Consider the following 55,328-nt stretch of genomic DNA (forward strand, 5'->3'; position numbering starts at 1 on the left):
ATCCGGGAAAGATCGCCAGCCACCATTCGCCGGACACAATGAAGTTCGCACCTTCCGCGACCATGATGCCCCATTCCGCCGTGGGCGGCCGGACGCCGAGACCGATGAAGCTCAGCCCGGCGGCATTAAGGATCGCCCAGCCGAGATTGAGCGAGACCTGCACCATCATCGGTGGCAGCGCGTTCGGGAAAATGTGCAGCGCCAGCACCCGAACATCGGAATTGCCGGCCAGCTTGGCCGCCTGCGCGAAGCCGGAATCCCGGCGGATGTTGACTTCCGCCCTTACCAGCCTTGCATAGAAGGGAATATTGATGACCGCGGTCGCGTAGACGATGTTTTCCACCGTGTTGCCCAGTGCCGCGACGATCCCCATGGCAAGCACAAACAGCGGAAAGGCCATGATCGTGTCGAACAGGCGGTTCAGCACCGCGTCCAACCAGCCGCCCCAGTATCCGGCGATGCTTCCGAGGACCGACCCGATCAGAAACGACAAGGCGACCGCCGCCACGGAAATCGCCAGATCCAGCCGTGCGGCGACGATGACCCGGCTGAAGACGTCCCGACCCAGGTTGTCGGTGCCGAACCAGTGGTCAAACGAAGGCGGCTGAAGCGCCAAGGCTGCGTTCGAGGCCAGTGGGTCGTAAGGCACGAGCACAGGTCCGAGGATCGCAGCCACCAGCAGAACCGCAAACATCGAAAAGGCCAACAGGGTTACCGGATTGGACCGCAGTACATAGACCACATGCGCAAGGGCGCCGTCGGTTTTTGGAGTGGAGGCAGCCAGGTCGCTCATTTGGTTTCAAATCCGATACGAGGGTCGATGAGCGTGTAGGTGAGGTCGATCACCAGGTTCAGGGCAACAAAGAGAAGTGCCATCGCCAGCACGAAGCCCTGGACGGCCGCATAGTCGGACACCACAAGCGCCTCGACCGCGTAGGACCCGATGCCTGGCCAGGCAAAGACCTTTTCCACCAGGACATTGGCGCCAAGCGTGAAGGAGAACACCATGCCAAGGGTGGTGATGACCGGCAGGAGCGCATTGCGGAACGCATAGGTGAACAACACCTTGTCCTCCGTCAGACCGGCCGCGCGCGCGGTCCGGATATAGTCTGAGGAGAGCGCGCTGAGCATCGCCGCGCGGGTCATCCGCGCCAGCGGCGCCAGGGTGAACAGCGCCAGGGTTGTTGCAGGCAGCACCAGTTGCTTGAGAGCCCCGGTCCAGGTTTCCCAGTCTCCGGCGATGGCTGCGTCGATCAGGTAAAAACCGGTGACACGGTCCGGTTCGATATAGATGAAATCGAGCCGGCCGAGCGGCGACGGTGCGATTCCAAGCAGGTAGTAGAAGACGTAAATCAGAACGACACCGGTAAAAAAGGTCGGCAGCGATACCCCCGCCGTAACGAGCACCCGGCACAGGTGATCGACTGCCGACCCCGGGCGCGTTGCTGCCAGCACGCCAAGCGGAATGGCAATGCCGCAGGAAAGCAGCAGTGCCGTAAGTGTGAGTTCGAGCGACGCGGGTAGCCGGTTTGCGAGGTCCTGGAGTACCGGCTGGCCCGTAGAGAGCGAGTTGCCGAGATTGCCGGTGATCACGTCCCCGGCATAAATCAGGAACTGCTCCATCAAAGGCTTGTCGAGACCGAGCGCTGTCCGGATTTCGGCGATCGACTGTTCATCGGCGGCGGCGCCGGCAAAATAGACGGCCGGGTCGCCGGGAAGGGCGCGGGTCAGCAGGAAGCTGACCACGACCACTCCCAGGATCACGGGAATGGCATGTGTGATCCTTAACCCGACCGTCGACAGGCGCCCGGCCATCGGCATCAGGCCTTTTTCAGTCCGCGGACATCAAGCTGGCGGTGGAACCAGTACTCGTAGCCCTCGAGGTTGCGCGTACCAACGTTCAGCGCCGGCTGCCACAGGGCAATGCGAGGCACCTCGTCCCAGGCGATCTCGATCATGCGCTTGATCTTGGGGGCATAGTCCGGATCCTCGACCGACATGTGCAACGCTTCCGACGTCAGCGTTTCGATCTCCTCGTTCCGGTAGTTGGACGAGTTGAAGAGATGGCCTTCCTGGTAAGCCCAGAAAAAGTAATAGCAGGGGTAGTTCAGCCAGCCACCGAAGGTTTCCAGATGAAGCGGCAAGCGTTTTTCGACCAATGAGGCAGTGCGCCAGTTGGCACCCGGGATTTTCTCGATGGTTGCCGTGATCCCTATCTTGGCGAGGTTTTCCTGGATCAACAGCGCCGTAGGCTCCATCCAGTCGCTCTGCGACAGGTCGATCGACAGCGGCACTTCGAAACCGTCGGCATAACCGGCTTCCGCCAGAAGTGCCTTGGCCTTGTCGAGATCCGTCGAATAGGGAAATTTCTGCGGCCAGGCGATATCTGCCGGCGCCGTCGACGGCCCACCCCACATAGGTGCGCCCCGCCCATAGGCGGCGGTCTGGAACACTTCCTCGTAAGGCACCGCCCATGCGATGGCCTGACGGACCTTCTTGTCCTTGAAGGGCTCGAATGCCAGGTTCGGGCACAGGCAGTAGATGGCATTCTCGATCGGCGTCGTGGCGACCGTGATGTCCTCGGTGCCCGACAGCTCCTTGGCGTCCTTGTTGGGCATGTTGAACGACATATTGACGTCACCGCGTTCCAGCAGCGCGCGTCGTGTGGCCGAGCTCGGCACCTCGCGCAGGACGACGCGCTGAACCGCCGGCACCGGACCGGAAGTCCAGCCGTCATTGCGCTCATAGACAAGCTGTTCGCCAGGCTTCCACGAAGCGACCTTGAAGGCGCCCGAGCCAGCTGGGGTCTTGTGCAGATATTCCATCGCCCATGGATCGTCTTCGGTCGCGTGTTCACGCGCCACCTTGGCGTTGATGATCATCGGCACCGGCACCGCCAGATCCGGCAGGGTCAGCTTGGACTTGCGCAGCAGATTGATCTTGAACGTGAACTCGTCGACGACCTCGAACTGCTCCGGCTTTTCAAGGGAACCTGCCTTCATCTGAACCGTCGGGAACCCGCCGACGCTGACCGCTCTATCGAAGGACCATTTCACATCCTCGGCGGTGATCGGCGAACCGTCCTGGAATTTGCCGTCGGGACGCAACTTGAAGACGATCGCCATGTCGTCATCGGTGAATTCCCAGCTTTCGGCAACTTCCGGCTCGATCACCGAGTAGTCGTAGGACAGGCTGCCGTCCTCGAGCGTCTTGGTGCCGAAACTGACCAGCCGGTCATAGACGTTGACCGCAACCTGGTAGCTCGGGCGGTTCGTGCCCGTGCGTTGAATGTCAAGGCTGTTGATGGTCTGGCCAGTAACAGCCACCACCACATCACCTGCCGCCGCGGAGGCCGGAAGCACTTTCAGAAAAGGTAAAACGGACGCTCCGAGGACCGTTGCACCGGCACCTGTCAGGAACCCGCGGCGTGAAGTTTTATAGGTCATAGCAATCCCCTCTTGGCAGGAAAGGGGAGAAGGCCCTTCCCACTGGCCTTCACGATGCGCGTCTTTGGTGAGTACTTCTATTGCTATTTTTGCACCTTTGTGCTTCGTAATTTGCAGCACCATACGCAAAGCATTGAAAATGAAACACCTTCAAACACTCAAGCTGATCGACGCGGTGAACAAGGCAGGCTCCATTCGCAAGGCCGCCGAAGACATGAACATCACCTCGTCCGCCCTGAATAGGCGCATCCTGGGGTTCGAGGAGGAATTCGGCGCACCCATTTTCGAGCGTCTGCATGGCGGCGTACGCCTCAACCCGGCCGGCGAGCTGCTGATCCAGCACATCCGCGGCCAGATCGCCGATCTCGAGCGGGTCCGCAGCCAGGTGGCCGACCTGTCGGGCCTGCGCCGCGGCCATGTCAGCATCGCTTGTTCCCAGGCGATTCAGCCCTATTTCATGCCAGCCCAGATTGCCGCCTACCGGGCGGAACATCCCAGCGTCTCCTTCTCCGTCCACGTGCGCGACCGGGATGCGGCGGAAGAAGACCTACGCGCCTTCGAAAGCGACCTCGCCCTCGTATTCGAACCGGTTCACCTGGGAGATTTCGATGTGCTCCTCTCGGTGGAACAGCCGGTTTACGCGGTCATGGCCAGGGACCATCCCCTTGCGGCGAAGGAAAAGCTCCGCCTGCGGGACTGCCTAGGCTTTCCGCACATTGTTCCGCCGAAGCGGATCGGCATCCGCTACCTTCTCGACCTTGCCGTTGCCAGCATGAGCCAGAAGATGGAGCCGACCGCAGAAGCCGATTCCTTTGAATTCATGCGTCACTATGTGCAGCAGGAAGCGGCCGTCGGCTTCCAGTTCCCCATCGGGCTCAACCTGTCCGGCGATGACCGCCTGACCTTCCGCCCGCTCGCCAAGGAAGACGTGCCCTATGGCAACCTGACCCTGATGCAGATGCGTGGCCGGACCCTGTCCGTCGCCTCGGCTCGATTCGCCAACCAGCTTGCGGCGGCCCTCAACAGCTTGCCGAACGAACTGATCAGGCTTGCCCGGCAATCGCGTTGAACCGGTAAGACGGCGGGCTCGTCTCCGGATAGCGGGCTTCGAACCAGTCCGCCATGTATCGGACAAGGCGCGCCGTTCGGTTCCGTGCTTCCATTTCGGACACAGTGAAGGGCGCGGACAGCAAGGCGCCTATTTCCTCAAGAACCATGTCTCGGTCTATCGAGATCACCCTGCCATCGGCGACGACCTTGCAGCCGCCGACAAAGACCGTCCGCGCGGCCATCTGCCTGCTGCGCTGCAGGACCGCATCTACCAGAGGCACACTGTCATCTATGAAAGGACGGGCAATGTCGGCCCAGTCGACCAGGACAACGTCCGCCGCCTTGCCAGCGTCCAGTCGCCCGATACGCCCCTCGAAGCCCGTGCTCGCCGCGCCGTGTTCCGTCGCCATCCTGAAAACATGCCCGGCAGACGGGCGGAAGGTGTCCAACCCCGGCTCCCGGTGCAGCGCCCAGGCCAGCCGCATCTCCTGAAGCATGTCGCGGTCATCGTTGATCCCGGCCTGGTCGATGCCGAGGCAGACGGGCACACCCCTCTTCAGCATCTCGTTGACAGGCGCGATGCCGCTGGCTAGACGCAGGCCCGAACTGGCATTGTGACAGATGGTACAGCCGCAGTTGCGAACGAGGTCAAGGTCTTCCGGGTCGGTCCAGATGCCGTGGCCGAGCGTAAGGTTGCCTGTCAGACAGCCGAGATCCGCAAGATGGCGAATGGCTGACTTGCCATAGGTCCGCCGGGCAAATTCCGCCTGCAGCCGGGTTTCCACCAAATGCATGTGGATCTTCGAACCCGTGCGTGCCGCCGTGTCGAAAATGGCACTCAGGCAGTCATCTGAGCACCAGTGCAGGTTGGCCGGTGCGAGCTGCCAGGACACCCCGTCCGGATCCGATTTTGCCCAGACAGTCTTTTGCTCCTCGAACCAGCTCATGTGGGATAAGATCGGCGCCTTGCTCGCGGCAAGCTTCGGCCGCCAGTAGGCAGCCTCATCTTCCGGTAATCCGGACAGGAACGGTTCGTCGTCTTCGTGAACGAGCTGGTTGCGGTCCCGGATCATGAAGGAGAAGGACACTCGCATACCGATGTCGCGATAGGCCCCGATCACCTTGTTTGACAGATTGGTCCAGGTGTCCGGTTCACCTGTAAGGCCGGGGTGAATATGCTGGACCGTCGTCGTACCTGATTCCAGCATCTCGATCGCCGAATAGAGCGTGTCGAGCCTGTGCCCTACATAACGCATGCCCCGGAACTGCGGCAGCCAAAGCTCCAGCGGCCCGTAGGGAACCCCGAGCTGGAGCGGCGTCAGCCCCGAATGGTGATGGCTGTTGACGAGGCCTGGAAAGGCAATTGCGTCAGGCCCACCCTCGACCGGCAGGTCCGGATGGTCGGTGCGCAGATCCTCAAAGGGTTTCACGGCGACGACAAGCCCGTCCCGGACATGGATAGCCGCGCCTTCGATCACCTCACCAGTTGAGGCATCGTCGACGCCGGTGATCGTGGCACAGGTACGGATCAGGAATTCCCGGTCGGCCGGACAGTCACTCATGCCCCTTGTCCCCATGCTGTGCGGCACATTCCTTCAGCGCGCCGCAGCAGTGCTTCCCGGCTGTCCGCCTGCCTGCCCGCGACCGTTCTATCGACCAGCTCCATCTGCTGCTGGTTGATAGAACGACAATCGCGTGTCGTCTCGCATCTCCGGAAGCCATGCCTACCTCATTTTGTGTACTCGAAACTTTTCTTCAGTATCGGCGATTGCAAGCTATTCGCATCAGGAATGGTTCTTTGCCGAGGAAGGCACGCTCCGGGAGCGTGGATCGGTTTTTCTTGTCCGGAATTGTCAAACGGTCTCCGTTTCGACCTCGTGTCCCTGGACCGTCTCCGGCGCCAGCAGCCGCGCTACCGGCTGTTCGAAGCTGATGCGTCCCAGCTTCATGCCCCAGCTAGGCCGCGCAATCTCGGCGATCGCCTGTGCGCCCGTCTCGGCGGGCAAGGCGACGAAAGTCGCCTCTTCGCCGACCACCAATGAACGGGGCCGGCTGATCAGCTGCATGGGCGCCGCCGTGACCATATCGAAACAGGCTTCCAGCTCGGTCGCTGTGCTCAGCTGATGCACATTGGCATAAAGATTGGCCACGCGCGTCAGCGAACAGTCGCCATAAGGCGTGAACGGGTTGAGCACATTGTTGGTCGCGACTGTGCAACAGACACCGGCAGCATGGAATACATGCGCCGGCGCGACACCCCGCGGAACAAGATGATCGCGGTTCCGACCCATCAGGAAGAGATCCGTTACCGGCAGCACCGTCAGAGCGATGCCGGCGTCCTTCATCAGCAGGACAGACTCCCGAAGCTGGCGCGGCGGCAAGGCCGACAGCTTGGTGACATGGCCAATGGCGACCCTGCCCTGCCAGGCGAAGGCGATGGCCTGGCGCGCGATCTCGTCCAAATGCCGCCAGCCTGGATCCAGATCAAAATCCAGATGAAAATCCAGATCAACGTCATGGCGCGTTGCCATCTCGAACAGGAGCCGGATCTGGGCATTCGGATCGGTGTCGGTATAGGGACAGCCACCGAGCACATCCGCCCCTTTCGAAAGCGCCGCCTCGAGCAGTTCCTCAGTTCCCGGATTGTTGGTCATGCCTTCCTGAGGAAAGACGCATATCTGCAGGTCGAGCGCCCAGGCAAAGTCCCGTTTCAGCCGCAGAACGGCATTAAAACCGGTCAGGCCGATCACCGGATCGATCTCGACATGGGTGCGCATGGCGTTGGTGCCCTGGACGATCGCCTTCTTAAGAACCCTGGCACCGCGCGCGTGGACATCCTCCTCCGTGAAGCCCATCTTCGCCACTCCGACAGAGGCGATCGCCCCCTCAAGCGTACCTGTCTCGTTGTGACAGCGGTCCAGGATACAGGCCTTGTCGAGATGAATATGGCTTTCGACGAACCCGGGCGTCAGCAGCGCCCCGTTGCCTGAAACCTGCCGGACGTCGGTCACGATACGCGGCCCGATTGCCGCGATCAGGCCATTGCGGACGAGAAGATCCACGCGGGACGCATGATCCGGAAGCCTGACGTCACGAATGACGCATTCACTCATGCAATGGCCTCCTTTACAGCTTCGTCCGGTTCGCCGCCCCCCAGATAGGCTGCCGTCAGACGCGGGTCGGCGGAGAGCTCGCCGGCCGGCCCTTCGACGACCACCCTGCCCTGTTCAAGCACATAGGCGTAGTCGGCGACCGACAGCGCCATGGTCGCCATCTGGTCGACCAGAAGGATGGTCTTGCCTTCGTCCCGCAGCTCCCCAAGAATGGCATATAGCTCGTTGACCATAGCCGGCGCCAACCCCAGCGATGGCTCGTCCAGCAGCAGGATTTCAGGCTTGGCCATGAGCCCCCGTGCAATTGCCATCATTTGCTGCTCGCCCCCGGACAGCAGTCCGGCGCGGCTGAAAAGCCGATCCTTGAGGCGCGGAAACCGGTCCAGGTGGGCCGCGATTTCGTCCTGCGATATGTCCTTGCGGCGTTTGTAGGCACCAAGTTCGATATTCTCCAGAACGGTGAGTTCGGGAAACACCTGGCGCCCTTCGGGCACCAGCACCAGACCGCGTTTCACCAGATCATGCGGCGCCAGGTCATGGACCGCGGCATCGTTCAGAATGATCCGGCCGCCGACGGGCCGGTGCAGTCCGGCAAGTGCCGACAGGAAAGTGGATTTGCCTGCACCGTTCGCACCCAGAAGCGCAACCATCTCGCCGGGACGCACCTTCACGGAGACCTCTGTCAGGACAGGCGCCGCGCCGTAGCCCGCGGTCAACCTGAGGGTCGACAGGACAGGTGTCTCCACCGTCTCGAGCAGTACGGAACGCGGATGGGCCGAAGACGATCCATCACCCAGATAGGCGGCGATAACGGTCTCGTCCACCTGGATTTCGGCGGGCGTGCCAAAAGCGATCGGCGTTCCCGCATCCACCGCCAGGATCCGGTCGGAAATACCCATGACAAGATCCATGTCATGCTCGACAAGAACCACCGAAAGGCCGAGACCCGCGATCCGGCTAAGAAGGTTGCCGAGCGCCTCCTTGTCGGCACGCATCAGGCCAGCGGCAGGTTCATCCAGAAGCAGAATCTCCGGCCGCATCGCCATGGCCCGGGCAATCTCGACGAGACGCCGGTCGACATGAGGCAGGTCTCCGGCCCGCTTTTCCAGGTCGCCCTGGTAGCCGCAAAAACGCAACAGGCCGGCCGCCAGTTCAAGGTTCCCGGCGGATTGCACGTCAATCCAGGGATTGCCAAGTGCGCCCCGGGAAAGCCCGGAGACGACATTGGCGACGACGGACAGGTTTTCGAACAGCTTGGTCGTCTGGTAGGTGCGCGCAATCCCCGCGCGTGCCACCGCATGGGCTGGGGCTCCCGCCAGGTTCTTTCCACCCAGCAGGATCCGCCCGTCGGAGGGCGCATAAAACCCGCTGACCATGTTGAGAATGGTCGTCTTGCCAGCCCCGTTCGGCCCGATGATCGAGGTCACCTCACCCGGTCTGATGGACAGCGAAACCTCGTCGACCGCTCGCACTCCGCCGAAGGAGATGCCGAGTGTGTCGAGTTCCAGCAGGACCCCGGAGCCTTCTTTGCAAAGGACCGTTTCGACGTCCGCCACTGATGCTGGTGCGATCTCCTGCCTCCGCGTGGGCATAAAAGAGGACACCGTCCCGACAATCCCGCGCGGCGCCAGCAGCAGAACGCCGATCAGCAGTCCGCCGAAGAACAGGAGCCGGTATTCAGCCAGTCCGGACAGGAATTCCGGCAGCAGCACGGTAACCAGCGCGCCCGCGAGCGGTCCGAGCACGGTACCGGAGCCCCCTATCAGGATCGCAAACAGGAACAGAATCGATTGCGAGAACGGAAAATTGCTCGGCGCGATGAACATCATCAGCGGCGTGAACAGGCCACCTGCCAGACCAGCCAGGGCCGCCGCAATTACAAAGGCCGCGGACTTGATAACGAACGGCCGATAGCCGAGCGAGGATGCGGCGATCTCCGCATCGCGCATACCGGTCATGGCCATGCCCCAGCCGCTGTCTGCAAGGCGCCGGAACAGATAGAGCGAAAGCCCGGCCAGAACAACGGACAGCAACACAAGATCACGCTCGGAAAAGAGGTAACCCCCGATCGCGGGCATGGGAAAGCCCATCAAGCCGTTCTGGCCGCCCGTAAGAGACCTCCACTCGACCGCTCCGTGTTCGACGATAAAGGCGAAGGCAATCGTGACCATGGCCAGAAACGGCCCGGCCATGCGTACAGCGGGCACGGCCAGCAAACCGCCTGCGACACCGGCAATGCCGGCGGACAGAGGCAGCGCGACCCAGAAGGACAGTCCGGACAGCGTGGCGATGCCGCTGGCATAGGCCCCGATGGCGAAAAAGCCGACCTGGCCGAGCGAGACCAGGCCAGTGAGTCCGTAAAGCACGTTGAGGCCGGCTCCCAGAATGGTGGTCAGCGCGACAAGGCCGATCACAAACTGGGTGTAGCCGCCGGTTGCGAGCGCCGCGGCGATCCCCGCAAGCGTCGCCGCCAGGATCGTGAGATCCAGCCCGAGGCGTTTGCCCGAAAACAACATCAGCATCACCTCAGACTTTCTTGACTGCCGGTCGGCCGAACAGACCATCAGGCTTCAAAGTCAGCGCCAGGATCACGAGGGCAAAGACGACGATATAGGTCGACGAAGAGCCGAGATATGCGGTGACCAGCGCCTCGGTCAGGCCGTAGAGAAAGCCGGCCAGCATGACGCCAGATGCCGACGTCATGCCGCCAAGGATTGCGACAGCAAAGGCCTTCAGCCCGAACAGGGTACCCATGTCGGAATGGACCGAGAACAGCGGAGCGATCAGCAGGCCCGCGCATCCGGCCAGCATCGCGGAAATGGCAAAGGAGCCGGAGATCATCAGAGTTGTGTTGATGCCCATCAGCCGGGCTGCCAGTGTGTTCTGGACGACTGCCAAAAGGGCCCTTCCCTGCAGGGTCCTGCGGAATAGGACGTGCAGGGTCAGTGCGACGCCGATGGCGGCCACGGGAATGAGCAGCTGCTGGGGATAGAGGCCCGTTCCGGCAAATTGCCAGGTGGTCTCGACAAGCGGCGAGGACAGAGACCGCGGCTCGTTGCCGAAGGAAAACAGGACGGCATTGTCAAGGAAGATACCCCCGGCGACGGTTGCCATCAGCCAGGCTTCCGATCCACGCGAGGCGAAAGGACGCACCAGCAGGGCTTCCACCAGCATGCCGAAGAGACCACAGCACAGGATCGCCAGCGGATAGGCAAGCCACCAGGCAAGACCGAGCCTTTCGGCAAAGACGTAGCCCAGTACGGCGCCCAGCATCACCACGCTGCCTTGCGCGAAATTCACGGTGGAGGAAACGGAATAGGTAATCTGGAAGCCGAGCGCTATCAGGCCATACATGCTGCCGAGGCCAATGCCGGTCACCAGCGCTGCGATCATCAGGGTCATGTGACAAATCCAAGTCTTGGTGGACCATTGCGGCCCGGAAACGGAGACCTCCCGCATGCGGAATGCGGGAGGCGGCGGGCGTGTTCCGTCAGTCCTTGATCGGAATGATTTCACCCTCGACGAAATGCGCGAAGACATAATCCTCCGGCGCAATCGCGTCCTGATCTTCCGGCGAGAACGGGTCTGTATAGGTCTTGATCAACCCCTCGATGTTCTCGATCTCGTACATCGCCTGACGGATCGCGGGGCCGTCCGTGGAACCGGCCTTCTCGATGGCGGCGGCCAGCAGCAGCATGGCGTCATAAGCATTGGCAATCCCGGTCGCGGGTGTCACATCGGCCATGGTTTTGATCTCCGGGAAGGTTTCCTGAAGCTTGGCGAACATCGCCTCTCCCTTGGCATCTCCCTCGGTGAAGAGGAAAGTCTGGATGAAGTGCAGCTTTTCACCGCTCTTGCCGGCCAGCTCTGTAAAGCGGCCGCCGGCCGGTCCCCAGTGCGAGGCCATCGGCACGTCCCAGCCCATCCGGTCGAGGGATTTCACCACCTGCGCCGTCGGGGCAACGTTTGCCACCACGAACAGACCGTCGGCACCGTTCTCCTTGAGGCGCGTGAGCTGCGGCACCACATCGACGTCGTTGCTCTCGAACTTCTCGATGCCCGCATGCTCCATGCCGCGCTTCTCGAGCGCCTTGGTCAGGCCCTTCTCGTTGGATTCGCCCCAGGGATTGTTGATCAGGATCATGCCCGGTTTCTTGGAGCCGTAGTTGGAAATCAGGTATTCTGTGATCGCCTCATCGACATACTCATCCACGGCCGAGACCCGGAAGATGTAGTTTTCCTCTGCGCCATTCTTGGTGATGCCCGTTCCGGCCGCCCAGGGACCGACAAACGGAACCTTGGCCTGGTTGGCGAAGGGCACGATGGCGAAGGACACCGGCGTATCCAGCCCGCCGATCAGGGCGGCGACACCTTCTCGCTGCACCAGTTCCCGCGCTGCCACAAGGCCTTTGCCCGGATTGCTTTCATCGTCGCGGCTGACCAGTTCGAGCGGTTTGCCGAGAATGCCGCCCTTTTCATTGATTTCATCTATTGCGATGGTGAGCCCGCGCGTGATTGCCTGACCGGATTTCGCGGACTGCCCGCTGAGGGCGGCGACAAGGCCAATCTTGATCGTATCGGCGGCAAAGGCGGGCAGACTGGTCGCGACGGCGAGACCGACAACACCGGACATCAGGACGCGGCGGGTCACCTTCGGAAGAAACTGTGCTGACTTCATAACTGACTCCTCTGGTCGTTCGAACCTCACGTCCGAACGACCTCTCTCAGCAAATGCGATGCCAGACTCCTTGAAGCTATATTTTTCAATAACTTATGTAAAAACACCTTGTGAACCCGTCAGCGGGTCAGCGCCCATCGCCTAAATTGCATGCAATTTTTGCATACAAAATTTGCATGCAAAGCCATCGCCATCTTCGTATGCTCGGACTAGATCAACCAGTCAGAGAGACAAAACATGCGCTTGGAAGAACAACTCTCGCTGGAGATGCCGGAAGAAGCCAGGATCGTGCGTGACTACCTGGACGCCTCGATGAAGCCGGATCCGGACCTGGCGGCGACCTTCGTTGCCGACAACGTCGTCATCACCTTCACCGGCGGCCGGGTCTTTAAACACCCGTCCGGCCCAACGGCCTTCAATGCGGGCCGCTACAGCTGGGTGAAAAAGAAGATGGATACGTTCGACGTTGCCACAAACGGCAAGCGCACCGTGGTCTATTCCGTCGGCACACTCTACGGCGAATGGCCTGATGGCACCCCCTTCGAAGGCAATCGGTATGTCGACCGCTTCGAGGTGGAAGACGGCAAGATCGTCAGGATGGATGTCTGGAATGACAGCGCGGAACGGATCCTGACACGGATGGGCATCAAGGCTTGACTTATGGCTGGCCGCTCTCAGCCGTCCTCGCGCACGGCACGGACATAGGGTTCCAGCGCGTCCAGGTAGAGCGGCGCACCTTCGATCTCCGGCTTGATTAGGGCGCGGTCGGCGACAGCACCGAGATGACGTCTCATCAGCTCGCGGGCGCGCGTCTCGTCGCCCCTCGACAAGGCGTCGATAATCTCCCGGTGTTCCTGAATACCGCAATCGGTGGAATGGGGCCGCGAATAGAGGGCCAGCGTCAGGCCGCAGCGATAACCGATTTCCTCGACATAGCGGATCAACACGGGGCTCTCCGTCAGCTGGGCCAGCAGGATGTGAAATTCCGTCGCCAGCCGGATCGACACCGGTTCGGGCCCGGTCTCCGCATCAATTTCCTTCTGCAGATGGGCGTTGAGGCACTGGAGATGGTCCTTCGAGAATTCCTTGATCAAACGGCTGACCACCAGGTCCTCGATCTGGCTTCTAAGGTCGAAAAGGTCCCGTGCCTCTTCAAGGCTCGGCGTCGCGACGACCGCTCCCCGGTTTCGCCGAAGCTCCACGAGCCCTTCAGCGGCAAGGCGTTCAAGTGCCTGCCTCACGATGGTCCGGCTAGAGCCGAAGCGTTCGCCCAACGTGTCCTCGGGCAGTTTCATACCCGGCAGCAGTGCGCGCTCGAGAATGGCGGTACGCAGGGCTGCGCAGATTTGTTCGGATCTGTTCATGGATGGTGCGGGTCTCGGGAAACGTCCTGACAAGAAAAGCAAATCCTGCCGGTTTTCTCAAGCCTCCGTATGCCGAGAGCAAAGCGTTTCAACTACGCCAGCCTGTTGATTAGTGACGGCCCGGGCACTCACTGTTACTGCTTGAAAGCACTGAGCCAGTCGCCAAGGAGGCTGGATCAATCAGCACTCCGCGTCAACCGGATCGGAATGGCCAATCTGGCCGCATGAACGACCGCGTCGCCATTGTCGGTTAGCGCTTCGATCCGGCGTCCGAGAAAATCGGCAAGGCCAAAATCTCCGGTTTCCTCCCCGCAGCGTGCTTAGAGGCTGACCTTTTCGATATCTGCCTCTATCATGGCCAGACGCGGCAGCCCCGGCGCGACCTCAAAAAGCCAATTAAGATTCCAAGCCGCGAATCGGTTTTCTTCAGACTTGGACAGTCAGTCCCGCCGGGTCTGAAGTTTGATCGATACTCTTCAGTTGTTACTTTGATGTCCATAACGTCAAAGAGCCCGCTTGAGTGAAGCACCCCTGTTGGATTTTTGGTTTTGTTTCGTTGTTTGCGGGAGCAAGATTTGGTTTCTGCGTTTGGCTTTGGCGCTCCTTGAAGGGGCCCGGGGAGGTTAAAATCGGCGACCCCTTCCAACAAAAAAGCCGCCCTGGAGGGGCGACTTGTTTTTGTTGGTTGCGGGAGCAGGATTTGGGGGTTTTCTGCCCTTCTGCGTCGGGCTTTGCCCTCCTTGATGGGGCCCGGGGAGGTTCTCGCCTGTATCCGTTACCCGAATACGACAACAGCCCCACCCCTTACGGGATGAGGCTGTTGTCGAATTTGGTTGCGGGAGCAGGATTTGAACCTGCGACCTTCAGGTTATGAGTCGGCTAGGCTAAGCCATAAAACTCTATTTTTAATATATGTTTTTGTCTAATTTGTGCCAATGTGCCATATTATGTGCCATAATTTGCCATATCAGATGGTTGATTTGGCCCAACTTCTCAATTTCGATTTCTGCTAGATTTTTAATCCACAACGCTCTCCAAAAGCTCGACCAAGCCCTCCGTAGGACCAAGACAGCTTATCAAAGTACGCGGCGCGCGCGCCGCTACTTATCCATTTGCCCTTCCCGAGCCAATCACAGGCACCGGCAGGCAGGGTCAAGGCTTTGCCGAGTGAGCGGGGCCGAACGGCCGCCTTGACGCTGACAACGGGCCTGTCACTTAAAAATCAGGCAAATGAACACTCTTGCTGATGAGTACTGGCGAACCGCAAAGTGCGGTTCGGTTTAATTACCTTAGCCGACACAGCAAACCGGAAGCGGTGTGCCCTATACGAACAGGAAGTCATCCTGGTGCAGATTGCCGACTACAACGTTCTGCAACAAGATGGATGTGTCGTTGTCTATTGCAATCGTCGTCGACACCCCATCGTCCGTGGCAACTGCAAGAACTGCAGCAAAAGACGCGAACAGTCCGGACTCAAACTCAATTGCATCCTCGGAACCAGCGCCAGCTTCAAAATCAGCAACTGTGTCGTGGCCTGTGTCGCCAAGTTTAAAGACGAATGTGTCACTTCCGACGCCTCCAACCAGGTGATCTGCACCGCCCCCCCCGATCAAGCGATCTGCTCCACCATCGCCATAAAGGGTGTCAGATCCCGCTTGTCCATCGACCGTGTTGTCGGTGCTTGTTCCCCATACGACGTTGTTGCCGCCACCCATTTCCACGTGTTCAAATGCACCCTGGATGAGCGAATATTGGCGGTCGTCGGTGCCGGTGTAGATCAAAGTGTCTATGCCGCCATCTCCGGAGAACCAGGCGTCACTTGCATCCGCGTAGACGATGTCATTCCCATCACCGCCTTGAAGCGTGTCGGACCCTGCTCCGCCGATTAGGGTATCATTGCCACCCCATCCTTGGATGTGATCATCTCCGGCCTGGCCATCCAGCAGGTTGTCCGTAGCACCTCCATGGATAGAGTTGTTGCCCGCCCCCGCCATCATATGTTCGAAGCCGCCGTTGTCGAGCGCATAGCTGAAGTCATTTACGCCCGTGTAGATAAGGGTGTCGATACCGGCATCACCAGAGAACCAAATGTCAGCTGCATCACCGTAAACAGTATCGTTTCCATCGCCGCCCATGAGCGAATCCGCGCCAGCACCACCGGTCAAAGTATCGTCACCGCCGTAACCGTGGATGACATCATCGCCACCCTCACCATCGATGATATTGACGCTTCCATTACCCCAGATTGTGTTGTTGCCGGACCCTGCATTCATGTTCTCAAAGCTGCCATGGTCCATGGAATATTGCCGGTTGTCAGAACCTTGATAAATGAGGGTATCAATGCCGGCAGCACCGCCGAACCACGTATCGGCCGCATCGGCATAAATCGTATCATTGCCATTGCCGCCATCAAGGGAGTCCGCACCGGCGCCGCCAATGAGCGTGTCGTCGCCGTCGAAACCATTGATCGTATCGTTGCCGGCAAGGCCATCGATCGTTTCATCGGCGCTAGTTCCACTCAGAACATCGTCACCCGAGGTGGCAACAGGCCCAGTAACATTCACTTCCACTGTTGCGGTTGCCGTTAGTTCGCCGTCGCTGACTGTATAGTCAAATGTAACAAACCCTGTGAACGCACCAGACGGTGTAAAGACAACATCACCATCTTGATTCAGACTCACGCTTCCATCACTTGCATTCGAGACTGAAACGATGCTCAGCGCGTTGCCATCAGCATCCAAATCGTTTGCAAGAAGTGTCGCAGAAGCAATTGTCACTGCAGAGAATAGGTTGGTCGAATATCCCGTATCACCATTTGCTTCGGGAGCAGCGTTCGCCTGTGTGACCGTTAAGTCGAATTCAGCTTCAGCGGCCGCTGTGCCATCTGATGCAGCGACTTTCAGAGAAAGCGTGCTATCGAAACCTTGTGGTGGAGTACCTGAGAAAGTTCGCGTTGTTGCATCAAACACAAGCCAAGACGGCAGAGGTGAGCCATCTGCGAGCGATGCGCTGTAGGTTAAACTGTCTCCGTCTGCATCCGTAAAGACGTTGTCAGGAACAGTGAAGCTCCAGGCCGCACTCGAACTGTGGACCGCATTCTCGATCGCGTTGATGGCGACCGGAAGATACCCTTCTCCAGTAATCTTACGATCATACCAAATCGTGCCATCGTCAAAGACGACTTGACTGATCCCGATCGTACCATCGACAATCTGGTGTCGCAAAATCAGCGAGCCACCATCGACAAACTCATATTTGATACCTTCCGCCGACGACGAAATAAGAACATCATTTGCATTAATACCATTTAAAATCAGCGTGTTATGCCCGATATCTCCTTCAACGATGACATCATTACCGTCACCAAGTGCGTATATGAAGATGTCGTTACCATCACCGCCATAAAGGACATCGTCACCAGCACCACCCTTTAGAAAATCATTGCCAAAACCTCCTGAAAGCTGATCATTGCCCGAGCCTCCTTCCAACAGATCTGCACCACTTCCGCCGGCAAGCGTGTCGTCGCCCCCTTCACCGAAGAGCTGGTCATTGCCAGCTTCACCTGAAAGTTCGTCTGCGCCTTCACCGCCCTCAATTTTGTCTTTTCCTGAGCCGCCAAATAGCTTGTCAGCCCCTCCTCCGCCTTGAAGGGTATCATCCCCGTCTTCACCAAGCACAAGGTCGTCACCATCGCCGCCAGCAATAATATCGTGGCCGGACCCACCGTGGATTTCGTCGGCATTGGTGCCGCCGTCGATAAGGTCACTGCCACCCGCGCCGAGGATCAGGTCGCTACCGGAGCCGCCATAAATAGTGTCATTGTCAACGCCGCCGTAGACAACGTCCGAGCCAGATCCACCATGGAGCCAGTTATTGCCTGAAACGCCATAAATGACGTCGTTGCCCGCATCACCCTGGATGTAATCGTCTCCAGCATCGCCCTGGAGTGTGTCATTGTCGGCGCCACCTAGTAGGGTATCGTTTCCGTCGCCGCCAATCAGGATGTCGTCGCCGCTGTCTCCTTGAAGCTCATCGTTTCCGGCCTCGCCAAAAAGCTCGTCATTTTCGCTGCCACCGAAAAGCTCGTCTGTGCCTTCGCCGCCGATCAGCACGTCATTTTCAGCTCCGCCATAGAGCTTATCGTTACCAGTCCAGCCAATCAGGACGTCACTACCGGCTTCGCCGTAAATAGTGTCGTTGCCTTCACCACCATGAAGGTAATCATTGCCGGCATTTCCGTTCAGAGTATCGTTTCCAGCTTCTCCCTGCAGGTCGTCATCGTGGTCTCCACCTTTCAGATTGTCGTCAGCTGAGCCGCCAAGAAGTGTGTCCTTACCGGATCCACCTTCCAGGGTGTCGTTGTGGTCGCCGCCCAAAAGCACGTCATTGCCGCTACCGCCATAAAGTCGGTCCGCGCCTGTCCAGCCAATCAGAACATCTGTTCCGTCCTCGCCGTACAGAGTGTCATTGCCATCACCACCATGCAGCCAGTCATTGCCGGCATTGCCGTTCAGGGTGTCGGTACCGGCTTCACCAAGCAGTTCATCGTTCTCTGTGCCCCCAACAAGAGAGTCATTGCCAGAACCGCCCAGCAGAGTATCCTTGCCACTTCCACCATTCAGCGTATCGTTGTGGTTGCCTCCGATGAGAATATCGTTGCCATTTTCACCGAATAGCTGGTCCGCACCATCGCCACCGTGAAGCCAGTCATTGCCATTGTCGCCTTCTAAGCGATCGTTCCCGCCTTCCCCAAGGAGCTCATCGTTGTGGTTCCCACCATACAGCTGGTCATCGTGGTTACCGCCAGCAAGCGTATCGTTGTCATCGCCGCCGTAGAGCTTATCTTTTCCGTCGCCGCCGACCAGAAGGTCTTTGCCTGCCTCTCCGTGGAGAGTATCGTCACCCTTGTCGCCATAAACACGGTCATTGCCAGCATTGCCGTTCACCGTATCATTGCCGTCACCGCCTGAGAGGGTGTCGTTGTGGTTGCCGCCATAAAGCTGATCGTTTCCTGCTTTTCCTAGAAGTGTGTCTTTACCGTCATCGCCGTAGAGTTTGTCGTTTTCGGTTCCACCGTCCAGGTAATCGTTGTGTGTGCCACCCCTTAGAATGTCCGCGCCGGCATCGCCAAAAAGCAAGTCGTTCTCAGAACCGCCTTCAAGTGTATCGTTGCCAGCACCACCCAAAAGTTTGTCGTACCCGCCTTCGCCAAAACCAACGTCGTTGCCACCAGCGCCGTCCATCCAATCGTTATCAGCACCCAGGTGAGCATTCTCTACCCCTGAATATCCCTGGACGGCGTCGTATCCTGCGCCAGCATATATCGTGACCGGAACTCCGGCAGTTCCATGAACAAAGTCGTAATCTCCGGGATTCCGCTCGTTCATAACCGTTTGATTGCCTCTAAAGACGTGCTCCTGCATCTTGCCGCTATTTGCGACATTAAATCTGTTGGTTACGTTATCGAAATTTGTGACGGTCCAGGCATCCTCTGCTCCGGTCGTTGTCGACCCAACACCCGTGGTGAGGTTCCCAGCACCAACACTCAAGTCATCGGGATTTACAGATACATTGCCCGCCCCGGCACCATTGTGAGCACCTGGCGTGGCAGAAGGTGTCGGCTGGCCGTCGAGCACGGAGTTGAAATCATTCGAATCCGTCTCAACAAGCGTATCTTGGGAAAAGTCGTAGGGCACCGTTCCTGCAAAACGGCTTTCTCCTGAAGCTAAATCTTCAAAAGTGTCAAAGACAAATTGGGCATCTGTCAGTTGAGAAACGTCAATCCCTTCCAGGACAATCGTTTGGCCGTAGAGGAAGTCGATCTGTGCACCATTGGCAGTCTGGGATAGTTCGAGCTGTTCCAGGGAAATAAATGCGCCGATAGCCGATAAGTCAATTCGATCAATGCCGACTTCAAAATCGGTAATGGTGTCTGTTCCCAAAGAGTCTCGGCTTGGCGCAAAGACATCCTGACCCGTGCCACCTGTCAACAGGTCATTACCAGCTCCGCCTGTTAGAACATCGTTGTCTGCACCGCCCTCTAGGACGTCATCGCCTGCGCCGCCTTGAAGCATATCCGCGCCCGCGCCGCCGCTTAGAGTATCCGCACCATCTCCTCCCAAGACAAAATCGTCACCAGCCCCTGCAGCGATGTTATCGTCGCCAGCACCAGCATCGATAAGCTCGCTTGCCGTAGTCGCATTCAAAGTGTTGCTTTCTGCATTGAGTTTTTCGAAGGAACTGAACTTGGAGATATCCACGAAACTGCCGTCGGCGAACGTCAGAATTTCAACTTTCTGACCAGAGTCGACAGACCAGCTCTTTAGAAGAATCTGGCCATTGTCCTCGGCAAGCCAGCCTTCTCCGGAAATTGAGATCATAAGATCGCTGCCGTTGATTGAGAAGGTCAGATTAGTGAAGCTAATGCCTTGCCCAAAAACAACAACATCACCTACAGAGCCGCTTCCGCTGTCCTCGATCGTGTCATTTCCATCACCAATCGCGTAGGAATAGACATCGTCGCCACTACCGCCGGAAAGAACGTCATTCCCTGCTCCACCTTGGATGAGATCATTGCCATCTCCTCCAGTGATTATGTCATCGCCAGTGTCTCCGCGAAGAAGGTCATCGCCGGCCTCGCCGTGAATTATGTCATCTCCATTGGAGCCGACGAGACTATCACCTCCTTGACCTCCATGGAGAGTGTCGTTCCCGTCTCCTCCGTCCACTCGATCTTGCCCTTGACCAGCATTGATCGTGTCGTCACCAAGGTCACCGAAAACAACATCATCAGCATCGCCTGCGTTAATTACATCATTTCCATCTCTTGCCGAGATGAAATCGCGATTGCTCGAGCCAGATAGCGTTTGTGCCGCGTCATCTCCCTGCAAGAATGTAAGTTCTGAAAGCTGAAGGGATGTGCCATCAGCCATAAGAATGTGTTCAACTCGATTGTCCGCACTCAAGCCCCAATCTTTAATGGTAATTGAGCCTTCAAGCACCGGTAGGTTGAGTTGCGCTGCAATCGATGCTTCCTCAGAGGTTTCTTCAAAGAAGGCGATAACAAGATTGTTTCCGACAATTTGTATGTTTAGGTCGGATACAGAGATACCTTGTCCGAAAGCGATTACGTCGCCGGACGAATGACTGCCTAAGGTCTCTTCGATAACGTCGTGGCCATCGCCTCGAGCGTAGATATAGACATCATTTCCTGAGCCGCCGCGAAGGGTATCAGCGCCCTCATCGCCATAGAGTTCGTCATCGCCAGCCTCACCATTCAACACATCGTTGCCGCTTCCACCGCGCAACTGATCTGCGTTGGCAGCGCCTGTCAGAACATCGGCTCCGCCCTCACCACGAAGAGTGTAACCAATCGAGATTTCGCCAGAGATAAGGGCACCGTTTGCATCAATATCTGCAAATTCGCTCCATGTGGTCAGACTGTCGTCATCACCGTGAAGGTTGTCATTTCCTTCACTACCAACCGCAGCTTCGGCTTCGAAATCTGACAAGATCAATGAAACACCGGTATCGCCGTCAACCATAAGGGTGTCGAAACCATCACCACCGGATATTGTTGCCCGTCCAGCTAGGGCACCCGCGACATCTGCATGGTCGATCACGAGCGTGTCATTACCCGCTCCACCTAAGACACTGTCTTCTCCAGCTCCTCCTATGAGCACGTCACTGCCAGCTCCACCGGTCAAAGTGTCATTACCAGCACCACCTTCTAACAACACTTTCTCGAGTTTACCGGCCGCATTGATTTGATTGTCCTCATCGCTTCCAAGCACTGAGGACCAATCCGACGTAATCAGCGTGCCTGTCGCAATACTGTCGCTACCGAGGTTAAAATCGACAGGATCACCGTCGCTGATTTTACGGCGCTTGGTGATGTTGGCAGGAGCATTGTCAACGCTTTCATATTCGATGACATCGTTGCCGTCTGCATCGACGGACCTCTTCACGCCAAGATCTGAATATCCTAGTGTGACATCGCCAACCAGGATTATCTCTTGTTCACCATCAACTCCTGTGCGCACAGCATTTGTAAGCCCATGAATTGCGGTGTAGTCGGAAAGAGTAACCGTGGTTTCTGATGTTCGGGTAAGTCTGATTTCAGAAATACCATGATCTTGGAGGGTTTTTAGTTCGCCTGCGTCAACTTCTGCGTCCCCATCAACATCTTGCCATATTCGAAACTCTCCCCAACTTGCATCGTTTATATTGAACAAGCCATCGTGATTGCTATCGAATAGAGTTGCTAAAGCCTCCAGATCTGTGTCATCAGCCTCAGTTAAGTTACCAAGTGCAATTTCGGCTGCGCGATTGATCTGGCCGTCTTCGTGCTCGTCCCAAACAAGCAAGCCATCATCTTTTCCAACCCAAGCAGTCTTCTCCACAAAGCCATCATCATCAAAGTCGAACTCGGTGAAAGATCGATCGAACGGTAAAATTTCGAGGCCATCGCCATCGAGATCTAGAATGATCGGCTTCCCACCGGCGCTTTCACCGGATCCGTTTGAGTTCCCGTACCTTCCTTCTGCCTCAGCTCTGCGAAATTCGCGTGCACTGACCACGCCATCATTGTCGTAATCGCCGAGACCACCGCTGCCAACACCGGTGCGCCATGAGTCATTGTGGTTTGGTTGGGGGTCGTGTCTATCATCGCCAGAGCCACCCCTTTCGCTTTCAACGCGAGCCTGCGCGCGCTTGAATGCGAGCTCATATTGCAAAAAACCTTGGGCGCTAACGTTATCACCGCCTCGAGCTTCATACTCAGCAATCGAAGCGGCTCGAGCTGCTATTTCACCTCCACCAGCGGCATATGCACCATAAGCTACTGCCTCAGCACGACCAGCAGCACTTTCAGCATAGCTTTCATTCCTAGCGACTTGCTCAGTTACATAACTTTCGAAAGCCGATTTGTTGACTTCGTAATGTCTACCAGATCCTGCGCCAACCGAATATGCTTGGCCTTCACGGGTCGCCCAGCCAGGATACTCTACACCTCGTCCATCATTCCAAGAATCGTTGTGTACGCGCAAGCCGCCGGCGATGTAGGTATGAAAGTCCTCAACCTCGAAATTGTAAGTTTTCCAGCCTCTTTTAAAGACCGGCGCGACCGCAAGATTTCCATTTTCGGGATAGACATAGCCTTCCACCTGTTCGAACATCTCTGCGGTTTCTGCGGAATAAAGAATGCGCTCCGACGTTACAACAACTTCAGAGCCACTCTCGAGTACTAGAACACCTTGTCCGTGCTCTACCAATTTCTCAATCTCTTTAAAATTACCAGAAGATGTTAGAAAATGATGATATGGCGTTGTAATTAATTCCCTATATTCCTCGCCCTCGCGCCAAGTTAGTCGAATTAATTCTTCCGTTATATTTTCAAATACACTAAGCACTTTCTTTTCGACGAGCTTACCGTCTGTTGCCCCATCCATTTGACTAAACGAAAGCACGTAGTCTCCTGGCTTTATGTCCTTAATTTCAACAAGAGAATTATTGACTGACTTGATCAATGTGTTTCCGACAAAACACTTAGACAGGTCTGATGCTGGGCCTAATTCTTTACTTTCAATAAAGTATTCAAAACTTACGAGGTGAGCAGGGATTTTTAGCCCGACACCGCCGACTACTGAGATACTGGCTGGCCACGGGCTTTCTTGGCCGGGTATATACGAAAATGTAAGTCCGAGTAAGCCTGCGGCACCATAGCTATGAAAGGGGCCAGAGTAGTCCTTAGGCGCTCCATTGAACACGGGCACTTCCGCGAAAGCACCTAATCCAAAACTATTAGCACCTCCCTTAGAAAAAAATTTCTCTTCGTAGTCGTATACTGTGTAAGTTCCATTATTATTATTTCTAACGATAGTTCCGTCATCGAGTTGGTTAAGATCACCGACTGGGGCAAATTTTGATGACTTTATTTTTTCAAAATCACTCTCAGAGATTGTTCTTGTGCTGGCTCCAGCTAAAAACTGCTGACCAAAATTAATAGTCCCAAGAACAAAATCAAAGCCTACGCCGATTGAACTATCTGACATCGGATTTTTCCTTTAACAGATTTCTACAAGGTAAGTTGAAACAAAAGGGAGGGTAACGAACCAAAGAATAGACAATATGAAAAGAAACCTTATTGCTATTACCTTATTTCTGTTTTCCTTAACTTTTCTAAATAGATATATGTCGAGTATTACTTCAAGTAGATTTATTCTCCCTGAGAAATTGAAGAAAATAAAGATAATTAGAAACCCCATGATCATTGGCGCTAAGTAGAAATACTCAATATTTACTTGCGTATTAATAAAACACAGTTCATTTTGACTTCTCATAAGACGTCATCCAGCCCACTAACTAAATTAGGAGTGCGTACGACGCACTTAGTCGACGTAATTCCCGCCAACTGTTTTGAAGCCCAGTCTTCTAAAAAAACCATCAGATCGTGCAGCGTCCACACCATTTGTGACGTGAATTAGCAAATGTTCACAACCGCGCGCATTGGCCCAATGCCTTAGCGCCTTCACAAGACCTATTGAAACTTTTCCGCCGAGTAAGGTTCCAGAAATTTTATCAGAGACATTCAGTGTTTGAACTGTTGCAATTAAGCCGCCAGAGCCAAGGAAGTATTCTCCAGCGCGAACAGATGCAAAGCCATAAAGGCCGTTCTCTTGAAGGGGAGCATCAACATTTGGCGTGGCATATATGAGACCATTTCGATCAGGGCGATTAATAGCACTCTCAAATATCGTTCGTGCCTTTTCTTCTGAAAACACAATGTCACGAAAGACCGTGTTGGAGTGCGCCTCCTTCGCCAAAAAGATACCTGCGCGAAAGTCGGTATCAGTTCCGTTTACGAGACGGAATTTCATTTTCTGCGTTGCCGGATTTGATGACGGTGAAGAATTTGCCAGCCGATTTTTGTTGGCTCTCTCGGCTGGCTCTGACAAAGTCTCATATGAAGGCATTTCAACCCTAGTTGAAGAGCCCCGACCCTTTCTCATTGAATACCCCCATGATCTGTCGGTTCCTTACAACCGACAGGCAGTACAAAATTAAAAGATACCTTTGTACTTAATTGCAAACCAAGCCCTACCCTCTGGTTGCATCTTCGGCCATAACAGCATCTCAAAAATTAACCTTCAACCTAGCGATAATACGTATGGACTTCGCCAGCTTTAGGTTGCAACGGCTAAGAGTTTGATCATGTCTGTGAGCGAATACACGACGTCTTGTCAGCCTAGGATATTGCGGCCCAATACAACCTAGAGCGCATCTAATTTGAGAGGAACGAATGTGATGTTACGATTGTGCGTTTGTCTGACTCAAAGCCCTCACCGATGGAGGATTTTAAGTCCTAGTTATTTAGATACAAGATATTGATTTTAATCATATTTTTTTACTATTTTATGTGTATGTGTAAGATATTGTGTAAGAGTTTTTCGGTGTAATTCAGAATATTGCTGCAAAAAGCGGCACTCAAAAGCCGCATAAAAAGCGCACGCGGCGCGCGCGCCGCTACTTATCCATTTGCCCTTCCCAAGCCAATCACAGGCACCGGAAGGCAGGGTCAAGGCTTTACCGCGCCAGCGGGGCCGAACGGCCGCCTTGACGTTGACAACGGGCCTGTCACTTAAAAATCAGGCAAATGACCTCTGCTGCTGATGAAGGCGGACGAACCGCATAGTGCGGTTCGGATGGTATCCCTTAGCCAATGCAGCACACCGGAAGCGGTGTGCCGCGTATTCGATATCAAAGAATGAACAATTGCCCTAATCATCCAAAAACCATTGAACCTGGTCTTGCCGCGGGTTTCCGTCGACAAAACGAACTTAAACGATATTGCATCGCTAAACTGTGTTCTTGAATAAATAGATAACTAAGATCAACACGCAGCGTTGGCAGCACGTTCCACAGATTGCACGCAATGGGCACGAATGGATATGTGGTCTAGCTTGAACTTTTTCTTGTCTCGGAACCCACCGTGATAAGCAAAAACACTCAGTGCATGTTGGACAGAGTCTTTGCCGAGGGAATATGCTTCAGCAAATCTCGCAACAATAAGGGGAGCGTCCGGACTATTGAACGTTTGCTCCGTCAAGCAAATTTGCAAACATGCATATCGTTTATTGCAATATTCAATATTAAACCACACCTCAGCTTGCCCATCGATACAAGTCGCCGCGCGAACCGTATTTGGAACGATAGTAATCGCAACTACGAAAGTAAATAGAATTAGTTTCTTCATAGTAAGCCTCACAGTTTTGGTAATTCGAAATCTCTGCGTAAGACATAAACGTCTCTGCGCCGCTCTCTTGGTCTAACATATGCAGAGAGAACGCTGTCCAAGAGCGACCGAACCTGATCAGCTGTCGGAACCGTGGTATCTCGTTTCACGAGATTGCGTTTGCCAATGGTTTTGGCGATAACTGCCGGAGAACACTTGTCTTCTGCAAGATCGTAAAAGCAGGCCAGAACACCGCGCTCAAGGTCACTTCCGAGGTTCGCGAAGCGTTGATGCTGATCGCGGCGGATAAGATCCGCAACAACGACGCCATGGATACGGCCGAGCAGTTGTTTTTTCTTCCACCACCAAAATGCTTTAAGCGCTGTCGCATAGTACCATTTGTCGAATTCGGTGTCGGCGATGTGCTTCACCAAGGCGTCACCGCGAACACGGATAGCTCGCAGAAATTCGAGAATAACATCGTCACCGATTTGGGGCCACTTGGGCTGAGGAACCTCTTCAATCGCTGACCCAAATAGTGGGATCAGCACCCTCCAGGCCTTTTCGTTATCATCAACCAGAGTGTGCCTTTTATCTGTGTTGGCAGGCCACCCGATGACGGTTTTGTTGCCTTCGGCAACCCGGAAGTACTTGCGCAAAAACTGCTGGCAGTTTCGTCTTCCGAGCTGATAGTCATGCTCCGGAAACTTTTCGGTCAAGAAACCACCGAAAGCACTGAGTACACCGGTTGCGAGGGGATCGTCGGCGCGTCGTTCGCTCTCTCCCTCGCCAATGTTGCGTGAAGGGGCAATCAGAAACCGGCTCGAGACATGTAAATCATTTGCTGAGCGTGCAAGGTCCACAGCCTTGACGCGAGCTTGGTTCTTCAGAGCAGGAAAGAGCGCCAAGATCGCCGCACGCAAACAGACCTGAGCAGCTGTTTCCTCAGGGCTTTGATTGGGATCGAAATCGCTGACCTGTGGAAAGGGATCGACGAGTAAAACGGCCCGGTCTGTACCCTTGGAGGTGGGAACGTTTTGCGCACCCGGGGTTTCCATAATCGTCCAGCGGGCGATTTCAAAGGGCTCATTGTTGATGACACCGCCGTCAACACCAACATAGGTAACGTCGTACGCCACTTGGCTTTGTTCATTCTGAGGCCATCGGGGTTTAATATCGCCCAGTCCTTTTCGACTTTCATATGGCCAGGCTCTGTTGTCGTAGTCTGTTGTGTGCGACACCATGTGCTGCGCTGGGAGACCAACAGGAAAAGCACCGGTCGCAATTGCGGCTGTGACGAAGTTATTTGCTTCGATATGTTGTCCTGAGTCGTCCCTATCTAAAAACGCTGCCTGAATTTGCTTGGCAGACAAAGGGATGCCTTCATCTCCGTAACTCTTAAGCCATTGGCTTTCGAAAGAAGCCGATCCCAAACCAGAAATGCGATAGTGCATCCGGTCTGCATGCAATGTCATGAGATGCGCTTCACTCGAACCGGAGCCGGTAAAGCTTACTTCGTACGGAACGCCGCGAAGGTTTGTTATTGTCAAAAAGAGATGGAGATCTTCCGCGAAATAGGGACGTGGCTCAGCATTCAGTGTAGCGCTACGGATGACGTCTTCTGCAGTTCTGCGTAGAACCGAGCCGTCAAGCAGCGAAGCCACGTCGACGCCGGTCTTTAGGTCGGTATTGCCCAGTAGCGTATGGCGATGCCCTCCTTCGGCAAAGGTGATACTTTTCACCCAAGTGGTGTAGAGCGCCGGTATCAGGAATTTCGTTTTTGCTGCATCTTCTGGTGTCGGTAGAGATGTCGCCTCAGACAAACCAAATAGCCCGAGCGCAGCGGTCGCGCCCCCAGCCGAAGCGCCTGATATCACGGGAATAACGATGCGATGGTTCGGAACAATGCGCTCAGATTCTGGGCGACTTCTGTCAGCTTCTCGAGCATTTTCCCATTCTTCAAGTGCTTGAATGAGAAAATCAAAAACACCGGCGTTGTAAGCTCCAGCAGAGACAGCGCCTGCCATCGTGAGGCCGAGTGTAAAAACGGAATTATTACTATCTGAAGACATCGCCTCCCCCAAGACAATGGCCCACCATTAAAAATTGATTTCAATAAACTCTACAATCAATGCAATCAAAACACAAACGCTTGGTTGTGCTCTACTCAACCGTTGCGCGCTCCCAAAAAGTCGTCTTACAGTTCTGGCGCACGCTAATCCTGTTCCACTAGCGCCAGTATGCGGGTAATGAATGGGCAGGCGGTACTAAGAACTCCTCAGTCCTACCGCTGAAAGGACAGCCCTGCCCGCTGGGGCTGTTTGATTGGCCACAGTAACTCCGCGGTTGCTGTGGCCAATGTCTATTTGCTGGGGGAGCTGCCCGCAATAAGTGCGGCACCGCTCCAACTGGCGACCCGGTCAGCTTCGCATGCTTCTTGTTCAGTCGATTAGAATAACGTTCGCATGACGGGTTTGCCTTCACCTCTGTTGCAAAGCGGCTGAACTGCAATGGGTCGTTCGAATTGCGCACGTCAGCTGACGCAGAAGCGATGTGCCAAATTCATTTTCAGGGTGCTTACCTCGAACTTACTCTTGCTCTCAAAGCTTTTACACGCTTAGATTTTGTCGCATATTGCGCGCAATCGAATTGCGCAACGCATCAGCCTCATTCACAGGTCGGTTCAATTACTAAATCTATGGATTCCAGGAAAGAATGGCGAACAACTTTCCCGATACGCTGCTTGGCAAACTGATTGTTGGTGCTGTCCTTGCTATCTTTTCCGCCATTGTTGGGGGAGTTGCAACGTGGGTAAACGTCAAAGATGCAAGACCCGTGATCAATTTAGCGCCGGAGGTCATTGTAGTCGACGCCTTGGAACCCGCGATTTTCTCGGCTGAAGGTTCACACGATCCTGAGGGTGAAGAGCTCGCGTTTGCCTGGTCATTGAACGGGCAGTCATTTGGTAGCAGCCCTGTGGCAAGCTGTTCTGAAACGCCGAAGCCAGCCGTGGTGAGCTGCCGTTTTTCCATGCCAGGAACTCACGCTGTTACTGTCGCTGCAACTGATCCGAACGGTTTGGTTAGTTCCATGTCATCAACGGTTCAGGTTAAACTTGAAAATGGCTATTTGGGGTTGCTTCTGAGCCTAGGAAATACAGATGCGCAAACGGCCATCGAGACCGCGATACTCTATGGTATTGACTGGGTGGGTATTCAGTCTCTCGTAAGCAGGCCAATTATACTTAACGACCCATCTTTGAAGTCTTCTGTTTACGCTGCGTTATATCAACGTGATGTTGAACGCGCCAAGGCAGCGTTAGAAAACGCTTCTGTGTCGAGCATCAAAGTCACTAGTTTCGGCTTGCAGCAAGCTGCAAAAGATCAAATTCAAATACAAGCAGCAGAAGTCGGTCTGGATTTGGGCTTTTTGTTTCTACCAGCCGGTGAAGTTTACCCTGCTCTGATAGCCGGTGCTGGAGAAGGTGGCTTTCTTACAATCTCTTCACCCGGAGAGCTCCAGAACCTGATGCAATAGTAAGAGCCTAGCGCTCTCTTTCCCGCTCAGGTTCCCACCGACCTCGATTTACTTCACGGTCAGGTTTAACAGCATCTCGCTCCCGTACCCGCTCCAGTGCATACACAAGATCCCATTCCTCCGTCACAAGATTGTGGTGGGTTCGCATCGCGTCTGGGAGCTGCTGAAGGTGCTCTAGGGCCTTCTTGCGGTTTCCTTCGGCAAAAAGACCACCTCGCATCCAGCCGAAATGCCAATGTCGGTTGAAAAAGCCGTCATCCTGCTGAACCTTGCGCACCACATATTCAATACCGCGCTTGCCGACCTGTTGACCGTAAGCACGCACCGCCCGATCGCCATCCTCAAACGTCTCGTGAAAAAGCCGGACAAGCCGCTCCGTGGCGATTTCACGCTTGGCGCGCGTCTCTTCCAGAGATTGTTCAATGTAGGATTGTGACGTTTTGTTTGCCGACATGCCAAATCTCCTGCAAGTTAGTTGCATGATCCGCTGGATTGCCCAACTGAAAAACCTTCCGCTCCTTCGGAAGGTCTTCCAGCGTGACCAGGAGCCGGAACTTCCGATCTCCGAGTTTCTCAGGCAATGCGCCCTCAAATCAAGAGAACGCTTCCCCAATACCAAACTCCAGCAGGAAATTGACGCGGAGAGCTAACTGTTCATTCGTGACGTTTTCGGTAAGCGCAGACACGATGCCTATGTCGGTTGGCCATTTGTTCAACAGTGTCCACAAAGAGTAATGAATTGATATCAAACAAAGCGCATTATTGAGCCGCCAGAGCGAAACAACCAAAATTACCAAATAGGAACGACAGGACGCCAAATTGTTATTTCGACGGCACAAGTCCGCAATAGTAGTTCCATTTCGACCAAAGCGCCGAAGGAAGCTCTTGATGCCAACTTTGGTTGCCCTGGCGCTCGTTGCCTATTTCGTTTCCAAAGAAGAACTGTCGCTTGACGATTTGATCCATCGAGCCGCTCAGTTTCTTGAATCGTCATTTCCAAACGAAGTGGGCAATGCCATTTCCTGCAATTCACTTTCCGCCATTGACGGCGACACGGTCAAATGTGACGGCGTAAATATGCGAGCGATGGGTCCAGGTTCTCCTCATCTATCTGGCTTTGACACCCCCGAAATCACGCGCCCAAAATGCGAGCATGAGCTTGAACTCGGAAGAGCTGCAAAAGCCCGTATGCAAGAGCTTTTGGAAACTCCTGGCGTACAAATCAGGGTTTCAGGTGAGATTGACAGCCCCAGATACAAGCGTCCGCTCGTATGGATAAAGTTGCCGGACGGACGCACAGCAGGCGAAATTCTCATCGAAGAAGGTCATGCGCGGTTCTGGACACCAGAATATCGAGCCAACTGGTGTTAACAGTGGTGATGCGACCGTGCCATTTTTTCAAGCGTAAGAAATAAATCAATAATCACCCCGATAGGTGCATCAACGATCCTTAGGGCTTTCGCCTTCACGAACAATATTTTGTTGATTTTCATGAGATTATTGGGAAGAACGGTGACGTTTGATTGTTATAGTTGAGTAATCTCAAAGGAATTAGTGCATGGAAGATCAAAAATTCGATCAAACATTTGTTGAACTGACAGCAGACATTGTGTCTGCATATGCCGAGAGCAACACGATATCGTCTCAAGATATGGTCGAGCTGATCGGCTCGGTTCATTCGGCATTGAAAGGCGTGGTTGAGGCAAATCGACTACCTGAGCCAGAGCCATTGGTGCCTGCGGTGCCCATCAAAAAGTCAGTTACGCCAGAGTTCATTATTTGCCTGGAAGACGGCAAGAAATACAAGTCTTTGAAGCGGCACCTCAGAACCCACTATGGCTTAACGCCCGAAGACTATCGGGCGAAGTGGGGACTGGACGCCGACTACCCCATGGTTGCTCCGGGATACGCGGAAATGCGTGCGAAGCTCGCCAAGGATATGGGGCTTGGCACTAAACGCCGGGGAAAGAAAAAGAAGAAGTGATGCTGCAGACCTACGCTGGTTGAAGCTAAAGACTTCTATCTATGAGCGTCATCAACGTAGACACCGGTGCGATTGTTCGCACCGGTGTTTTCTTTGAAACTCACCTACACAAGCTGGAAGTCATCTTGGTGCAAGTCTGTGACAAGAACGTTTCGCAGGGTCAGGCTGTTGTCTGCATCGATTGAGACAAGCGTATCTGATCCATCATCTGTCGCGGATGCTAGAACATCGGCAAAGTCGGCAAAGAGACCGGTCGCGAACTCAATCACGTCATCCGATGTAGCCCCTGCAACGAAGTCGCTGATTGCGTCATGACCGTTCCCGCCTGACTGGAAAACGAAAATGTCGCTGCCTGCATCACCAAAAAACAGCTCGTTGGCCTGACCAGAGACAATCCTGTCTGCTCCGGCAGTGCCTGATCCTTCAGATACATAGGCACTGAGCGTGAACGTACCCGTTTTGTCGGAGACCCCCATTGCTTCAAGGTAGTAGGTGCCAGTCGCAGTTGCCTGATACTGGATTCGAGCATCGAGATCCAATCCGCCGTCGTCGTTAACACTGAGCTCATGGCCATCGGCATCGCGAAGCGCAAGCATGCCGTCTGAGATAGTTCCACCGGAGCTTGGTGTGCCTAGCATATCAAACTGATAGCTGGTTCCAGCTTCAAGGCTTATAGCATACCAGACGCTGTCTCCGTCAGACGCGATCTCCCCGAAAACGCTCGCTCCGGTTCCAAATGGGATGGCATCTGCAATCTTGTCGCTACCGGTTTCGACTTCGAGAACAAAGGTTCCAACTTTGTTGCTCACCCCGCTTGCATCGAGATAGTAGGTGCCAGCTGAAGTGGTTTTGTACTCGATCCGAGAATCAGTACCAGCGCCCCTGTCATCGTCGAACTTGAGTTCGCTGCCGCTTGCGTCCCTGAGCGTCAACCCCGCGTCAGCCAAAGTTCCCGCTGCCGAGGGAGCTCCCCGGAGATCGAAAAAGTAGGTTGTGTCCGCTTGAAGGTCAATCGCATACCAGTCGTGATCGCCAGACGTTTCAATTTCGCCTCTTACGCTGTCGCCTGCACCAAACAATGCTGCTGTTGCGACAGTATCCCCAATCTGATCCGAGGCATTTAAATGCTCGATCGTGTAGGTTCCAGTCCCATCGCTCCAAGCACCTGCATCAAGGTAGTAGGTTCCGCTTTGTGTGGCGGTGTATTCAAGCAGTGCTTCATGACCGACACCTCCGTCGCTGTCGTAGGCAATTTCTGCTCCCAATGCATCGCGTAACCACAGATAGGGGTTCTCGAGTGTTCCACCGCCCGTATCTGTTCCCCTCATGTAAAACCGGTAAAGTGTACCGGCCACAAGTTCCGCTTCGTACCAATCATGATCACCGGAATAGTCAATTGCACTCGTAATCGTGCTGCTCAGATCGCTCACACCAGCTGTGGAGGGAGTGTTTCCGACTTCAGTCGCATAGTGCGCGGTCTCCAGTGTATATGTGCCTACGCCGTCGCTCCAAGCCCTCGCGTTAATATAGTAAGTCCCGGTTTGCGTGGCCCGGTACTCTAACAAGGCTTCGTGACCACCCGCGCCATCGCTGTCATAGGCGACTTCCGTTCCGGACGCGTCATAAAGCTCCAGATAGGGGTTTGCCAGCGTTCCGCCATCTGAGTCCGTGCCTCTCATGTAGAAGCGATACACAGCTCCGACTTCAAGTTGGATTTCGTACCAATCACGGTCCGCGGCAAACTCAATGGCACCTTCGATGGTCGTGTTTGGACCACCTAGCGAAGCCGTTCCAACTGAATCGCCAACCTGATCTGAAAAGCTTTGCACGTCGAGCGTGTAAGTCCCAGTCCCATCGCTCCAGGCGAGGACATCAATATAATATGTCCCACTCTGCGTTGCTGAGAACTCAAGCAAAGCGTCATGACCAGTTCCGCCATCACTGTCATAGGCAACTTCGGCTCCTGACTCATCTCTGAGTTGGAGACATGGGTTTTCGAGCGTTCCACCATTTGAAGCGACGCCTCTGTGCTCGAACCGGTACAGAGTTCCCGCCTGTAGCTGGACAGCATACCAATCGTGATCACCAGCATAATCGATAGAGCCGGAAATCGACCCGTTCAGACTGTTCGACGCAGCCGTTGCAACGGTATCACCAATCTCATTGGCGTAGTGCTCAATCGCGAGCGTGAAAGTCCCCGTCTCATTGCTCCAGGCACCAGCATCAACGTAGTAGGTTCCGGTCTGATCCACACGGTATTCCAGGAACGCATCGCGTCCGGTTCCACCATCGCTGTCATAGGCAATCTCGGTTCCAGTCGCATCGTGCAGCCACAGGAACGGGTTTTCGAGTGTGCCGCCGCCGGAGTCGAGGCCACGCATGCTGATCCTGTAAAGGGAACCAGATTCCAACTGGACTTCGTACCAATCATGGTCGCTAGCAACGTCAATTGTCCCGGCAATCGGTACTGTCAGATCCGAAAGAACGGCAGCGGTGGAGATTGACTCGCCCACATCTGTGGAGCTTGAAACAACAACCAGGTCAAACGAAGCGTCAACCGACAGCGATCCATCTGAAGCTGTTACCTTAAGCGCAAGTATTCCGTTCGAACCCTGTGGTGGCGTCCCGGAGAAAGAGCTTGTTGTTGGATCAAAACTCAGCCACTCAGGCAACGCGGAGCCGTCAGCCAATGAGGCAGAAAAGGTCAACGCATCGCCGTCCACGTCAGAGAAGACATCTCCAGGAACCACAAAGCTCCAAGAAGTGTCCTCTGCACCTGATTGTTCTACAATCGAGTTTGCGACGATCGGAGCATCATTGACCGGATTGATGACCAGATCGAACACTTGATCAACGCTTGCAAGGCCGTCACTCGCCACGACTTTCAGTGAAACCGTCCCGTTATAGTCCTGAGGAGGCGTGCCGGAGAATGTCCGGGTTGCAGCATCAAAGATCAACCAAGACGGCAAGGCGCTGTCGTCGGCCAGGGTCACAGTCAATGTAAGTGTGTCGCCATCTACGTCAGAGAAGGCATTCGCAGGTACTTCAAAGCTCCAGGCAGCATCCTCAATACCCGCCTGATCTGCAATCGCATTTTCAACGACCGGTGCATCATTCACAGCGTTGACGACAAGATCGAAGACCTGCTCAGCGCTAGCAAGGCCATCGCTCGCCACGACTTTAAGTGACATCGTGCCGTTATAGTCCTGTGGCGGTGTACCGGAGAAAGTCCGAGTTAAAGCATCAAAACTCAACCACGACGGTAAAGCGCTATCGTCGGCGAGAGTTGCACTCAATGTAAGCGTGTCACTATCGGCATCAGAGAAAGTGTCAACAGGAACCGTAAAATTCCAGGCAAAATCTTCGTCGATTGAGTAATCAGAGAGAACACTAGATACTGTTGGAGCTGAATTTGGCTCGACATCCCCGACACCTATTGTGAAGGAGCCTTGCGCCTGACTTGCGCCCGACGAAACTGTATAGTCGAATTGGGCGACACCAGAAAAATTGGCATCCGGAACAAAAACAATGTCTCCGTTACCATTCAGAGAAACGGTGCCATTTTGAGCCCCTCCGACAGAAATGAGTTCAAGATCTCCCCAAAAATCGACATAGATTGCCAAAACATCATATTTTGAGATCGTGATCGCAGTCGCTTCAGCGGTTTGGTAATCCTCAGTTGGCCCTTGACCAAGCGCGTGAACCTTCAACTCGAAATTTGTGGAGGTAGAGCGCAGCCCATCGTTCGCTGTAACTTTGACAACAAAGTCGCCAGAGATATCTTCAGGTGGATTAGCTTTGAATTTTCTTTCACCTGGCGAATAGGACATCCAGTTCGGTAGCGGGCTTCCGTCTTCAAGCGTTACCGAAACTGTTAGTGGGCTGTTTTCAGGATCTGAAAAAGTCTCTGATAGGATCAGCAGGTACCGCGATTCACCTGCATTTACCCATTGATCTTTGATGGGCAAGTTCTGGACAGGCGCCAAGTTTGACTGTGTGCCGGCAACCGCCGCAGCCCAAATTGCATCCTCATCCCAAACTGTACCATCAGAAAATACAATTCTTTCAACATTGACATCGTTGTCGGTCAAACTCTCAAACTGATCTTCAATCAGAACGGTACTACCCGTATCCAGAACAGTTATCCGAAGATCTTTTTCGTCGTCTCCGACAATGTTGAAGCTGACATCACTAACTTCCAAGTTGGATCCAGTGAATTCGAGAGTGTCGATGTCACTCGCGCTTCCATTTTCAACGATAACGTCATCGCCATCGTCCTCACCAAAATAGTAAGTGTCGCTACCACCCCCCCCAAAAAGTTGGTCATCTTGGTAGCCGCCAGACAGTTGGTCGTCGCCTTCCTCACCATAAAGCTTGTCGTCGGACTTTCCTCCAAATAGTTCATCGTTGCCGCCGCGACCATAGAGAGTGTCGTCCCCATGACCTCCATCAATCAAGTTGTCTATGGACGATCCTAGAACGAGGTCGAGACCGTATTTTCCGATGTAGCCTTCAATGGAGACGAGTACATTTTGACCTACAACCACGTAGTCTGGATTGATGAGGTTGTTAGAGCCATAGTCAGCATAGATGCCCTGTTCCAGATCAACGTAGAACTTTGAATATGGATTAAACTGACTCACTGCGGTCAGAACATCAAAGCCATCGCCACCATCGTACAGATCGTTGCTTGCGCTAGCGAACAGTCGGTCATCACCCTCGCCGCCATAAACAAGGTCTGATCCAACTGAACTTAGAATGCGGTCATTGCCAGCGCCACCATCGAGGCGAGTGTTCGCGTTGTCGTAGGCATTAATGTCATCGTCGCCATCTCCGCCATAGGCGACAAAGTCACCGCTTGCTCCGCGTTTTGCGCTTAGCCAATCGTCGCCCCCCATTCCATAGAGAACAGTCCCAACCGAACCTTGATTGCCAATGATACCGTCGGAGAAGTCCGTACCGATAACTTTTTCGATGCTAATGTATCGATCGCCATTAGCTTGTCCGGAATGACCTTGACCTTGTGCAAGATCAAGGCCTACGGCTTCCGTTGCTCCAGAAAACTCAATAGTGTCGAAGCCTTCGCCTCCATTTAAATGGTCACTCCCATCACCGCCGTTAAGCGTGTCTGCGCCATCGCCGCCCGCGAGAAAATCATCACCTGACCCAGCATTGAGAATATTATCTAGATCGTTTCCAATCATGTAGTCGGTGCCGCTGGTGCCATCTTCCTCTGGCTTCGGCAAACTTGGCGCTGATTGACGCTCTTCCTGCATGCTGTCCGGCGCATCATCGACAACGTCAGCTAGCATTGTGTTGATAGGTTTAATCTGACTATTTTCGAGCCCAACCTCATTGGTCCAATCAAAATAGGACCCATCTTCAAAAACCGCCCAAGTCTGGGTAAAGATCAATGGTTCAAAATATAGACCGCTTGTACTATTAGAGCCACCTATATAGGCACCACCAACATTGTCGAAATAAATACTACTGCCTGTCGCATTGACGGTAATCGCAAGACGGCCTTGCATACCGTAAATCGGGTAAGTACCTAGATCGATGTTTTCGATGCCATGGAAACCAGCGAAATACTGTTGAACATCTTCGGACAGTTCATCGTAGAGAATTTCTTCAAATTCAAAACTAAATGTTACGTCCGAACGATTAAGCCCTTCAAACACAATTTGATGCACGCCAATTCCGTTACCAATAACACGGTCATGACCGAACCAAGTTTTTTCATCATTCACATCTTCCGAAAGGCGTATGGTCAGCTTGTCAGTTGATTGTTTGTTTGCTGCCAACTCTCCAGAAACAATGTAGGTATCGTCTCCGGTATCACCCACAAAAGTGTCGGTTCCACCGGTGTAGACGAGAAGGTCAGATCCCCCACCACCAAGTAGTGTGTCATTGCCGGTATCATAGGCAAGCAGCGCCGGATCGTCTGGGCTGATTTCATCTCCCGCGAAAGCCGCTACGCCAGCATCAAACAGAGTGTCAGAACCAAATCCGCCGAGCAGAAGATCGTTACCAGCGCCTCCATAAAGTGTGTCGTGTCCGTCTAAGAATGGCCGGATTTGCGTTTCCCAGACAGTCAACCAGCCGGGACCGTCTGAAGCAAACATGTGTTCATAGCTAGCAAGGCTTACATCAGACCCATCAAGAATATCATCGCCTTCACCTCCGAAGAGGTGGTCGTTCTCGAGCCCTCCACGAAGCAAATCGTTTCCTTGTCCTCCATCAACATAATCATCGCCGCGCTGCCCCCATAGAGTATCAGCACCATCCCCTCCAAATACGATATCTGCGCCGTTACCCGCATAAACGGAGTCGTTCCCTGCAGCTGATTCAATTTGCTCATCGCCGCTTCCCAAGACAAGCAAGTCTCGTTCTGCGGTCGCAGTTTGGCTAATTGAAATAACGGGTTCGGCAACCTGTTGAGGATCAATGTCGTTCCCCGTTAACACACCATCGTTAACACCGTCGTTGAGCTTATCTCCGGTGTATTCGCCCTCATCGGCATATTGTGTAAAGAATCGCCGAGCGTCGGCATATAGCTGCGAATTTGGATCACCCAAAGAGTTGGGATCACCAATTTCACCCATCATCTGGTAGATGCGTTCTGAAAAAGTGTTGCCAAATAGGGGCCCGAACACGTTGTCGTAAACATGTGGATCCCAGTCAAGGACCGAGGTACCCACGTCCGCCAACAAGTCATTGGCTGGTTCAGAAATGAACGTAGCGGTAGTCCTGCCGTCAGAATCTACAACAATATGGCCGCCGTTGACTTCCAATATCGTATAACCGTCGACGCCTTCGAAATCAGATAGTTGCTTCCCAGCATAGGGAGCGAAATACAATGAACGAAAGGCAGCCCACGCACCGGGCGCTCCTTGGTATAATTCAAACCATTCTTGCGTCCAACTCAGATTCGGATTGTCCTTGAGAGCCTTCAATAAATTTCCTGGAAAAAGCTCCCCGTGCCCAAATCTATCCCATGTATCAACAGCGGACGAAAAGTGCTGTTGCTCTGTTAGATATCCTGTACCATCGTTTTCATTGATGTCTGTTTTTATCTTCTCAAATATATCTAGGGCGATTTGCTGAGATATATTGTATATGCCAGCGTACTTATTAGGGTTTTCATTTTGGAGTATCCAGTTTGCTGCAAGAGCAGCACCTCCAACTGTATCGCTAAAAGTTGAAATCTTTGCGGTAAGTCGAGAGTCGGCAACGTTGGCCATCTCACCATAAAGAAAATGAAACGCTCCTCGATCTCCAGATGTCACAAGATCTTCAAGTATTTGAAGTTCTTCACCATGGAGAATAAGTTCACCAGTCTCAGTGAGATTTTCATTGAAATTTTTGAAGTTCAACTTCTCTCTCCACAATCAATCAGTTTGTCTTTGAAGAAATTTTCGGCGATGAGCGCCACATCTTTCCAATGTGACAATTCTCGCTTGGGAAAATTAACTTGTGCGACCCAGCCATTATTCATGTAGTTGCGCAACGAACACTTCAGTACTTTGGGATTTTCGGCACAACTTATTCTTACAGTGGCAAATGGATCTGCTGTTGTGTCTGGAACAAAACTTCTATGGGAGCTTGTAATAGGGCATGACTCATTGCCGTCCTTAGATTGCTCGACTAATCCAAATCGATATGGCTTTGTTGGACATGCTAAATCTTGAGGAGTTAACCTACTCGCCAGCCTCTCACGTACAGGTTCTTGAAATTTGTCGAACCGAACCGAGAGACTGCTAGAGTGGTCATCAGAAGACGAATTCTGTAACTGCACCTTAAAGAGCGGTGAGCCACGTGTAGAAAAATAATTGCCTTCTGGAAATTCTACTGAACCCTTTTTGTGCTTCAGGCAGGCACCGTCATACTCATACACCGCATACCCCAGCCAAGAATCGTACACGTGATATGCGGCGTAGGCGATCAGTGTCAGAGCGATAAAATGTCTAAGTGATAAGGATGTGATCCCTCTCATTTACTTGTCTTCCTGTGACTATAAAACACAAGACTGAGATCACTGCTTTTGATAACCGTAATTGCGTAAATTTCTTTTCTCCAGCAACCCTATTTCCAGCACAACCCGAAGTCGACCAATAGTAGAAGTGAAAATTTTTTGCAACTCGTATATTTGTTTTGTTGCAAGCAAACTGTCTTGGGAAACTTTTGATGGTAAGTTCGGATCTTTTTCCGACTTGTGTATCGAAGAAACTATCGCAGAGTATCAAATACTATTGAAGATGACTTTTGGCAAAGACGGTCACCTCTATCGCGAGTTGTAACGAATTTTCCTAAGTATTTGACAATGAAAATATTTAATCCAGCACGAAATGACAAATTAAAAACGAATAGATAATTAGCAAAGAGAGCCTCTTTTACATTTTTGTAAGCTCGTGAAACTTGAAGACATTCAATTCAATGAATTATCGAAGAGCACTGAGTTGTGCCAGGGAGGTTGGCAAGTGCATTCGCACCGCAACCAGATATCAAGGTTTTGTGTAAGACGGTGTGTCTTGAGTCTGCTCTGCGGACCAAGAAAGCAGCTCGTCAATCACCAGATGTGGATCATAGTCGAGCGCACGGCAGATCGCTAAAAACTCATGAACGTCTAGCGTCTTCTGACCGGACTCATACCGCGTGATGAAACTCTGGTTCCGTGAAATCAACTCCGCCAGATCTTTTTGGTGCAGCTCCTTACGAACTCGCTCCCGCCGGAGAATGGCGCAAAGTCGTTGATTGTTATCGCTGTACAGGCTTTTCGACATGGCTGACTCGCAGGCGCGTTGACAGCCGGAAAAATGCTATATATCACTCTATATGCGATTTTCGCGTATATACGCGTTATTTCACTTCAGCGGATTTTCCGCTCTCGCCACCCTTTCGCTGCTGGAGACCCTCTCATGCGCCTGTTCCTCTTCCTCGCTATCTTTACGCTTTCCGCCGTCTCTGCCAACGCAACCACCACTTTCATCGTTGAAGGCAAGAGACCTGCTGCTTGCTCCCAGTACGAACAATACGTCGCGTTTCTGGACCGCAAAGCCGCCGAACGCGTCGCCGCCGCTGGCTACGAACGCTTTATTATTCACCAGGGAAGTGTTGGAAACACCAACCATTACAGCCTGACTGTTGAAGCTTTGCCACGCGGCTACTCGGTCAGTCCTGGCAATCGGGTCATGAACGTGCAGTCAGTACTGAGCGGCCCCCATTATTGCAGATAACAGACAGCGTTGTTCGCTGGTACTCGTTTGGTCTGATCGCGCCAATTCTATTTGCTGCGACCATTTTTACAATTTTCCAGCGTTAGAGACAGAGTAAAGAGTGGCTGAGCTCAATGCAATTTATAAGTGAAATATTTAGTTGCCTGATATGAAAAACCAAATAACCTCTTCAGCTGCTTCAAGGCTGGAGGAAAATAAAAGATGGCTGCAAAGGGTGCCGAAGATAAGGACTACATACTCGAATTTTTGGACAGCGAATACAGGGAACTAAACAACAATTTAAGAGAGTGCTGGAAGTATATTTCTGAATTACTAAAGACTTTTTTATACATACAGATAATATTGATTTCCCTTATATTTTTAGGCGGGGGGATATTAAAAGTCGAAGGCGTAGTCATAAAGAGCGAAAAAACCGTCATTATAGATAACAACTCAAACTCTCTGAATGCCGAGATGGAAAATCCTTCTAAAGCACTGCCCCACATTAACGCTGCAGTTGATTTATTAAGACAACTATCCATCATCCCCCTGCTTTTACTGGGTTTTGGCAGCTCTGTAGGCGCAATTGTGCAGAACAGCCGCCTTTTTAGTAATGCAAAAAAACTTGTTCGCAGAGCTGCGTACCTTGAGGAATTGGCTGGATTTCCAATCGATAATCGTGAAAGCGATCACGACACCACACTCCCCACACTCCCCTCAGGTAAATTGCTATCTCGAGAGCTGTATTCAGATGACAAACAATTTAATCTTAAGAATTGGCTCACGTTTACCTATCTATCATTCTGCTCTTTGTGGGTGATATCTGCGATAATACTCGCATTTTCAACAAAGTTATTTTCTTTGTAACAACTCTCGTTGAGCCGAATTGGGTCTGTTGTCCTGAAGCCAAATTCCGCTTGCACTTCTCTCAGAACGGCGCATATTTCCACAGCGCCGTTCTGACCATCGATAGAAATGGGTAAGAATAGAACTGTGACCAAAGACCAACTAAAATAAATCACTACTCATGCTCACCACAACAGAAATATTACTAGCAACTACAATTTCGATAGGGCTTATACTTCTTGGGTATCAAGTCTATTTTCTCCCCCAGAAGAAACCACTTAGAAATGTTGTCGTTGGACGTGTGAGTTATTTTGATGAAAGGATTCCATTTGTCCCGTGGTGGGTCTGGATTTATTCAGGACTTTACTATCCTTTTATTATCTCCCCCATCCTTGCAATCTCCAGCATGACAGAGTTTTATGTAATTTGCTTTAGCTATTACTTGCTATTATTTTTTCACGTCGTCATTTCCTACTTTTTCCCAAGAAAAACTCCAACAGAATGGCGAAATTATGAAGTAAAAAGTGCTGCTTCTAGAATGCTGAAGTTTGTTCAGAGCATCGATAAGGGGGGTAATTGCTATCCGTCGATGCACGTCGCCGTCGCATTTCTTGCGGGCTGGCACTGGTTTTATTATTATCCGGAATTGAGCTGGACAACTTACACGATTGCTGGCGTACTCGCGATCATTTCGTTAAGTACATTATTTACAAAACAACATTTTGTTGCAGATATTATACCTGGGGCCTGCCTTGGAACATTTGCTTTTTTGATCTATAAATTTGCACTTTATGACCATCTATTCAATTATGCTGTCACTTTGCGTCATTGGTTTGTTTAGATCGGAGGCGTTGCGGGGCTCCCGCAGAAGGAGTGGTGTAAAGGCGTGCCAGCAGGTTGAAGCAGGAAGAAGGGCTTTCCCGCCAAAAAAGAACCGAGCTGCGCCTGGCCCACCGGACGGGGCAAAACTGTCGCACACTCGCCTGTATAGCCTGAGTCTTCTTCAAGGCCTGCGGCGATACAAGACCTACCAGAAAGGCAGACGGCAAGCCTCTGCTCGGGAGACCGAACAGCGGCGGAACACGATTTGTGAGATTTTCAAGCGTTGTGAACCACTCTTCGAATAGCAGCTCGGGCGGGAATACCCGCCCGACCTACACCGGCTAGCTAAGCGCTCTTACGAAGCTCCGCATCACCCGCATCTAGCATGTCCGCCTCTACAACACCATCCTCGCCAAGATAGCACCCCGCCGGGAACGCCATATACCGAGGTAGCCAGTTTGCCACCTGCGCGCTACGCGCTCCACTCAAACAGTCTTCCAGTATCTTCTTCTGAACCCTGCCCGTCGAGGTCAGATGGCTCTTGGCAGTCTCTTCCCCGGCAAGCTCGGCCACCATGGCGTTGATAGCCGGTTTATTCCGCAACAGCGTGAAGAAGGTGTCCTGGGGCTGCCACGACTGGCGCATGTCGACCGCGAGCAACTGGCCAAGTTCGTCAATCAGTTCACCACCAACTGCGAGGGTTTCAGCCATGGCGAGGGAGAGAATGCGCATCACGTCATCGTCGTTCAGTGCCTGCAAACGCGCAAAGACGGCACCAACACCCTCTCGTGCATAGGCACCGTAGGACGACGCCCGCACAAGTGTGCCCTCGTGGTCACGCCCCAACAGCTCCAGAACAGCGGCGCGTTCGTCGGCGAAGGCCGCTTCTGCCGCGTTGTTTTCCAAGCTGCTGGCAATCGCCGAACTCTCAGCACGTCTCGGCTCAGGTTTGACATGCCAAAGTGTGGAACCGGCAACCACATGCGCTACCATCAACCGCAACGCCACGCCGGAATGCTGCAACAGCGCGGTACGCACCGCCGCATGACGATGCAGGTCAAGATAGTTTTGCAACGGGCGACTGACCTCGGCCTTGGGTGTCGGTGCCGTGGCTTCGTCACTCCGCCTTCGACGGTTCAGTTGCTGTCGGGACAAGACCCCTTCATGGAACGTCACCTCACCATCCGCCGTACAGACGACATGCACGGCACCGCCATCTTCCTTGGCAACCTGCTCGTAATCCCAACGCTGCCAATACTGCCCCACATCATGCAGCACAACATCGGCCCAACCGCCCGTCCGATACTCTTCAATCCGCGCGGCAATGGCCTTGTTCTGGAACTCCCAAAAGGTGTCGCTGTCGGCGAAGTAGCTGTCCTCACCGAACAAATCGGTGACGACCGCACCGGGATAGTCGGGCAGGTCGAAAAGGGTATTGACGGTGGGCACATGCGCCCCACCAAACAGCCAGCTTTTAAGTTGGGGCCCAAGCGGCGCCCATTCATCATCGGAGGTGTGCTTCTTCCACCATGCCTTTTGCTGACGCGTGGTTGCCATGGTCAGAATACGCAGGGTTGACGCGGCAATCTCATCGCGGCGATAGGCATTGAGGATGGGCGTGTAGAGATTGGCGATGGCGAGCCGTTGCTTCACCAGCCGCTCACTCACCCCGAAATGCGCCGCTATGTCCTCACAAGCGCGACCCTGCTTCACCAACGCCGCAAACGCCTGATACTGATCTAATTCATCCATGGGCAATCGCGCGGTGTTTTCGGCAAGGGAAGCCTCAATGGCAACCGCATCATCGCCCTCAGCCATCACCAGACAGGGCAACGGCCCTAAATCGCAGCCTTCGGCCAACAGCGCCTGACAAGCAGCAAAGCGCTGCTGCCCGGCGACGATTTCAAAGCCGTCACCATCCGGTCTCACCAACAAGGGCTGCAACAGCCCCAAGCTGCGAATGCTGGCCACAAGGTTGGTCACATCCCCACCACCGTGCTTGCGAACATTCAAGCGCGATGCGACCAGTTTGTTTTGGTCAATGTAGTCAAGTTTCATGGAATTTCTCCCCGTTTTGCTTCAATCCGGCACCCGCGAACGCGGCTGCCGACCCGCTTTCCCTCAATAAAAAGAGGGGTGCGCATGCACCTCTGCCACGTGGCGAACGCGGGGTTGGGAGGGGAAAAGGATAATCGTACCGGATGGTGCGGGCGCACAAGCGCAGCGCGGAGCCTCGGCCGGTACGATTATCCTTTTGGGGAGAGAGGGGCAGCGCCCCCGGCTTCCCCATTATTCCGCTAAAAAACTGACACCCAAAATGGGAATACCTCCATAGAGGGCAAACAGAGACTTCTCTACTAACGTCAATAGTAGCTAAGGAAGACAAGCGCTTCTAACTAAGTCAACCAACAGTTTGAGATTGGAACTCGGCGGCCAAGATTTCCCGAGTTAAAGAGAGGCGAACTTTTGCTGTCCCATTTCCCTTACTATATGATTTATTTGACTTTTAACTCGCAAGATCCGATGCGCTGTTCATATCAGATCAGGGGCAGAATTGCGTGCTTGTCATTGCAGTCGCTCACACCAAAGCGATCAGCGACATTCCTCGTACTAACAGAGTACGAAATGGACTGGTTGTAAGGAAGAAAGCGCCTATTTGCGCCGGTTATAAAACCATTTTCAGCTCAGAGTAGACAGATTTCAATTTGCACTTGCAATTGATGGTTTTTGTTGCTTCTATTATCTATCGTCAAAGTAGCAATCAAGATTTTTGAGTGTTTTTTATACGAGGCGGGTTAAATATGGCAGTTGTTAATCAATCGGAACTTGCCGGAAAAATTCGGGATCGTCCAATCAGCAAAAAACTTGAGGCTCTGCTTTCAAGAGCAGCGGATGCCGCAGGTATTGACGAGGTTAGGATAACATCCGGTGGCCAACCAGGATCGACAGGCAAGACGACAGGCTCGACGCGCCACAATGGTGGCCGCGCTGCAGATCTCTATCTGATTGCGAATGGAAAAAAACTTTCGTTCAGCGATAAGAAAGCACCAGATCAAATAGAAAAGTTCGTGACGGCCTGTGCCGCATTGGGTGCCAACGGAATCGGCGCCGGTGTCAAGTACATGGGAAAGCATACGCTTCATATCGGGTTCGGCGTTAACAAGAGTGATACCCGGAAAATTACTTGGGGGGCGAAGGGGCGTTCCAAAAATGCCCCAAATTGGCTGCGCACTGCTGCCCGGACCGGTTGGTTCAATCCCCCGGCCTGGGTTTTTGCGTTCGACGACGATGCTCCAGAAGATCTACCGGAGGCTTTGGACAAAATCCTCGAGCTCTTGAATATTAAAACCAACGATAACGCTTTACCTAGCGGGAGCCAAAGTTTGGGAAATATTCCCCCTAAGTTTACCGAAGACGTAATTCGGGCAGCACAGACCACGCAACGTGAGTGGGGGACACCCGCCTCCGTAACACTCGCGCAGTGGGCGATCGAGAGCGCCTATGGATCGCGTATGCCGGCAGGATCAAACAATCCATTCGGCATCAAAGCACGGAGCGGTGACCGGTTTGTGGAAGCTTGGACCAAGGAAGTGATCAACGGAAAATCGCAAAAGGTTCTCGCTAAGTTCCAGGCATTTCCGGATCTGGACGCCGCATTCATCCGGCACGGCAGGCTATTGGGAACATCCAAATACTACGCAAAAGCAAGACAATTTTTGCACGATGCCGACAAGTTTGCCGATGCGCTGACCGGCATTTATGCGACGGACCTGGAATACGGAACTAAATTAAAAAATATTATGAAATCCAACGATCTGTACAGATTTAACCTGCCTATAGCAGGAGCAGTTAGTTCTAGTGAAACAACGGGGACGGACATGTGTGATCCATTGATGGAAGGTCATTCGGACAAGATTCGCGTTTCCGCACTTCAGCAGGCTCTCGTTGCACTTGGGTACCGACTTGGGAAGGTCGATGGTATTTTTGGGCCGCTTACCGCGGAAGCTCTGTTGGCTTTCCAGAACGAGAACGGGCTATCGACTACTGGCATTGTGGATGAAGCTACACAGGTAGCATTAAGCCGTGCATCGCAACGCCGATTTGATGCGGCGCGTGAAAACGCAAGCGAAAACGACATTGCGCAAGGTGGATCAAGAACCATGATCAATGCGCGACGTAACAGAGTGTTAAGCTGGATCACCGGCGTACTCGGAGCGCTCGGTGTTGGAAACAGCGCAATTGTGAATTCGGCAAATGAAGGCGCGTCGGCTGCCCAATCTGCATTGCCTACTGACCTGCTGCCATTTCTGGCGGACGTTCAACAGCTGGCGACCCCGGTCTCCGCTCAGCAAGTGAACGCATTGACACTAAAAGCACAGTCTTTGCGTGATCAGCTGGGTGGCACACCATTGCCACCGGAGATTCTGAGCCTCATTGAGCAGCTCAAGTCATCCATTTCCTCCGAAGTCCTTGCGAGCAATCCGCAAATTTCGCGAGTTCTCGAACTTCTTGGCCAGGCCTCTAGCGGAGGGCAGCAAGGAATGAGGACGGTGTTTGATATTCTTCCAAGTTTCTTCGCAAATGGAAGCGTTCTTGAAGCGATTATGCAAGCAGGCGCTACGGTCGGAGCTAGTGTTTTGCCTGGGGTTGGTGGGTCCGTAGGGCTGCTTGCGGCCGGTGTGTTAGGTCGCTTGTTTGCCAACAAGGTCGCCTCTGCACGCTTGCATGATCACAGGACCGGAGCAAACATTAATCCGCTCAAGTGAGGCGCGCGAGGGGGCTCAGGGCTTGTTTTTCGTTGCACGTGATGAGCCCCCCTTACCCCTTGCAATCAAAGTGACCTGGTTTTCTGAACAGACCTTCTGAATAGTTCCTTGCACGCGCATACGCACATCGAATTGCAAGATTTGGTAGCAATGCGGGCTGAAGCTGCAACAGGCCTAACACTCAGCATGAATTGAGCAAATGGACCCGACATAGAACACCCTGAAGCCGTCTCGGCCACGCCGAAAATCGCCGTAGCGTGAACATTACTGATATAATTCAAAAGATGGTCTTGTTTAGGAAAAAAGGCCCATCCAATACCTTCGCCAACTTCTCGAATCTCAATACCGACGTGCTGGTCAGAAGGAATAATCTCCGACATGCGTTTCTCAATCATCTGGTAAATAACTCTTTGCAATACTCGGTTTGCGAGAGGAAGAAAAATTTTTAGCATAAGTAAGTGAGTGAGTGAGTGAGTGAGTTTATTTAGATAGCGCGACTTTTATTACTATCGTATTTTACTGTAGTAACGCGCAGAACGCTATTTTCGAGATCAAGAACGGTGAAAGTCGTGAGAAATAGAATGCTGATACAAGGTAGAGGGATGAAATTTTCTTATGTAACAAAAAACGACTGAACATTATTCATTTTGTCTACGAGTATTTCGCGTTATATTCTCCATAAAGTTGATTTCTTGAACCTAGCCGACGTTTTTACTGAGTTTTTCCATATCGATAAGAGGAGCTCGAAATGATTTCGAAAATCGCATCACTTTTTCGTACATTGTTTTCTGTTGTGCTTGTTTTGGGAGGCTGTACAGCGGTTAGTGCTAAGCCGCCTGAAAGACCTGTCATTTTTGTGCACGGTATTATCGGATCTACGCTTAAGGACGCGGATGACAAAATCATTTGGGGCGATCTGAGCTCGCTCCGTCGCCGCAATTTTCATTCAATGAACCTTTTGCCGAACACAGGATTACCAGCCGAACTACAAGCAACCGACGCGCTGCGCGACTTGCCCTTAGCATTTGGAACGATCGAAGTTGGCCTCTATTCGAGTATCATCGATTTTCTTGATGGAACGGTCTCCATGGGCGACAGTTTACGCGGCGACATATACCGCGGTGAATACACAGAAGGCGAGAACCTATTCGTATTCGCTTACGATTGGCGTCGTTCAAATTTTCTGAACGCTCTACAGCTTAATGAGTTTATTGAAGAGAACATTCCATCGGGTGAATATGACATCATTGCCCACTCAATGGGCGGCATCGTTGCTCGTATAATGTTGAGCCAACGTGGACCCCATTGGCTCTGCACTCGAGGCTCTGCGGCGGACGCAAAATTGTCAGACTCGGATTATCAAGATCTGTGTAGTGCGGCTTATGGTCCAAGTCCGCATGGAAGTTATCCTTCAACCTTCCTAGATGCACCCCGCACTGCAGCAGATAGGTTGCACACATTTGTCGAATTGGCTGTGCCACACTACGGCTCAGTCAATCTAGCAGCCACTCTACTTGAAGGTTGGGGCCGGGTTAGCGAAATTCTACTGGGTGGAAAACGTGCCATTCAAGATACAATTCTTTCATTCTCGGCACCCGTAGAGTTATTGCCTACCTATGATTTTTGTTGCGCGCGAGGAGCAGGACCTTCTGACCCGGACCGCTTCGCAATTGCTACACCCTACAACGAAGAGTATTGGCTCGAACTCATGCTTGCGTTCGGCGAAGAACACTGTCCTTACAGCCGCTGTGACGTACGTCGTGCGCTCTTTCGCAATGGCATAGAGAACCGTAAAATTATTGACGAAATAATGGACGCAGGACTACCCAAAACTGTTAAATCTAACCACGGCATCATCGGTCGTTTCGTAAAGAACACTCGCCAGACAGTATATGTCGATTTTGGTGCTAATGGTGATGGTGACGGAGTTAGTTTTCGTGTCAATGCACAAGGAGATGGCACAGTTCACAAAGACTCCGCATTGCTACCGGCAAACCAGCACAACGAGACTTGGCAAAACGAATATGTGGTGATGCACGCGAAACATCCGTTTATTGTTGGCGACAGAAATACGACCGAATACATATATAATATGCTGGTTGACCCAGTTCGCGACGGAATTCAGGGCGTATCTGGCAGCCCGGTTGTTTTTGCGGGCAGTCCAATTGGCGAAATTGGTCTCGTGGTGGAAGACTCGGTCTTATTCGAGGAAGATCTTTTCGGTGCAACGCTCAGCATCGATTTTGCAGCGGTTACGGGCTTTGATGCAGAAGAGGCGCGGGCAGCTGAAATAAAAGTGATGCTGCAACCAGTTTACCAACCTAATGCCGCTCAAAGTGTTATTGGAACCATGCATTTTGATCAGGGCGCTTCACTTTTGTTGTCCGGCTCACTTGTCTACACCGCGTCAGACCTAAGCGTAACTGAGTCCGGTATTTATACAATCAACCTCGAATATAAATTGGAGGGGCAGAATAGAACGCTTGCAAAAAGCTACCTATACGTTCTCGCGCCAGAGGAATAAGAGATGCTGAAATCTGCAGCTATCGCCTCGTTTATTGTGGTTTTGGGCACTCATAGCGCGCTCGCAGACAAGTGGGTCACAAGTCTGCCGGGCGAGCTAGATCTAAAGCCACGACAACTTTTCCGAGTAACAGTTGAGGGCAAAGCCAGCCGAAATGGTGTGCCCAAAATTACTGAAACTGGAACAGGGTTTGCTATTGCACCGGGTGTCGTGATTACTGCAAAGCACGTTACTCGTACTTCGACAGATTTTCACAATCTCGCTTCCAGTCTTAGCGATAGTGCAAAGATCCACTTACCTGCGCGCGAAACTCTATTAGAATACCCTGAAGATCATAACATCAGTGCGACAATCAAAGATAATTCAAATGGTATTGTGACCGAGTCTCCTTTCCCCGGTATTGACGCGGCACGTATAGACGTTTTGCAGTTTGATGCAGTTCCGTTACCTTTGTCCGCTTGCGAAATCGAACCCGGAGCTACCTACTATCTGTTAAAAAATCGTCAATTGGACAACTCTTTAGCCAAGAATCTTCGGGTGCCTGTTGCCGTGAAACTAACTGCTGGCGAAAGTGCCTTAGATCGAATGGGAGCATTGCGTGTCCTGGTGCACGATGTGCCTAACAACGACAAGTTACGTCCGGCGCGCGGCGACAGTGGTGCTCCAATCGTTGATGAGCAGGGTCGCGTTGTTGGATTTATTTCGGCAATCAGGGGCAAAGTCGACGTACTTATGACTCCAACGCGGCAGTTTTTCGATCTTATTCCGGACGAAATTAAATCCGAAGTGTCCTGCAACACGCAGGTGACTTTTGCAAATTTTGGCGTGAGCGACCCGTCGGATCCAGAAAGTAAAGCGCAGTTACTAAACTTAGTTGATACATTATTTTCACAGACTAAACAGATAGAAGTGCTGCGAAAGCAAAATAAAATTTTGATGGATCAAGTTGCCGATTTAATCAAAAGTACAAGAAAACTTGAAGTCTCAGACGGCATTCTTGCCAAAGCACAGCAAGAGTTAGAATCAAAAGACATTAAGCAAGACAAAGACATAACGGCATTGGACAATCGCGGTGCTCAAATGGTTACTGCAATTGCATTGGAGCGCGCAAACCGCGATCAGATCACTACTGAACATGTACAGACAGCCTTAGAAGCTATTCTCGAAGGTGAGCCTGTTGTGCCAGCTGTAAAGCAGATGCGTGACGAACTTGGCGAGCCACGCTGGGGTTTTGTAGTCAACACTAAGGACATGAACGGTCCGCGCTTCACAGTCTCCTACGAGCGGTCAATGACACTGCCCGTTGTCACTAGCCTTATGGGATTTTGCCTCAGGCCAATGCTTGACCTCAAGCCTAACCACGAGGGAAATCGACTACTTAACCCTGTAAACTACGGCTCCGAGAGCTTCTATAACGAGAGCGCGGACCGTGCGTTTAAATCAGGACAGTATTTTGCTCGCGATATAAAATTCACCACAGAATGCAAAGACACAGAATTTCGTCTCCCAAGGGCCCGTAGTGCGGACTATGCATTCGCTATCGGCGGGCTTCTGAAACCAGACATGAGCCACTACGACGACGAAATCTTCGAAATACCTTCTGAAGGGCCCAAACTTTTTTTTGGCTACACTTTCGACGCCAAAAAACTGGCTGAAAACGAACATGTTGAACACGAACATCGGTTTGTTTTTGAGGTTAAGAGTACCTCTCAAGGTACTTCAATCTCGTGCTACTACTTTCCGCACGATAAAAATCGAACACAAGACTCCGTGAACGCAATCGTTGCATTTCTAGAAAATTTTGAAAACGAAGAGGTGAAGGCGAACAGGTTATGCGAAACTCTATGAATCGTTTTTCTGCAGCTTTCTTGCTGTTTTTGCTCCCCACTCCATTAGCGCTTGCAGGAAGTGAGAGCCAAGCAGTAAGGGTTGAGGGAATCTTCGATCTCGCTCCGGTTCAGGATGTCTCCGTGACAGATCAGGGTGAAGCCTTAATAACACTCGAAAAGCGCGCCACGCGGTTCTCGACATTTCCGCTTGCAGTTACCGGTGAAGTCGAATTCGAACTTTCAAAGCCTCGTGCAGTAATGTTGCACGACGACACACTTGTCGTCTTAGGGGATCAAGATCCAACGACAGTTGACGGTGGTGTGTTTTATATCTATCCGAATTTCAGCGCTTCGCTTCATGGTCCAATCGAAAAAACTAGTGTTGCAACTTTCGGAGACCCGTTTTCTCAGGTCTTATCAGTAGATGGCGACACCGTTTACGCAGTCAGCCCAACTTGGCTCGCCGCCATGAGGCTTTCTGCACAGGAAGCGTTGGAGCTTGCCGCCGGCACATCGGCAAAATACGAGCCAGCCTTCCTATTTCTACAGTGTGGTAAAGCCACCCAAATCTCAATATTTAAATATCGAGAGCGTGAATTCTATGTGACTAGTGTTGTAAATGAAAAAGCTATAGAGTACGGGCGAGTACAAACAGATAATTTATTTTCGTCTTCCACGAATTGCTTCAATGTAGACAGTTTTATTCAGGCTAGTGGCAAACAAGTAGTCGGAGGGGATTCCTCCAGCATCTTGCACAGCTTGGTTAAGCCATTTTTACCTTTTGACCCAATGCAGGTGTTGGTTCTTGATGCCGAAGCGGGTCTCCTTTCGTTGTTCCCAACTCAAGAATATGCACGATCTTTGGCCATTCTGCGGTCTGAGGTGTTAGAATTTGACCTCAGGCGTATTTCACCCCCATTCGATACTTCAAAATCCCGCTTTGGTCTTCTAGCTTCCGACATTCAAGGAAAACTCATCCTAGTGTCTTATGTTGGGTCAACATTTGTTCATCGGTTCAAGCTCGAAAATAGGAATTTCAGCTATTTAGGAGCACTGCGTTTCCGAAACAATGTACACCACTTGGCCGTTTCACCTAGTGGCAATATGGCGTCGATTGTGACAGCAACGAGCAACAACGAGGATCAGGAAGGGCTTTATGAAGTGACGCTAGTACAACATCTTGCGAATTTGCCAGCAGGCGCCAATTTACCATTGGCGAGGCACTCGATTATGAAGTTGCAAGAAAGCTTGGAAGAGGCAGGATTTCCGCTCTATGTTGACGGCATTCTCGGCACTCAAACTCGAGGAGCCCTTGACAATTTCATGACTAATACCGAGTTAACTAAAGACGATCGAATAAAAATGGACCTAATTGAAACAACAACTCGCGGTGTTTTTCCACTTTTGAAGTAAAAAAATGGAATCAGTCTTGCCTGATTCTTGTTTAATCGATCGAATTCTTAGACGCTCATCTAGAGATGATTTAGCGATTCTGAGATGCAATCTCGCGTTCAATACGTTGCTGATTTTGGAGAATTGCTAGAAGACTAGCGCGCGCTAGCCGTTGGAGCTGGATCTGTCCATTGGTGTGGCTTCAAAGCTTTACCAAATTGATGTGGCATATACTCACTTAACGGCTTGAAGCCAGGGGAAGGCCTTCCCCGACACAAAAAACGGCCCTAAGCCGCCCTTGGCCCGCCAAGCGGAGCAAAGCTTCACTCATTCCCGCCTGCAAAGCCTGAGCCTCCCTAAGGCGGACGGCACCACAAGACCTGACGGAAAAGCGGGCTGCAAGCCTGTGCTCGGGAGACCGCGCAGCGGCGGCACCAGGCTTGCGGAACGCCGAAGGCAGGTCACAGTGCCGATATCCCGCCAAGGGGCTCACGAATTGCAGGCGGTTACCATATGAGGCGCGTAGCAAAGGTGGGCCGATGTCGGACATCCCATGTCCGACTCTGCGGCGGACGAGGTGCCGTCACTCGCCGACCTGTCGGGGAGTGACGGCACCGCCCAACCCCAAGGTACCCGCCACTAATCCGCAAACGATCCCACACGACACTCAAATGACAACCCTTCCAGTACCTTACGAACTTCGTCATTTTTGACCTATGCCGCTGGCCCTTAATTCCCACACCCGTTCATTATTCCCTCAGATCACGCGACTGCCTGATCCATCTCACCAGACCTTTTTCCAAACAGACAGGAGAGCAGCATGCTCACTCACGATATCCGTGCCCCGCCGCGGCGTGGCACACACCCCGTCACCGAGACATCGAGGACGGATGCCCAACAGGGCGAACCACATCGACCGGTCACCCGACCGGTTCGGGAGGCTTCAACCGCTAAAGGAGACTTTTGACCATTCCGGCCCTGCCGCGAATGACCTTCGCGGGATGACGTCGTCTAAGGACACGCTCGTCGCCATCAACACTTAGCCCTTAACAAGGACAAGCAAGATGGACGACCTCACCATGAGCCTAGTAAATTTATGCCACAGAAACCGCGACGGATCTTACGGCACACAGACCAACAGAAGACGCGGTCTAACCGCAATGGCCAATGAACTGAGAGACCTTGGCTACCGCCTACCCAAGGCAACCTCTCTTAAACCCAAACACGTCGACGCCCTGGTCGAACGCTGGCTGGATGCCGACAAGTCGGAGGCGAGCATTCGCAACCGCCTGACCTGGCTGCGCTGGTGGGCCGAGAAAATCGGTAAACCCAACGTGGTCCACCGCGACAACGCCCACTACGGCGTTGGCGAACGGGGCGAGCCCAACCGCAACCGCGCTCAGATTTTCAACCCGAGCACATTCCAGAACGTGGCCTGTCCCTATGTCCGCGCCGCCATCCTCTTGCAGGTCGCTTTCGGACTGCGCCGCGAAGAAGCGCTGAAGTTCCAGCCACACAAAGCCATCCGCGCCGACCAAATCCAATTGCAGGCCAGTTGGTGCAAAGGCGGCCGAGCCAGGTCGGTACCCGTAACGACACGCCAACAGCGCGAAACGCTCTACAAGGTCGCAACGTTCATTCAAGGACGCGGTTCACTCATTCCGCCGAACCTGTCCTACGTCGAGCACATGAAGCGCTACGAGTACCAGACCCACAAGGCCGGATTCCACAACATGCACGGGTTCCGGCATGCCTACGCGCAAAACCGCTACCTCACACTCACCGGCCTGCCGTGCCCGCTTGCCGGCGGTAAACCCTGGCAAGAGATGACCAAGCAAGAACGGGAAGCCGATCGATCCGCCCGACGCAAGATATCCGCAGAACTGGGCCATGCCCGCCTCAAGATCTCGGATACCTATCTTGGGAGGGCTTTCTGATGAAACGCGCTGAAAGCTGTTACCTGATGGCCACTGACGAACGTCACGAACTGGCGAAAGTCCTGTTCGAACCGGCCAATGTTGCCCGCGCCATTCATGAAGCCGCGTCACTCGGGTTTCGTGACCACCGCATCACCCAGGATGCCCCTTTCGACCTCTCGGACACCCAACAGGCCAAAGCCCTCGAAGAATGGCTCGACCGGGAACAGTTCCACTACATGTGGCGGCCAACGTTCCTCGATCAGGACCCGTTCCGCCCCTCCATCGCCACCGAATATCCCGAACTGGTCATCACATGGTGATCCTTACCCTGCTCCTGATCTGGATCTGCATCCTCCAGTCCCTCACCGCCCAAACCCACCTGCGCAGGTGGGTTTGGTTTGGTGTGGCTGGTGTCTTGCTTTTGTCAGCTTGGTAACATTCACGCCTTTGCGAGCATCAGTTTTGTGTCAACCGGCGACGAATTCTGTAAAGGGGTGAGTTTTCGGGGCCCTCAGCCACTGATCAATAAGGCACAACTAAACCACTACCGGCTGATGCCGGTAGGATTATCGATGTGCTTCTCAAGGTACTGAAGTACGACATCTTCAGTG

31 protein-coding genes (1 of these 31 only partly in view) are annotated in these 55,328 nt (G+C 53.0%); 14 read left to right on the forward strand and 17 right to left on the reverse strand.

Annotated elements, in window-relative coordinates:
* The 3 genes in view from Q0835_RS25695 to Q0835_RS25705 are tightly spaced (at most 5 nt apart) and all read right to left on the reverse strand, a layout consistent with a single transcriptional unit that may run on beyond the window.
* Positions 1-793, reverse strand: the 5' portion of a protein-coding gene (locus Q0835_RS25695; RefSeq protein WP_298819575.1) for an ABC transporter permease. 83 nt of this gene lie to the left of the window's left edge; the window shows 793 of its 876 coding nt (coding positions 1-793); its start codon is at positions 791-793; the stop codon falls past the left edge of the window.
* Positions 790-1,815, reverse strand: a complete 1,026-nt coding sequence (locus Q0835_RS25700) for an ABC transporter permease (RefSeq protein ID WP_298819573.1) — start codon at positions 1,813-1,815, stop codon at positions 790-792. Before Q0835_RS25700 ends, Q0835_RS25695 begins: the two co-directional genes overlap by 4 nt.
* Before the next feature lie 5 nt (positions 1,816-1,820).
* Entirely contained in the window at positions 1,821-3,446 is a 1,626-nt protein-coding gene (locus Q0835_RS25705) for an ABC transporter substrate-binding protein (RefSeq protein ID WP_298965644.1), read from the reverse strand.
* Between the two features lie 139 nt (positions 3,447-3,585).
* Here Q0835_RS25705 and Q0835_RS25710 point away from each other — a divergent pair, with 139 nt between their 5' ends.
* Positions 3,586-4,515, forward strand: a complete 930-nt coding sequence (locus Q0835_RS25710) for a LysR family transcriptional regulator (protein WP_298819570.1) — start codon at positions 3,586-3,588, stop codon at positions 4,513-4,515.
* On the opposite strand, the gene Q0835_RS25715 is transcribed toward Q0835_RS25710, so the two are convergent.
* The 5 genes from Q0835_RS25715 to Q0835_RS25735 form a co-directional block, all read right to left on the reverse strand.
* Entirely contained in the window at positions 4,490-6,058 is a 1,569-nt protein-coding gene (locus Q0835_RS25715; RefSeq protein WP_298965647.1) for an amidohydrolase family protein, read from the reverse strand. The genes Q0835_RS25710 and Q0835_RS25715 overlap by 26 nt on opposite strands.
* Positions 6,059-6,349: 291 nt before the next feature.
* On the reverse strand, positions 6,350-7,609 hold the full coding sequence (locus Q0835_RS25720) for an amidohydrolase family protein (RefSeq protein ID WP_298965649.1): 1,260 nt from the start codon (positions 7,607-7,609) through the stop codon (positions 6,350-6,352).
* On the reverse strand, positions 7,606-10,125 hold the full coding sequence (locus Q0835_RS25725; RefSeq protein WP_298965650.1) for an ATP-binding cassette domain-containing protein: 2,520 nt from the start codon (positions 10,123-10,125) through the stop codon (positions 7,606-7,608). The genes Q0835_RS25720 and Q0835_RS25725 overlap by 4 nt, the downstream gene beginning before the upstream one ends.
* A gap of 10 nt (positions 10,126-10,135) precedes the next feature.
* Complete coding sequence (locus Q0835_RS25730; RefSeq protein ID WP_298965705.1) at positions 10,136-11,005, reverse strand: branched-chain amino acid ABC transporter permease; 870 nt, start codon at positions 11,003-11,005, stop codon at positions 10,136-10,138.
* Between the two features lie 94 nt (positions 11,006-11,099).
* The gene (locus Q0835_RS25735) at positions 11,100-12,287 is read right to left on the reverse strand and encodes an ABC transporter substrate-binding protein (protein WP_298819563.1); all 1,188 of its coding nucleotides are present in this window, start codon (positions 12,285-12,287) and stop codon (positions 11,100-11,102) included.
* A gap of 237 nt (positions 12,288-12,524) precedes the next feature.
* Between Q0835_RS25735 and Q0835_RS25740 the strand changes: the two genes are divergently transcribed.
* A complete protein-coding gene (locus Q0835_RS25740) occupies positions 12,525-12,944 on the forward strand; it encodes a nuclear transport factor 2 family protein (RefSeq protein ID WP_298965652.1) in 420 nt (139 codons plus the stop codon).
* Between the two features lie 17 nt (positions 12,945-12,961).
* Here the strand turns inward: Q0835_RS25740 and Q0835_RS25745 are convergent, their stop codons facing one another.
* From Q0835_RS25745 to Q0835_RS25760, 4 genes are all read right to left on the reverse strand, one after another.
* Complete coding sequence (locus tag Q0835_RS25745) at positions 12,962-13,651, reverse strand: GntR family transcriptional regulator (protein WP_298965706.1); 690 nt, start codon at positions 13,649-13,651, stop codon at positions 12,962-12,964.
* A gap of 1,322 nt (positions 13,652-14,973) precedes the next feature.
* Entirely contained in the window at positions 14,974-22,923 is a 7,950-nt protein-coding gene (locus Q0835_RS25750) for a cadherin-like domain-containing protein (RefSeq protein ID WP_298965654.1), read from the reverse strand.
* Between the two features lie 1,116 nt (positions 22,924-24,039).
* Positions 24,040-24,528 (reverse strand): hypothetical protein, encoded by a 489-nt coding sequence (locus Q0835_RS25755; protein WP_298965656.1) that lies wholly within the window; start codon positions 24,526-24,528, stop codon positions 24,040-24,042.
* A gap of 1,384 nt (positions 24,529-25,912) precedes the next feature.
* The gene (locus Q0835_RS25760) at positions 25,913-27,955 is read right to left on the reverse strand and encodes a patatin-like phospholipase family protein (protein ID WP_298965658.1); all 2,043 of its coding nucleotides are present in this window, start codon (positions 27,953-27,955) and stop codon (positions 25,913-25,915) included.
* A 643-nt stretch (positions 27,956-28,598) separates the two neighbouring features.
* Here Q0835_RS25760 and Q0835_RS25765 point away from each other — a divergent pair.
* Positions 28,599-29,420 carry a PKD domain-containing protein gene (locus tag Q0835_RS25765; protein ID WP_298965660.1) on the forward strand — a complete coding sequence of 274 codons (822 nt, stop codon included), beginning with the start codon at positions 28,599-28,601 and terminating at the stop codon, positions 29,418-29,420.
* Between the two features lie 7 nt (positions 29,421-29,427).
* Here Q0835_RS25765 and Q0835_RS25770 read toward each other — a convergent pair whose 3' ends face one another.
* On the reverse strand, positions 29,428-29,874 hold the full coding sequence (locus tag Q0835_RS25770; protein ID WP_298965663.1) for a hypothetical protein: 447 nt from the start codon (positions 29,872-29,874) through the stop codon (positions 29,428-29,430).
* Between the two features lie 434 nt (positions 29,875-30,308).
* On the opposite strand from Q0835_RS25770, the gene Q0835_RS25775 reads away from it, so the two are divergent.
* Both Q0835_RS25775 and Q0835_RS25780 read left to right on the forward strand, forming a co-directional pair.
* On the forward strand, positions 30,309-30,791 hold the full coding sequence (locus Q0835_RS25775) for a thermonuclease family protein (protein ID WP_298965664.1): 483 nt from the start codon (positions 30,309-30,311) through the stop codon (positions 30,789-30,791).
* A 187-nt stretch (positions 30,792-30,978) separates the two neighbouring features.
* A complete protein-coding gene (locus Q0835_RS25780; protein WP_298965667.1) occupies positions 30,979-31,404 on the forward strand; it encodes a MucR family transcriptional regulator in 426 nt (141 codons plus the stop codon).
* Between the two features lie 104 nt (positions 31,405-31,508).
* Here the strand turns inward: Q0835_RS25780 and Q0835_RS25785 are convergent, their stop codons facing one another.
* The 3 genes from Q0835_RS25785 to Q0835_RS25795 all read right to left on the reverse strand — a co-directional run bounded on the left by Q0835_RS25785 (position 31,509) and on the right by Q0835_RS25795 (position 40,187).
* Complete coding sequence (locus tag Q0835_RS25785) at positions 31,509-38,780, reverse strand: putative Ig domain-containing protein (protein ID WP_298965669.1); 7,272 nt, start codon at positions 38,778-38,780, stop codon at positions 31,509-31,511.
* A complete protein-coding gene (locus Q0835_RS25790; RefSeq protein WP_298965672.1) occupies positions 38,777-39,400 on the reverse strand; it encodes a hypothetical protein in 624 nt (207 codons plus the stop codon). The genes Q0835_RS25785 and Q0835_RS25790 overlap by 4 nt, the downstream gene beginning before the upstream one ends.
* A gap of 508 nt (positions 39,401-39,908) precedes the next feature.
* On the reverse strand, positions 39,909-40,187 hold the full coding sequence (locus Q0835_RS25795) for a helix-turn-helix transcriptional regulator (RefSeq protein ID WP_298965674.1): 279 nt from the start codon (positions 40,185-40,187) through the stop codon (positions 39,909-39,911).
* A 135-nt stretch (positions 40,188-40,322) separates the two neighbouring features.
* On the opposite strand from Q0835_RS25795, the gene Q0835_RS25800 reads away from it, so the two are divergent.
* From Q0835_RS25800 to Q0835_RS25810, 3 genes are all read left to right on the forward strand, one after another.
* On the forward strand, positions 40,323-40,640 hold the full coding sequence (locus Q0835_RS25800) for a hypothetical protein (RefSeq protein WP_298965676.1): 318 nt from the start codon (positions 40,323-40,325) through the stop codon (positions 40,638-40,640).
* A 201-nt stretch (positions 40,641-40,841) separates the two neighbouring features.
* The gene (locus tag Q0835_RS25805; RefSeq protein ID WP_298965679.1) at positions 40,842-41,486 is read left to right on the forward strand and encodes a hypothetical protein; all 645 of its coding nucleotides are present in this window, start codon (positions 40,842-40,844) and stop codon (positions 41,484-41,486) included.
* A 160-nt stretch (positions 41,487-41,646) separates the two neighbouring features.
* Positions 41,647-42,306 (forward strand): phosphatase PAP2 family protein, encoded by a 660-nt coding sequence (locus Q0835_RS25810; RefSeq protein WP_298965681.1) that lies wholly within the window; start codon positions 41,647-41,649, stop codon positions 42,304-42,306.
* A gap of 326 nt (positions 42,307-42,632) precedes the next feature.
* Here the strand turns inward: Q0835_RS25810 and Q0835_RS25815 are convergent, their stop codons facing one another.
* Positions 42,633-44,345 (reverse strand): ParB/RepB/Spo0J family partition protein, encoded by a 1,713-nt coding sequence (locus tag Q0835_RS25815; RefSeq protein WP_298965682.1) that lies wholly within the window; start codon positions 44,343-44,345, stop codon positions 42,633-42,635.
* Positions 44,346-45,088: 743 nt separating this feature from the next.
* Between Q0835_RS25815 and Q0835_RS25820 the strand changes: the two genes are divergently transcribed.
* The 6 genes from Q0835_RS25820 (at position 45,089) to Q0835_RS25845 (ending at position 55,037) form a co-directional block, all read left to right on the forward strand.
* Positions 45,089-47,053 (forward strand): glucosaminidase domain-containing protein, encoded by a 1,965-nt coding sequence (locus Q0835_RS25820; protein ID WP_298965683.1) that lies wholly within the window; start codon positions 45,089-45,091, stop codon positions 47,051-47,053.
* A 748-nt stretch (positions 47,054-47,801) separates the two neighbouring features.
* Positions 47,802-49,577 carry a hypothetical protein gene (locus Q0835_RS25825; protein ID WP_298965684.1) on the forward strand — a complete coding sequence of 592 codons (1,776 nt, stop codon included), beginning with the start codon at positions 47,802-47,804 and terminating at the stop codon, positions 49,575-49,577.
* A gap of 3 nt (positions 49,578-49,580) precedes the next feature.
* Positions 49,581-51,425 carry a serine protease gene (locus Q0835_RS25830; protein WP_298965686.1) on the forward strand — a complete coding sequence of 615 codons (1,845 nt, stop codon included), beginning with the start codon at positions 49,581-49,583 and terminating at the stop codon, positions 51,423-51,425.
* Positions 51,422-52,819 (forward strand): hypothetical protein, encoded by a 1,398-nt coding sequence (locus Q0835_RS25835; RefSeq protein WP_298965689.1) that lies wholly within the window; start codon positions 51,422-51,424, stop codon positions 52,817-52,819. Before Q0835_RS25830 ends, Q0835_RS25835 begins: the two co-directional genes overlap by 4 nt.
* Before the next feature lie 1,043 nt (positions 52,820-53,862).
* Positions 53,863-54,735, forward strand: a complete 873-nt coding sequence (locus Q0835_RS25840; protein WP_298965692.1) for a phage integrase N-terminal domain-containing protein — start codon at positions 53,863-53,865, stop codon at positions 54,733-54,735.
* A complete protein-coding gene (locus tag Q0835_RS25845; RefSeq protein WP_298965695.1) occupies positions 54,735-55,037 on the forward strand; it encodes a hypothetical protein in 303 nt (100 codons plus the stop codon). Before Q0835_RS25840 ends, Q0835_RS25845 begins: the two co-directional genes overlap by 1 nt.
* The last annotated feature ends 291 nt before the right edge of the window (positions 55,038-55,328 follow it).

This window comes from uncultured Roseibium sp. (assembly GCF_947499295.1).
Taxonomy (GTDB): Bacteria; Pseudomonadota; Alphaproteobacteria; order Rhizobiales; family Stappiaceae; genus Roseibium.

Bases quoted from the DNA above. Each gene is read 5' to 3' on its own strand.
- Q0835_RS25725 (WP_298965650.1), bottom strand. From the start codon at position 10,125: ATGTTGTTTTCGGGCAAACGCCTCGGGCTGGATCTCACGATCCTGGCG.
- Q0835_RS25840 (WP_298965692.1), top strand. From the start codon at position 53,863: ATGGACGACCTCACCATGAGCCTAGTAAATTTATGCCACAGAAACCGC.
- Q0835_RS25760 (WP_298965658.1), bottom strand. From the start codon at position 27,955: ATGTCTTCAGATAGTAATAATTCCGTTTTTACACTCGGCCTCACGATG.
- Q0835_RS25755 (WP_298965656.1), bottom strand. From the start codon at position 24,528: ATGAAATTCCGTCTCGTAAACGGAACTGATACCGACTTTCGCGCAGGT.
- Q0835_RS25745 (WP_298965706.1), bottom strand. From the start codon at position 13,651: ATGAACAGATCCGAACAAATCTGCGCAGCCCTGCGTACCGCCATTCTC.
- Q0835_RS25780 (WP_298965667.1), top strand. From the start codon at position 30,979: ATGGAAGATCAAAAATTCGATCAAACATTTGTTGAACTGACAGCAGAC.
- Q0835_RS25820 (WP_298965683.1), top strand. From the start codon at position 45,089: ATGGCAGTTGTTAATCAATCGGAACTTGCCGGAAAAATTCGGGATCGT.
- Q0835_RS25845 (WP_298965695.1), top strand. From the start codon at position 54,735: ATGAAACGCGCTGAAAGCTGTTACCTGATGGCCACTGACGAACGTCAC.
- Q0835_RS25810 (WP_298965681.1), top strand. From the start codon at position 41,647: ATGCTCACCACAACAGAAATATTACTAGCAACTACAATTTCGATAGGG.
- Q0835_RS25830 (WP_298965686.1), top strand. From the start codon at position 49,581: ATGCTGAAATCTGCAGCTATCGCCTCGTTTATTGTGGTTTTGGGCACT.
- Q0835_RS25795 (WP_298965674.1), bottom strand. From the start codon at position 40,187: ATGTCGAAAAGCCTGTACAGCGATAACAATCAACGACTTTGCGCCATT.
- Q0835_RS25740 (WP_298965652.1), top strand. From the start codon at position 12,525: ATGCGCTTGGAAGAACAACTCTCGCTGGAGATGCCGGAAGAAGCCAGG.
- Q0835_RS25800 (WP_298965676.1), top strand. From the start codon at position 40,323: ATGCGCCTGTTCCTCTTCCTCGCTATCTTTACGCTTTCCGCCGTCTCT.
- Q0835_RS25710 (WP_298819570.1), top strand. From the start codon at position 3,586: ATGAAACACCTTCAAACACTCAAGCTGATCGACGCGGTGAACAAGGCA.
- Q0835_RS25735 (WP_298819563.1), bottom strand. From the start codon at position 12,287: ATGAAGTCAGCACAGTTTCTTCCGAAGGTGACCCGCCGCGTCCTGATG.
- Q0835_RS25715 (WP_298965647.1), bottom strand. From the start codon at position 6,058: ATGAGTGACTGTCCGGCCGACCGGGAATTCCTGATCCGTACCTGTGCC.
- Q0835_RS25835 (WP_298965689.1), top strand. From the start codon at position 51,422: ATGAATCGTTTTTCTGCAGCTTTCTTGCTGTTTTTGCTCCCCACTCCA.
- Q0835_RS25805 (WP_298965679.1), top strand. From the start codon at position 40,842: ATGGCTGCAAAGGGTGCCGAAGATAAGGACTACATACTCGAATTTTTG.
- Q0835_RS25700 (WP_298819573.1), bottom strand. From the start codon at position 1,815: ATGGCCGGGCGCCTGTCGACGGTCGGGTTAAGGATCACACATGCCATT.
- Q0835_RS25825 (WP_298965684.1), top strand. From the start codon at position 47,802: ATGATTTCGAAAATCGCATCACTTTTTCGTACATTGTTTTCTGTTGTG.
- Q0835_RS25790 (WP_298965672.1), bottom strand. From the start codon at position 39,400: ATGAGAGGGATCACATCCTTATCACTTAGACATTTTATCGCTCTGACA.
- Q0835_RS25775 (WP_298965664.1), top strand. From the start codon at position 30,309: ATGCCAACTTTGGTTGCCCTGGCGCTCGTTGCCTATTTCGTTTCCAAA.
- Q0835_RS25770 (WP_298965663.1), bottom strand. From the start codon at position 29,874: ATGTCGGCAAACAAAACGTCACAATCCTACATTGAACAATCTCTGGAA.
- Q0835_RS25705 (WP_298965644.1), bottom strand. From the start codon at position 3,446: ATGACCTATAAAACTTCACGCCGCGGGTTCCTGACAGGTGCCGGTGCA.
- Q0835_RS25765 (WP_298965660.1), top strand. From the start codon at position 28,599: ATGGCGAACAACTTTCCCGATACGCTGCTTGGCAAACTGATTGTTGGT.
- Q0835_RS25815 (WP_298965682.1), bottom strand. From the start codon at position 44,345: ATGAAACTTGACTACATTGACCAAAACAAACTGGTCGCATCGCGCTTG.
- Q0835_RS25720 (WP_298965649.1), bottom strand. From the start codon at position 7,609: ATGAGTGAATGCGTCATTCGTGACGTCAGGCTTCCGGATCATGCGTCC.